Origin of the sequence: Prevotella illustrans (assembly GCF_017426725.1) — a bacterium.
GTDB lineage: Bacteria > Bacteroidota > Bacteroidia > Bacteroidales > Bacteroidaceae > Prevotella > Prevotella illustrans.
Genome location: NZ_JAERMS010000023.1, coordinates 1 through 43,716, shown reverse-complemented (window position 1 = coordinate 43,716; position 43,716 = coordinate 1). Strand labels below are relative to the sequence as shown.

The 43,716-nt window shown below is 48.4% G+C and carries 40 protein-coding genes; 28 read left to right on the top strand and 12 right to left on the bottom strand.

Features of this window, described 5'->3' with window-relative positions:
* From JHU38_RS07985 to JHU38_RS07945, 8 genes are all read left to right on the top strand, one after another.
* The coding region (locus JHU38_RS07985) for a class I SAM-dependent methyltransferase (protein ID WP_232369889.1) at positions 1-650 on the top strand (650 nt) is incomplete at its 5' end.
* A 517-nt stretch (positions 651-1,167) separates the two neighbouring features.
* The gene (locus JHU38_RS07980) at positions 1,168-4,098 is read left to right on the top strand and encodes an RNA polymerase sigma-70 factor (protein ID WP_107581447.1); all 2,931 of its coding nucleotides are present in this window, start codon (positions 1,168-1,170) and stop codon (positions 4,096-4,098) included.
* Between the two features lie 25 nt (positions 4,099-4,123).
* Positions 4,124-5,560: a class I SAM-dependent methyltransferase gene (locus JHU38_RS12425; protein WP_107581448.1), complete on the top strand. Its 1,437-nt coding sequence runs from the start codon at positions 4,124-4,126 to the stop codon at positions 5,558-5,560.
* A gap of 50 nt (positions 5,561-5,610) precedes the next feature.
* Positions 5,611-6,597: a tRNA dihydrouridine synthase DusB gene (gene dusB / locus JHU38_RS07965; RefSeq protein WP_107581449.1), complete on the top strand. Its 987-nt coding sequence runs from the start codon at positions 5,611-5,613 to the stop codon at positions 6,595-6,597.
* Positions 6,598-6,639: 42 nt separating this feature from the next.
* Positions 6,640-7,128, top strand: coding sequence for a ferritin (locus tag JHU38_RS07960; RefSeq protein WP_107581450.1), 489 nt, complete (start codon positions 6,640-6,642; stop codon positions 7,126-7,128).
* Positions 7,129-7,297: 169 nt separating this feature from the next.
* Entirely contained in the window at positions 7,298-8,443 is a 1,146-nt protein-coding gene (locus tag JHU38_RS07955) for an N-acetyltransferase (RefSeq protein WP_107581451.1), read from the top strand.
* Between the two features lie 11 nt (positions 8,444-8,454).
* Entirely contained in the window at positions 8,455-10,425 is a 1,971-nt protein-coding gene (locus JHU38_RS07950; RefSeq protein ID WP_107581452.1) for a DNA topoisomerase IV subunit B, read from the top strand.
* Positions 10,426-10,523: 98 nt separating this feature from the next.
* Positions 10,524-12,095: a S41 family peptidase gene (locus JHU38_RS07945; protein WP_107582336.1), complete on the top strand. Its 1,572-nt coding sequence runs from the start codon at positions 10,524-10,526 to the stop codon at positions 12,093-12,095.
* Positions 12,096-12,152: 57 nt separating this feature from the next.
* Here the strand turns inward: JHU38_RS07945 and JHU38_RS07940 are convergent, their stop codons facing one another.
* The 3 genes from JHU38_RS07940 to JHU38_RS12500 form a co-directional block, all read right to left on the bottom strand.
* A complete protein-coding gene (locus JHU38_RS07940; protein WP_232369888.1) occupies positions 12,153-12,431 on the bottom strand; it encodes a VOC family protein in 279 nt (92 codons plus the stop codon).
* Complete coding sequence (locus JHU38_RS07935; RefSeq protein ID WP_107581453.1) at positions 12,394-13,068, bottom strand: hypothetical protein; 675 nt, start codon at positions 13,066-13,068, stop codon at positions 12,394-12,396. Before JHU38_RS07935 ends, JHU38_RS07940 begins: the two co-directional genes overlap by 38 nt.
* 88 nt (positions 13,069-13,156) lie before the next feature.
* The gene (locus JHU38_RS12500; protein ID WP_107581454.1) at positions 13,157-13,426 is read right to left on the bottom strand and encodes a VOC family protein; all 270 of its coding nucleotides are present in this window, start codon (positions 13,424-13,426) and stop codon (positions 13,157-13,159) included.
* Positions 13,427-13,857: 431 nt separating this feature from the next.
* Here JHU38_RS12500 and ruvB point away from each other — a divergent pair, with 431 nt between their 5' ends.
* The 8 genes from ruvB (at position 13,858) to ybeY (ending at position 20,203) form a co-directional block, all read left to right on the top strand.
* Positions 13,858-14,886, top strand: a complete 1,029-nt coding sequence (gene ruvB / locus JHU38_RS07925; protein WP_107581455.1) for a Holliday junction branch migration DNA helicase RuvB — start codon at positions 13,858-13,860, stop codon at positions 14,884-14,886.
* A 92-nt stretch (positions 14,887-14,978) separates the two neighbouring features.
* Positions 14,979-15,398 (top strand): VOC family protein, encoded by a 420-nt coding sequence (locus tag JHU38_RS07920; protein WP_107581456.1) that lies wholly within the window; start codon positions 14,979-14,981, stop codon positions 15,396-15,398.
* Between the two features lie 56 nt (positions 15,399-15,454).
* The gene (locus JHU38_RS07915) at positions 15,455-16,081 is read left to right on the top strand and encodes a GNAT family N-acetyltransferase (protein ID WP_232369887.1); all 627 of its coding nucleotides are present in this window, start codon (positions 15,455-15,457) and stop codon (positions 16,079-16,081) included.
* A gap of 134 nt (positions 16,082-16,215) precedes the next feature.
* The gene (locus tag JHU38_RS07910) at positions 16,216-16,749 is read left to right on the top strand and encodes an HXXEE domain-containing protein (RefSeq protein ID WP_107581457.1); all 534 of its coding nucleotides are present in this window, start codon (positions 16,216-16,218) and stop codon (positions 16,747-16,749) included.
* Between the two features lie 21 nt (positions 16,750-16,770).
* Complete coding sequence (locus JHU38_RS07905; protein ID WP_107581458.1) at positions 16,771-17,568, top strand: class I SAM-dependent methyltransferase; 798 nt, start codon at positions 16,771-16,773, stop codon at positions 17,566-17,568.
* Positions 17,569-17,823: 255 nt separating this feature from the next.
* Positions 17,824-18,948 (top strand): AAA family ATPase, encoded by a 1,125-nt coding sequence (locus JHU38_RS07900; RefSeq protein ID WP_107581459.1) that lies wholly within the window; start codon positions 17,824-17,826, stop codon positions 18,946-18,948.
* 112 nt (positions 18,949-19,060) lie between these two features.
* Positions 19,061-19,552: a pantetheine-phosphate adenylyltransferase gene (gene coaD, locus JHU38_RS07895; protein WP_107581460.1), complete on the top strand. Its 492-nt coding sequence runs from the start codon at positions 19,061-19,063 to the stop codon at positions 19,550-19,552.
* 237 nt (positions 19,553-19,789) lie between these two features.
* Positions 19,790-20,203, top strand: a complete 414-nt coding sequence (gene ybeY / locus JHU38_RS07890) for an rRNA maturation RNase YbeY (RefSeq protein WP_107581461.1) — start codon at positions 19,790-19,792, stop codon at positions 20,201-20,203.
* A 152-nt stretch (positions 20,204-20,355) separates the two neighbouring features.
* Here the strand turns inward: ybeY and JHU38_RS07885 are convergent, their stop codons facing one another.
* The 3 genes from JHU38_RS07885 to dprA form a co-directional block, all read right to left on the bottom strand.
* Positions 20,356-20,703 carry an L-rhamnose mutarotase gene (locus JHU38_RS07885; RefSeq protein WP_107581462.1) on the bottom strand — a complete coding sequence of 116 codons (348 nt, stop codon included), beginning with the start codon at positions 20,701-20,703 and terminating at the stop codon, positions 20,356-20,358.
* A gap of 6 nt (positions 20,704-20,709) precedes the next feature.
* Complete coding sequence (locus tag JHU38_RS07880) at positions 20,710-21,330, bottom strand: outer membrane beta-barrel protein (protein WP_107581463.1); 621 nt, start codon at positions 21,328-21,330, stop codon at positions 20,710-20,712.
* 108 nt (positions 21,331-21,438) lie between these two features.
* A complete protein-coding gene (gene dprA / locus JHU38_RS07875; protein ID WP_107581464.1) occupies positions 21,439-22,569 on the bottom strand; it encodes a DNA-processing protein DprA in 1,131 nt (376 codons plus the stop codon).
* A gap of 168 nt (positions 22,570-22,737) precedes the next feature.
* Here dprA and JHU38_RS07870 point away from each other — a divergent pair, with 168 nt between their 5' ends.
* The 8 genes from JHU38_RS07870 (at position 22,738) to JHU38_RS07835 (ending at position 34,686) form a co-directional block, all read left to right on the top strand.
* Positions 22,738-23,274 carry a sigma-70 family RNA polymerase sigma factor gene (locus JHU38_RS07870; protein WP_025880945.1) on the top strand — a complete coding sequence of 179 codons (537 nt, stop codon included), beginning with the start codon at positions 22,738-22,740 and terminating at the stop codon, positions 23,272-23,274.
* A 21-nt stretch (positions 23,275-23,295) separates the two neighbouring features.
* Entirely contained in the window at positions 23,296-24,462 is a 1,167-nt protein-coding gene (locus JHU38_RS07865) for a FecR family protein (RefSeq protein ID WP_158267281.1), read from the top strand.
* A 60-nt stretch (positions 24,463-24,522) separates the two neighbouring features.
* The gene (locus JHU38_RS07860; RefSeq protein ID WP_107581466.1) at positions 24,523-28,161 is read left to right on the top strand and encodes a SusC/RagA family TonB-linked outer membrane protein; all 3,639 of its coding nucleotides are present in this window, start codon (positions 24,523-24,525) and stop codon (positions 28,159-28,161) included.
* An 86-nt stretch (positions 28,162-28,247) separates the two neighbouring features.
* On the top strand, positions 28,248-29,678 hold the full coding sequence (locus JHU38_RS07855; protein WP_207859338.1) for a RagB/SusD family nutrient uptake outer membrane protein: 1,431 nt from the start codon (positions 28,248-28,250) through the stop codon (positions 29,676-29,678).
* Positions 29,679-29,691: 13 nt separating this feature from the next.
* Entirely contained in the window at positions 29,692-30,579 is an 888-nt protein-coding gene (locus JHU38_RS07850; RefSeq protein ID WP_107581468.1) for a putative zinc-binding metallopeptidase, read from the top strand.
* Positions 30,580-30,657: 78 nt separating this feature from the next.
* On the top strand, positions 30,658-32,370 hold the full coding sequence (locus JHU38_RS07845) for a S8 family serine peptidase (protein ID WP_158267283.1): 1,713 nt from the start codon (positions 30,658-30,660) through the stop codon (positions 32,368-32,370).
* Positions 32,367-33,527 (top strand): aspartyl protease family protein, encoded by a 1,161-nt coding sequence (locus JHU38_RS07840; RefSeq protein WP_158267284.1) that lies wholly within the window; start codon positions 32,367-32,369, stop codon positions 33,525-33,527. The genes JHU38_RS07845 and JHU38_RS07840 overlap by 4 nt, the downstream gene beginning before the upstream one ends.
* 4 nt (positions 33,528-33,531) lie before the next feature.
* On the top strand, positions 33,532-34,686 hold the full coding sequence (locus JHU38_RS07835) for a thioredoxin family protein (RefSeq protein WP_107581471.1): 1,155 nt from the start codon (positions 33,532-33,534) through the stop codon (positions 34,684-34,686).
* Between the two features lie 297 nt (positions 34,687-34,983).
* Here the strand turns inward: JHU38_RS07835 and JHU38_RS07830 are convergent, their stop codons facing one another.
* Both JHU38_RS07830 and JHU38_RS07825 read right to left on the bottom strand, forming a co-directional pair.
* The gene (locus JHU38_RS07830) at positions 34,984-35,367 is read right to left on the bottom strand and encodes an acyl-CoA thioesterase (RefSeq protein WP_232369890.1); all 384 of its coding nucleotides are present in this window, start codon (positions 35,365-35,367) and stop codon (positions 34,984-34,986) included.
* 222 nt (positions 35,368-35,589) lie between these two features.
* On the bottom strand, positions 35,590-36,957 hold the full coding sequence (locus JHU38_RS07825) for a DUF2851 family protein (RefSeq protein ID WP_107581473.1): 1,368 nt from the start codon (positions 36,955-36,957) through the stop codon (positions 35,590-35,592).
* Positions 36,958-37,155: 198 nt separating this feature from the next.
* Here JHU38_RS07825 and dapB point away from each other — a divergent pair, with 198 nt between their 5' ends.
* The 4 genes from dapB (at position 37,156) to JHU38_RS07805 (ending at position 40,483) form a co-directional block, all read left to right on the top strand.
* On the top strand, positions 37,156-37,914 hold the full coding sequence (gene dapB / locus JHU38_RS07820; RefSeq protein WP_107581474.1) for a 4-hydroxy-tetrahydrodipicolinate reductase: 759 nt from the start codon (positions 37,156-37,158) through the stop codon (positions 37,912-37,914).
* Positions 37,915-37,930: 16 nt separating this feature from the next.
* Entirely contained in the window at positions 37,931-39,379 is a 1,449-nt protein-coding gene (locus tag JHU38_RS07815) for a S26 family signal peptidase (RefSeq protein ID WP_107581475.1), read from the top strand.
* 75 nt (positions 39,380-39,454) lie between these two features.
* Positions 39,455-39,853, top strand: a complete 399-nt coding sequence (locus JHU38_RS07810; protein WP_255414282.1) for a S26 family signal peptidase — start codon at positions 39,455-39,457, stop codon at positions 39,851-39,853.
* A 21-nt stretch (positions 39,854-39,874) separates the two neighbouring features.
* A complete protein-coding gene (locus JHU38_RS07805; RefSeq protein WP_107581477.1) occupies positions 39,875-40,483 on the top strand; it encodes a WbqC family protein in 609 nt (202 codons plus the stop codon).
* A gap of 13 nt (positions 40,484-40,496) precedes the next feature.
* Here the strand turns inward: JHU38_RS07805 and JHU38_RS07800 are convergent, their stop codons facing one another.
* The 4 genes from JHU38_RS07800 to JHU38_RS07785 are packed head-to-tail and all read right to left on the bottom strand — an operon-like array spanning position 40,497 to position 43,540.
* Entirely contained in the window at positions 40,497-40,934 is a 438-nt protein-coding gene (locus JHU38_RS07800) for a hypothetical protein (protein ID WP_107581478.1), read from the bottom strand.
* 57 nt (positions 40,935-40,991) lie between these two features.
* A complete protein-coding gene (locus tag JHU38_RS07795) occupies positions 40,992-42,263 on the bottom strand; it encodes a porin family protein (protein WP_107581479.1) in 1,272 nt (423 codons plus the stop codon).
* Positions 42,260-42,826, bottom strand: a complete 567-nt coding sequence (locus tag JHU38_RS07790) for an RNA polymerase sigma factor (RefSeq protein ID WP_107581480.1) — start codon at positions 42,824-42,826, stop codon at positions 42,260-42,262. Before JHU38_RS07790 ends, JHU38_RS07795 begins: the two co-directional genes overlap by 4 nt.
* Before the next feature lie 39 nt (positions 42,827-42,865).
* Positions 42,866-43,540, bottom strand: a complete 675-nt coding sequence (locus JHU38_RS07785; protein WP_107581481.1) for a NigD1/NigD2 family lipoprotein — start codon at positions 43,538-43,540, stop codon at positions 42,866-42,868.
* Positions 43,541-43,716 lie beyond the last annotated feature (176 nt).

The following is a 43,716-nucleotide window of genomic DNA, read 5'->3' as shown; positions in this document are numbered from 1 at the left end:
GATTTGATGAAACTTTATATGCGTTTTCACAAAAATTATTTAGGACACTATTGGATTTCACCTCAAAAAAAAATCCTATAGAAGTCCAAAAAGAGAATTATTTCGTATCTTTGCCATCCAACCCAAACACCAAAAGTACGATGCAGTCAAGACAACTTAACAGAAGGCAGTATTTCAACGAACTCGCAACTACAAGCGAGAAGTATTTCATTTCTTACATACAACAATACAGGCAAGTAGGAAAAGGAACGAATGTCTTGGAGATAGGTTGTGGAGACGGTGGCAATCTACTGCCTTTCTCTCGTATGGGCTGCAATGTTGTGGGTGTGGACATGGCCGAGGAACGGATAAGAGACGCAAGGATTTTTTTCCAAGAGAATGGAGCGAAAGGCCATTTCATTGCCTCCGATGTATTTCAGGTGGAGGAACTCAAATATCAGTTCGACTTGATTGTATGCCACGACGTGATAGAGCATATCGCCGACAAGGATAGCTTTATGCGAAAATGCAAACAACTGTTAAAAACGGGGGGTGATTTTCATGTCTTTTCCCGCATGGCAGATGCCATTCGGTGGACATCAGCAAATATGCCGTGGCCGTTTCCTCTCACATTTGCCTTTCTTCCACTTGCTTCCAACGACATTATATGAGCGGATATTAAGGGCGTGGAAAGAGGATGAGGGGTGTGTCAGGGAATTGCTGAATATCAAGTTGACCAAATGCCCTATAGAATTGTTTGAAAGAGTAATGAGAAGAGAAGGCTTCGAGTCCATTAACAGAACTTTCTATTTCATCAATCCTCACTATGAGGTGAAATTCCACCTACGCCCGCGAAAACTATATTCCGTGATTGGGGCTATTCCATATATCCGCAATTTCTTCACGACATCATGTTTCTATTTTTTGAAGTCGGCAGGAGAATAGCTTTTTGCCGTTGCAGATGATTTCTGACAACACACAAAGAGACTTTTTTGACGAAGAGTTTCTGTGCCGCAACAGGAACACAGGCAGAGACGGAACGTGATTCATTACGTTCCGCATTAACAAAACAAGCATTATTTACCGCCTTCCGCCTTGTCAATCAAGCATTAAAACACTGCTAATTTTAGAAAAACTTATCCCCAACTGACGTTTTTTCCTTACCTTTGTGGTCTGAAATAACGCGTTATGCAGCTTGATATCAAGGATTTATTCGCCCGTCATTATCGTCCGCTCTGTCTTTATGCCTTGCATTATGTGGGGGCTGACGATGCGGCGGAGGATATCGTGCAGGAGTGTTTCGTCAGCCTGTGGCAGCATGCGCCCCGTAATCCCCGTTCTTTTTTGTACACCGCCGTGCGCAATCGGTGTATCGATCACCTGCGGCGGGCCCGTCTCGACACGGTAGACGTGGCACCACACGACTTGGAAGGCTTCATCAGTGACGATGAGGCCCGCTGTCGTTCGGAGCGGGAGGCACAGTTGTGGGAAGCCATCGACCGACTGCCCGAGCGGTGTCGTCAAGTGTTTCTCATGAGCAAGCGCGACGGCATGCGCTATAAAGAGATTGCGGCAGAGCTGAATATATCGGAGCGCACCGTGGAACATCAAGTGGCCAAGGCCATGCAGAAGCTCAATCGGCTGCTGCGGTCTGACGCGGGCATGGTCGTGCGGCGGCTTGTCTTGCTGATGACATTCATGACGCTGTCCCTGTTGGCGTTGCGAGCACAGACGACGACGGCACTTCGATCGATGAATGTTGCCGTGGGCGTGGGGCACGATAATGCCGATTCTACCCGGACGAGGGCGGTCAACGTTGGCATTTTTGCTAATACCGACACGCTGCGGGGCGCGAACATCGGTCTGATCAGCGCCGGCACGCACCGGTTGATGCAAGGTTTTCAGAGCGCCCTGCTTATCAACAGCGCCAACCGCGTGCAAGGAATGCAGCTGTCGGGACTTACCAATCTGAGCCGAAAACCTTTGGAAGGCTTGCAACTGGCCGGTCTGACCAACATCGCCATGGGCGTGAAGCGTGGCGTGCAGCTATCGGTGGCGGCCAATGTCAGCGCGGGCTTTATGCGTGGCGTACAGGTGAGCGCCTACAACTTCACAGAACAGCTCAACGGTTCGCAGATAGGACTTATCAATGTGGCGTTGCGCCACCCCCGTGGCTGGCAGGTGGGCGTTCTCAATGTCAGTCGTGACACTACGGCCCATAAGCTCGGACTCGTCAATATCAACCCCAATACCCGCATCGACTTCATGGCTTTTGCCGGAACGACGTCGAAATTCAACTTCGCCGTGCGCTATCGCAACCGCAGCGGCTACAGTATTCTCGGTGTCGGCACGCATTATATGGGACTGGACAATAAGTTCTCGGGTGCACTTTATTATCGATTGGGCCGGTATGTCAACCTTTCGCCCCGCTGGAGCGTGAGTGGCGACGTGGGATATTACCATGTGGAAACCTTTGAAGAGGAGAGTAGCAAGCCCGAACGGCTCTATTCGTTGCAGGCCCACTTCAATCTCGACTACCGATTCTGTCGTGCGGCGGGCGCTTTCGTGTCGGTCGGCTATGGCGATACGCGCCACTATGGTGGCAAGGAATACCGCCACGGCTTGATACTACAAGGCGGTCTTACTTTCAACTATAATAACCACTTGGCCCAGCGTCGGCCTTCGACTCGTCCGCTGTTGCGCTTGCAACGCGATACTACGGGCATGGGCAGCCTTTATCGCTTTGCCGATCCCGACTATCTGGAGCCCCATCCGTGGCCGGCCGCGCTGCAGGCCACGACGCTTAACCTGCTGGTACACGGCTTCGACCGCTTTGTGATGAAGGCCGACTTCGCCAAAGTCACGCTTGAAAGTATAGCCCGGAATTGGCGTCACGGCTTTGTGTGGGACAACGACCAGTTCTCTACAAACCTCTTTGCGCATCCTTACCACGGCAATCTTTATTTCAACAGTGCCCGTAGTCGCGGGCTCAACTTCTGGCAGAGTGTGCCTTACGCGTTGGGAGGCAGTCTGATGTGGGAGATGTTGGGCGAGATAGAGCCGCCGGCTATCAACGATGTGATGGCCACAACGGTAGGAGGAATCTGCCTCGGCGAGATTTCTCATCGTATGTCGGCACTTGTTCTCAACGATCGGAGTCGTGGATTCCGTCGCTTCGTGCGTGAATTTCTGGCCACGGTCATCAACCCCATGCAGGGCGTTACGCGACTGATGAATGGCGATGCTTGGCGTGTGAGGCAGAGCAATTACCTCTATCACGACCACAACGCTATCCCCGTAGACTTCACGCTGGCCTTCGGACATCGTTATCTGGCCGACAACGGCGGCCTTTTTCGGGGTGAGCACAACCCTTATTTGAGTTTCTTTGTGGAGTATGGCGACGTGTTTAAGTCTTCGACCAACCGCCCTTACGATTATTTTACGGGCCATGTGACGTTCAGTCTTTCGCCCAATCAGCCGTTTATCAATGGTATTCACCTGCTCGGAAGGCTGTGGGGACGCTATTTCGAGCCCCGAAACGGCAATCAGATGGAGTTCGGTTTGTTCCAACATTTCAATTACTACGATACCAAACCCGTGAAAGACGGCACGTCGCTGACGCCCTATCGCATCAGTGAGGCGGCATCGGTAGGCCCCGGTGTCATCTATCGGTTTCCGCAGGTAGCCAATGTTTCGCGGTTGGAACAGCGTGTGTTCATCAGCGGCATCTTGCTTGGTGGCACCAAGAGCGACTATTACAGCTTCATCGACCGCGACTACAATATGGGTTCGGGCTATAGTGTCAAGATGAATACGCTGATGGAGTTTCCCCGTATGGGTCGTTTCGTCTTTAATTTTGAATACTACCGCGTCTTTACGTGGAAGGGTTATGAGCAACGCGACCTAACAACGGTCGATCCGCTCTATCTCAATGCGCAGGGCGACCGTGGCTATGCGGGTCTGCTGGTGCTGAATCCGGCGTTCAATATCAATCTGGCGCGTGGGTTACAGTTGGAAGTCGGCGGTGCCTTCTTCGGTCGCAAGACCCATTACCGCTATTATCATGATGTAAGAGCCCGCACTTTTGAGGTGAAACTGGGGCTTTCCTATCAGTTGTAGCATTTATGAAAACAGCATGTAAGGTATGACAACACAGGAATTTATCAAGCAATATCGCCATGACGACGTGCGTCGGTTGGCCTTTCTTCAGGATAAGTATCCTGAGGTAGACCTGCCGTTTGCGCTCGATCAGATACGTGGCTGGCAGACGGCACGCCATAAATTGCCCGCTTGGGCGGCACAGGAAGGACTGATTTATCCGCCACATCTGTCGATGGAGCAGTGTTCGAGCGAGGTAACGGCACAACTGAAGGCGGACATCGTAGCGCGGTTGTGCCCCGAACGGCGGCAGATGGTCGACCTCACGGGTGGCTTCGGTGTAGACTTTTCTTACTTAGCCCGTAGCTTTGACAAGGCTGTCTACGTGGAACGGCAGGAACATCTCTGCACGATTGCTCGCCATAATCTGGCTCTTTTGCGACTGATACAGGCCGAAGTGGTCTGTGGCGACAGCACAGAATACTTGGAACGAATGGAGCCTGTCGACCTTATTTTCATCGATCCGGCCCGCCGCGACAGTCATGGAGGTCGCACTTTTGCCATTGCCGACTGCGTGCCCGACGTCGTTGCGCTGTGCCCTTTGCTCATGCAGAAGGCTCGCCGGCTGCTGCTCAAGCTGTCGCCGATGCTCGATTGGCACAAGGCCGTGAAGGATGTGGGCAGCGTGAGCGATGTGTTTATCGTAGCGGTGGGCGGCGAATGTAAAGAACTGCTGCTGCTGGCACAGCCCGATTATTCCGGAAGCCCACGCGTGCACTGCGTGGATGATGTAGCCTCCCCCGCCCCTCCCAAGGAGGGGAGTGCCTGCCGGACGCAAGCTGATGTAACAGAGAATACAGGTCAGACAGACGTTGCTTCAATGGTTGTTGATGGGGGCGTGCGGAGGAGTGATAGGGTTTTGAAAGAAACGCTCTGTGTGTATGAAAGAACTATTATTTACAAGGGCAATAGCCAATGTGCTGATAGATTACCGGCCCAAGAGCGCTTGTGTCTTACGGATAAATTATCGCCCCGAGATGGTTTTTGTCTTACGGATAAATTATCGGCCCGAAATAGTTTGTGTCCGGCAGGCACTCCCCTCCTTGAGAGGAGTGGGGGAGGCCTTGGTTATCTCCTTCTCCCATCCGTTTCTGTCATGAAAGCCGGCTGCTTTGCGGCCATAGAACAAGCCTTCGGACTGCGTCAACTGGCCCCTAACTCTCATCTCTTCCTTTCGGACGCACCTGTAGAAGACTTTCCGGGGCGCACGTTCAGGCTCTTGGCCGTCTCATCTTTTAATAAGAAAGAGTTGCGAAAGGCGTTGGTGGGTATTGACAAGGCCAATCTGGCCGTGAGAAACTTCCCGATGACGGTGGAAGAACTGCGCCGCAAACTGAAACTAAAGGACGGCGGCGACCACTATATATTTGCTACTACCGATGCCGAAGGCCGCCACTTGTTGCTCGTTGGGCAGAAAGTATAGCGGCAGAAGGCTGAGAATGTTCCAAAAAAATACGTAACTTTGCGGTTAGTATGAAGATAGGAAAGATTGATTTGGGCCATCAGCCCCTGTTATTGGCTCCGATGGAGGACGTTACAGACATCGGTTTCCGAATGCTTTGCAAGCGTTTCGGCGCGGCCATGGTCTATACCGAGTTCGTATCGGCCGAGGCATTGGTGCGCAATATTCAGTCTACGGTCAACAAACTGACTATCTGCGACGAAGAACGCCCTGTGGGCATACAGATCTATGGCCGCACGGTGGAGGATATGGTGGAGGCAGCCAAACGCGTGGAAGAGGCTCGCCCCGATGTCATCGACCTGAATTTCGGCTGCCCTGTAAAGAAAGTGGCGGGCAAAGGGGCCGGCTCGGGCATGCTGAAAAATGTCCCGCTGATGCTCGACATCACGAGAGAAGTGGTGAAGGCAGTCAATGTGCCCGTGACGGTGAAGACCCGTTTGGGTTGGGATTGCAACAATCTTATCATTACGACGCTGGCCGAACAGTTGCAAGACTGTGGTATTCAGGCCCTGACGATTCATGGTCGCACCCGCAGTCAGATGTACACCGGCACGGCCGACTGGTCGCTGATCGGTGAGGTGAAGAACAATCCGCGCATTCATATACCTATCATCGGCAACGGCGATATTACCTCGGGCGAAGAGGCCCGCATGGCTTTCGAGCGTTATGGCGTGGACGCCGTGATGGTGGGACGGGCCACTTTCGGTCGGCCATGGATATTCCGGGAGATGAGAGCGGACGGCGGTGAACCGCTGACGGTTGATGAGAAGATTGACGTATTGGAAGAACAGCTGCGCATCAATGTGGAGCGCATCGACGAATATCGGGGTATCTTACACACCCGCAGACATCTGGCTGTCAGTCCGGTGTTCAAGGGAATTCCCGACTTTCGACAGACCCGCATCGCCATGTTGCGGGCTACGACCGTCGAAGAACTGACAGCCATTCTCGACCAGACGCGCGCGTTGTTGCGCGAACATTTATCTAATGAAACATAAGAGCCGCAAGAGCTATTCTTGTAATATATAAATCAAGTGATTATGGATATCAATAAAACAATGCAAGACGCGTTTAACGCGCAAATCAGTCACGAGTTGTATTCCTCGAACCTTTATCTCCAGATGGCTTTCTGGTTCCGTAAGGAAGGTTGGAAAGGCTTTGCCGCATGGATGGCTAAGCAGAGCGATGAAGAAAAACGCCACGCGATGGATATGGCCGACTTCGTTCTCAATCGTGGTGGTGAGGTGAAACTGACAGCCATTGAGGCCGTTCCGACAGAGTGGAGCAGCCCGAAGGAAGTGTTTGAGGCTACGATGGAGCATGAGAAACATATCTCTCTGCTGATCGACAAGCTGGCTGAGGTGGCCGATGAACAGAAAGATCGTGCAGCGTCTAACTTCTGTGATAAGTATGTAGATGAGCAGGTAGAGGAAGAACGTAGCATTCGCGACATTCTGAATCTCTTCCGTCATCGCGATGGTCACACCATTGCCAACATCGATGACATCCTCGGTACACGTCCTGCATAACCACAAATGAGGGCGTTTGTGCCCTTTCATGAAATAAAAAGGCAAAGGGCCGGCTGCATGCTTGTGTGGCCGGCCCTGCTTTTTTAATGCTAAAAAGTGCTTGTTATTTGGCTTTCTATTTGAAAATGAGTATATTTGCACGTTTAAAAGCATTAAAAATAAATAGAAGATGTCTTTTGTTGAAATAAGAAAAGTAGAGACTCGCCATGATCTCGAAACTTTTATAGACTTCCATTACGACTTATATAAGGGCAACGCTTACGACGTGCCGGCACTCTTCAGCGATGATATGAATACGCTCAGCCGCGATAAGAATGCCGCTTTCGACTTTTGCGAAGCTGAATATTATCTGGCTTATAAGGGAGGAAAGCTCGTAGGACGCGTGGCCGCCATCATCAACCATAAGGCCAATAAGCGATGGGGACGCAAATCGGTGCGCTTCGGATGGATTGACTTCGTAGACGATCGTGAGGTTTCGGCCGCATTGTTGAAGGCTGTTGAGGACTATGGTCGCACGAAGGGAATGAACGAAATCGTGGGTCCGCTGGGCTTTACGGATATGGATCCCGAAGGAATGCTCACGTGGGGCTTCGATCAGTTGGGAACCATGCCAACCATCTACAACTATCCTTATTACCCCGAACATATCGAATCCATGGACGGTTACGACGTGGACAATAAGTATGTGGAGTTCAAGGTGATGGTGCCAGAGGCATTGCCGCCCCGCTATGAGAAACTGGCGGAGATGATACAGAAGCGTTATAACCTGCGTGTGAAGAAACTCACGAAGCAGGATATCTTTGAAAAAGGTTATGGCGAACGCATCTTCAAACTCATCAACGAAACTTACAAGGATCTTTATGGTTATAGCGAACTGACCGACCGGCAGGTGGCGCAGTACATCGACATGTACTTTAAGCTGCTCGATCTCGACCTAATTACCGTCATCGAGGACGCCGGAGCTGACAATAAGCTGGCCGGTATCGGCATTACGATGCCTTCGCTTTCGAAAGCTTTGCAGAAATGTAAGCGTGGAAGGCTGCTACCTTTTGGTTGGTGGCATGTCATCCGTGCACTCAAGTTCCGCAAGACTGAAGGCGTTGACCTGCTTCTTGTGGGTTTCCTGCCCGAATACAGAGCCAAAGGGGCCAACGTTCTCCTATTTTACGACCTCATTCCCCGCTACAATGCCCATGGTATCAAGTGGGGAGAGACTCAGGTTGAAATGGAAACTAATGCCAATGTGCAGAGCCAATGGGAGGCTTTCGACACCCATCTGCACAAACGCCGTAAATGTTATAAGAAGTTTATTTAAGCAAAATCATCATGAGCGAAATAGAAACCACGCTTCCTCAGAACCCAAGTTCCAACGCTTCTACTCCCGAATATACTGACGAAAACATCCGACATCTGTCGGATATGGAGCATGTCCGCACACGTCCGGGTATGTATATCGGTAGATTGGGCGATGGTTCGCTGCCCGAGGATGGTATCTACGTATTGCTGAAAGAGGTCATCGATAACTCAATTGATGAGTTTAAGATGAAGTCGGGCGACCGAATAGAAGTCGACGTGACCGACAATCTGCGAATCAGCGTGCGCGACTACGGGCGTGGCATACCGCAGGGGAAGCTCGTGGAGGCCGTGAGCGTGCTCAATACGGGTGGTAAATACGACTCGAAAGCATTCAAGAAGAGTGTTGGACTGAATGGTGTCGGTGTGAAAGCCGTCAATGCTTTGAGCTCCCGCTTTGAGGTAATGTCGTATCGTGAAGGCAAGGTGCGCCGCCTGCAGTTTGAAAAAGGGCTGTTGCAAACGGATGTAACAGAGGATTCAAACGATGAGAACGGCACGTATATCTATTTTGAACCTGATGCGACTTTATTCAAAAACTATCGTTTCCATGATGATATCGTCGAAACGATGTTGCGCAACTATACTTATTTGAACAGCGGACTGACCATTATGTATAACGGTCGGCGCATTCGTAGTCGCAATGGTTTGGAAGATTTGCTGACCGACAACATGACCACCGATGGCCTTTACCCGATTATCCACATGCAAGGCGAGGATATCGAGATCGCTTTTACCCATACCAACCAGTATGGCGAGGAGTATCACAGCTTTGTGAATGGCCAGCATACCACGCAGGGAGGTACACATCAGAGCGCGTTCAAGGAGCATATAGCTAAAACTGTCAAGGAGTTTTTCGGCAAATACGAGTATGGCGACATCCGTAACGGACTGGTGGCAGCTATCGCCATTAATGTGGAAGAGCCGGTTTTCGAGTCGCAGACGAAGATAAAGCTGGGTTCTACACAGATGGCTCCCGACGGCGAGAGTATCAACAAGTACGTGGGTGACTTCATCAAGCAGAACGTAGACAATTATCTGCACATCCATACCGAAGTGGCGGAGGTGCTGGAAAATAAGATTAAGGAGACCGAACGGGAGCGCAAGGCCATGGCCGGCGTGACGAAACTGGCGCGCGAGCGGGCCAAGAAGGCCAATCTGCACAACCGAAAGCTGCGCGATTGCCGCATTCATTTCTGTGACGTGAAGAACGATCGCAAGGAAGAAAGTGCCATTTTCATTACCGAGGGTGACTCAGCCAGCGGCAGTATCACGAAAAGTCGCGACGTAAACACGCAGGCAGTATTCTCTCTGCGTGGTAAACCGCTCAACTCTTTCGGCCTCACTAAGAAGGTGGTGTATGAAAATGAGGAGTTCAACCTGTTGCAGGCGGCACTTGATATCGAAGACGGACTCGACTCATTGCGCTACAACAAAGTGATTGTAGCTACCGATGCCGATGTCGACGGCATGCACATCCGCCTGCTCATTATCACGTTCTTCCTGCAATTCTTCCCCGAACTCATTAAGAAAGGTCATGTTTATGTGTTGCAGACGCCGCTTTTCCGCGTGCGTAATAAGCGTACTAAGATGAAGAATAAACACGCTATTGCCGAGGCTGATGAACGTATGAGCAACAAAGAGAAGAAGAGTGACTTCATTACACGTTATTGTTATAGTGACGAAGAACGCCAACAAGCCATCAAGGAACTGGGCCCCGACCCAGAGATTACGCGTTTCAAAGGCCTTGGCGAAATCAGTCCCGATGAGTTTGTGCATTTCATCGGCCCCGATATTCGTCTGGAACAGGTAACAATTCACAAAACAGACCAAGTACAGAAATTGCTGGAATATTACATGGGTAAGAATACAATGGAACGCCAGAACTTCATCATTGATAACTTAGTGATAGAAGAAGATATTCCGGAAACAATAGAGTCGTAAGAGGCATATTAGGCTTTATAGGACTAATATGTATTTTTATAATAACAACATCAACTGTAACTATGATTTCAATTTTCCGCCTTCATGCGCCGTTTTCCATGCTGCGCTTAGGCTTTATATTTATTTTTCTCGTACAATTTCTTTCTCCTCTCTTGGCTCAGGTCATAGACTTGGGTAAAGATAATACTCTCGCACGCAAGTTGCAGATAGCCGAAATGGCCATCAAAGGGCTCTATGTAGATCAGGTGGATGAGCAAAAACTCGTGGAAGACGCTATCCGGGGCATGCTCGAAAAGCTCGATCCGCATTCCGCTTACTCCACCGCCAAGGAAACTAAAGCCATGAACGAGCCGCTGCAAGGTTCGTTCGACGGAATCGGCGTGCAGTTCAATATGGTGCAAGACACGTTGCTCGTGATTCAACCGGTGCTGAAAGGTCCGTCGGAAAAGGTCGGAATCTTGGCCGGCGACCGCATTGTGGCAGTCAATGATACGGCCATTGCGGGCGTGAAAATGTCGAAAGAGGAGATTATGAAGCGGTTGCGCGGCCCTCGGGGCACCAAAGTGAAGCTCACCATTGTGCGACGGGGAATCAAGGATAAGCTCGTCTTTACGGTCACACGCGACAAAATTCCCGTGAAAACCATCGACGCCTATTACATGATTCGCCCGCAAGTGGGTTATATTCGCATCGGTAGTTTCGGCGCCACCACCTACGATGAGTTCATGGAAGCCGTAGATAAACTGAAGAAGCAAGGCATGCACGACTTGGTGCTCGACCTGCAAGAGAACGGCGGAGGCTATCTTATAGCGGCCGTTCGTATAGCGAATGAGTTTCTGAAAAAGAACGATCTCATCGTTTATACCAAAGGATTGCGCACCGAACGGCAGGACTATAAGGCCGATGGAACGGGCCGATTGCTTGAAGGGAAGGTCGTGGCGCTCATCAATGAATATACGGCTTCGGCCGCGGAAATCGTAACAGGCGCCTTGCAAGATCAGGATCGTGGCTGGGTGGTAGGTCGCCGCTCGTTCGGTAAAGGGCTCGTACAGCGCCCCATAGAGTTTAGCGACGGCAGCATGATTCGCCTCACTATCGCCCACTACTATACGCCATCAGGCCGCTGCATTCAGAAGCCTTATAAGAAAGGTGAGAACTTAGATTACGCCATGGACATTGAGAAGCGTTTTGAACATGGCGAACTTTACAGTGCCGACAGCATTCATTTTGCCGATTCACTGAAGTATCAGACGTTGCGCCAACACCGCACGGTATATGGCGGTGGCGGTGTCATGCCCGACTACTTTGTACCACTTGACACGACGCTCACCACACGATTCCACCGCCAGTTGCTGGCCCGCAGTTTCATCATCAACGCCAATCTCAGTTATGTAGACGCCCATCGCAAGGAACTCAAGAAGCGTTATCCCACGTTCGACACCTTCTTGCGCGACTTTGAAGTGCCCCAGAGCGTGATTGACAACATTGTGGCTGAGGCAGCTAAGCAGAACGTCAAGCCCAAGGATGAGGCAGAACTCAAGGCTACCATGCCCGCTCTCCGCGCCCAACTCAAGGCTCTTGTGGCCCGCGACCTGTGGGATATGAGCGAGTATTTCCACATTATCAACGAGCGAAACGCCATCGTCAAGAAAGCGCTGACGCTGTTCTGACACATTTAACCCAAATCTCTAAGTTTGCAATTCATATTGCAAACTTAGAGATTTGGGTTAAATGGTTATTTCAATTAAGTTTCCCTCGAAACCTTCTACGCACGCTTCGTAATAGCCGTCGCCCGTTGTCCGTGGACCATCGATAACGTGGAAGCCGTCGGCCCTTAACCGTTCCGTCAGCGTATCTACTCCTTCCTTGCCACCTGTACCGAAAGCCAGATGAATGTAACCTGTGCGGTTCCGGCTTTTCTCTCCGTCCGTCATCTGTGGTTTGTTCATGATTTCCAGCCGTGCGCCATCATCGAACGACAGTAATAATTTTAATTGGAACAGCAAGAATTTTTTGAGGTATGTCCATAATAGATGTAGTGTGGTTTGATAAAAATAATTCCTTGTTCATAAAAATACTTTTTGCTTCTGAATCTAATGATATGGATTGTACGCTCATATTATACATTCCCAATATTGCGGTCAAATCAGCTGCTAATGTAGTATGGTTAATACACTCTTCTATCTGAGATCTATTCTTACATTTCTTTTCTGGGAGTCGTTTCGAAACAATAATGGCAATATCACTAAAATCTGACAGATTACAAAATATACTGATAGGTTTTTCTTTTGAATGTTTATTTAAAATAACATTTATACACATTTTTATTTCTTGCAAGGTTTCTCTATATCCCTTCTGTTTTTGAGCTATTGGAAAATAAGAAAGACTCTTGCTCTTTCTCTTTAAATCATCAATAAAATCATTAGCACTATAGGGTACTGTTATACTTATTTTATCGGTATCTTCTGTAATAATATAACATTTATATTCTATTGTGTCTACTTTTTGTATAAAATAGACACTTTCAGACTCCGTCAGAGCAAGAATATTTACTTTAAAGTCTTTGTTTTTGATGTGGTTACAAGAAATTAATGCAAATGTTGTAAAGATAATCACATGTAATGTGTTGATTTTATTCGTCATAAATTAAAGATGTATAAAAGTAGGGAATTTATTGAATATTGTTTTATTATTGCTGTCCGATAGGATTGGAGATAACTAACTTATATGCTCAGTGGTCCAAAACTAATCCATTTCTGCAGAACATGAAGTTAAAAAGAACACCAATAGTACCTGTAATACTATTTATTATTGTTGATGATAGTCGATGACTATTTTTTACAACTCGGTTTTTACGGCCAGCAATAATTAGGAAATAAGAACGCAATCCTGTCCTCGGATTGTGATATAGTTCATTAGACCTTGCTCCGAAATATTTCATGAAGAATCTCTTCGCTCCTTCAAGGTCTCTCACGTAGATTGCGATATGCTCTATTCTCATTGTTTAAACTTGTCGGGTTCATTACAAAGTTAATCTTTTTCATGTAATCAGCCAAGCAATCGGGGCTGAACCGACGAGAATCGAATTACCACACGCCGGTAACAGCATTACCATCCTTTGGTAAAAACAAGGGGGGAACCTATGAGGGAAGAAATAAATAACTCAAAACAGCTGTAGGAATCGGATAAAGTAGCGTATAGAAGTTAAGATAGTTTTCTCCGGTTCAGAGGGACAAAATTCAACAGTAGTTCTTTCGGTTTGCAAAAGCAGCCCTTTTACACGCTAAAAGCATAACTATTACAAGGTCAAAGCATAGCTTTTAGCGTGTAAAAGGGCTGCTTTTGCAACGCATTATGTATCAATGTGTTAGCGAAGGCTTCGCATTTCTCGATTTTTATGCTTACTTTTGCCGAAAGAACAATGAATAATACATGTCTGAAGATTTTGATATAAGAGAAGAACGGCTCTCTTCGGCCGAAAAAGAATTTGAGAACGCGCTGCGACCCCTGCGCTTCGCCGACTTCAACGGTCAGCCTAAGGTCGTTGAGAATCTGGAAGTTTTCGTGGAAGCAGCCAAGTATCGCCGCGAACCGCTCGACCATACCCTGCTCTACGGGCCGCCGGGACTGGGCAAAACGACACTGAGCAACATCATCGCCAACGAGTTGGGCGTGGGATTCAAGATAACAAGTGGTCCCATACTCGACAAACCGGGCGATCTGGCGGGTATTCTGACGTCGCTGGAACCCAACGACGTGCTCTTCATCGACGAGATTCACCGACTTTCGCCCGTAGTAGAAGAGTATCTCTACTCGGCTATGGAGGACTACCGCATCGACATCATGATCGACAAAGGCCCATCGGCACGCTCCATACAGATAGACCTCAATCCGTTCACACTCGTAGGCGCGACAACGCGCAGTGGCATGCTCACGGCACCGCTGCGGGCCCGTTTCGGTATCAACATGCACTTGGAATACTACGATCCCGAAACGCTGAAGCGCATCATCCGCCGTTCGGCCACGCTGCTAAAGGTGCCCATCGAAGACCATGCGGCCGACGAAATAGGCCGACGCAGCCGTGGCACGCCCCGTATCGCCAACTCGCTGCTGCGCCGTGTGCGCGACTTTGCCCAAGTGAAAGGCAACGGCACCATCACCACTTCCATCACCCAAGTGGCACTCAAGGCTCTCAATATCGACCAATACGGCCTCGACGACATCGACAATAAGATTCTGCTGACGATTATCGACAAGTTTCACGGCGGTCCGGTGGGCGTCGGCACCATCGCCACGGCCATCGGCGAAGACGCCGGTACGGTGGAAGACGTCTACGAACCCTTCCTCATCATGGAGGGTTTCGTCAAGCGGACACCACGCGGACGCATGGCTACGCCCTTGGCCTACAGCCATCTGGGGCGCAACAACCTGCTTGTTCAAAGAGAGGGTGAGTTGTTTTGACAACTCATTGGGCGTAAGATTTGCGGCTTAACAAGGATGGCAACGCGCAGTATCAGAGGTTGTTTTGATAACTAAATTATAAAGTACAACTTATGAGACAGAAATTCTCTTTAATCACATTAGGAGTAAAAGACTTTCAAAAGGCATTGGCATTCTATGAGGGCTTGGGCTGGAAGAAGTCGGGACAAAGTCAGGAGACTTACGCATTGTTTCCTTTGGGTGGGATAGTTTTAGGAGTATATCCACTGCAAGAATTGGAAAAAGACACCACGTTAAGGTATCAACAGACTACCTTTTCGGGTATGACAATCAGTTATAACGCCACATCGGAGGAGGAAGTCGATGCCGTGATGCAGGAAGCCGAACGGCTTGGGGCAACCGTTGTGAAACCCGCACAGAAAGTGTTTTGGGGAGGATATAGTGGCTATTTCAAAGACTTGGACAACTATGTGTTCGAGGTAGCCTATAATCTATTTTGGAAGATGGACAGCGAGGGAAACCTTATTATATAATCTGCTGGCGCAATGCCCGAAGAGCAGACGATAAAAAAACTTTTATCAATAGGAATATGGAACTACAAACCAAACGCTTGATTTTAAGACCATGGCAGGAAAGCGACGCCGAAGCACTCTACAAGTATGCCTGTAATCCGAATATCGGTCCCATCGCAGGTTGGCCTCCACACACGAGCGTTGAGAATAGTCGCGAAATCATTAAGAGCGTGTTATCTGATCCGGAAACATACGCTGTTGTTCTGAAAGAGACAGGCGAAACAGTCGGCAGCGTAGGTATCATGACAGCAAGGAGTGAGATTCACTCCGCAAAAATGGCAAGTAGCGATTGTGAGATTGGCTATTGGATAGGCGAGCCATATTGGGGGCAAGGCCTGATTCCCGAAGCCGTCAGCGAATTGATTCGATATGCCTTTGAGGATTTGCAGATGCCTACCATTTGGTGCGGATATTTTGATGGCAACGAGAAATCAAAACGAGTGCAAGAGAAATGTGGATTCACTTACAGCCATACGGAATACAACAAGCCTGTCCCATTGATGAATGACATTCGCACAGCGCATTTCACCAAACTCACACAGGAAGAATGGAGAAATAATCAAGCTACTGTAAAGAAAAGTTCAACAAAACCTACTTCACAACCTAATGAAGGTGGTGGTTCAAACGAATACGATGGACTTTAATCAAACTTGTGGGACGATTGCCCACAAAAGGCATTTGCTCCACTTTCTTTCATAATCGAATAACAACTAAAATAAAAAAAAATGGTACGAGCAACAACAAAAGTTGATTTACTAGTATCCTCCAGTGGGAAGTTATGACAAAAATAAACTTAATAATGATGCTTCTTCCTTTCGTGTTTATGGTTCATGAATATGAGGAAATCATTATGTTTAGACGTTGGATTGACAGGAATAGGGAAGAGTTGAAAAAACGATACCCTAAAATTGAATCATTCTTCACTCGACGAGGAACTTTCGATTATTCCACTTCCACCTTTGCCGTTGGTACTGCTCACGAGTTTATACTTATTTCTGTCGTTTCGTTTTGCTCTGTTTGGACAGGGGAATATCAATGGTGGTTTGCCGCATTAACAGGGTATTCGGTTCACCTTTTAATACATATCGCACAGTGGATTGTGTATCAAAAGTATGTGCCCGTTATCATTACCAGCCTCCTGACATTGCCTTATTGCATTTATGCCTTTGTCGAATTTGCAAAGTCTTCTATTCTATCTCCTTCGCGGATGTTTGTATGGGCGGTAATTGGCATCGTTCTTACCATACTAAGCTTGTTTTCTGCATTCTTTTGTATGGGCAGGGTTCAACGTTGGGAAAAGAAAAATAAATAGTAAATCAATACGAAACAAACGATGGAAGATTATTATAAGACAAATAAGGAAGCGTGGAATGTAAGGACAAAGATACATCTGCATTCCTCATTTTATGATTTGAATAAATTCAAGAGAGAAGTAAAGTCTGTTCCCGATTTGGATTTGTCTTTGCTGGGCGACGTTCGAGGAAAGTCTATCTTGCATCTTCAATGCCATTTCGGCATGGATACGCTTTCATTATCAAAGTTGGGAGCCAATGTCGTGGGTGTGGATTTCTCGGAAGAGGCTATACAAACGGCAAAGGCTTTGAACGAGGAATTAGGTCTGAATGCACAATTCTGCTGCTGCAACATCTACGATGCACCTGCCGTGCTGAAAGGGCAACAGTTTGACATTGTATATACATCTTACGGTGTTGTCAATTGGTTGCCCGACTTAATCCAATGGGGGCAAGTAGTCTCACAGATGCTGAAAGACGGTGGAAAGTTCGTTATCGTGGAATTTCACCCCATATTATGGATGCTCAATGAAGATTTTTCACAAGTCAGATATGCTTATTCACGCAAAGAGCCTTATGTTGTAGAAGAAGCAACCTACACTGATTCAAAAGCCGATAATCAGCAAAAAACCGTTACATGGAACCACGGGCTGGCTGTAGTGCTGAATGGTTTGCTCTGTAATGGTTTGCAGATAAAGTCTTTCGGAGAGTATGATTACTCACCATTCAACCTGTTCGGGAATATGATATCCGAAAAGGACGGAACGTTCAAAATAGCAGGAAAGAATGGCGAGATACCGATGCTGTTTTCCGTTGTTGTCGTGAAGCCTCCAAGATGATGGAGAAATTGTGATAAAAAGAAATGAGAAGCGGTACATCCCCAAAAGCCGAACACAGGTTTATGATGAAATCGCCATGCGCCTGCCGTAGTTACTATGTTTGCAATGGCTTACGGCCTGCCATTTACAAACACGGAAGTCATAGATCGGTAAACGCATTCTATACTTCCACATTCCACATTTCTCACTCTAAAATTTGCTTTTCTCATTCTTATTGCGTAACTTGCGCAACGTAATTTACGCAATAAGATTAGAATGAAACAACTCAACAATCCTTTTATTATCTACGGTTATAAGGGAGCCGACTATTTTTGCGACCGACAGGAAGAGACCCAAAAGCTTATCGACGCGCTGCACAACGAGCGCAACGTGACGCTGATAGCGCCACGCCGTGTGGGCAAGACGGGATTGATTCAACATGTCTTCAGCAAAATAAGTCAAACCGATTCGCAGGCTAAATGCTTCTATTTGGATATTTTCGCCACTAAAAATTTAGAACAGCTGGTGCAACTCATGGCTCGCACCATTCTGGGCCGCCTCGACTCTACGCCCCAAGCGGCGTTGCGGCGCATACAGGAGTTCTTCGGTAGCTTGCGTCCCACGGTAAGTTTCGACCAACTGACGGGACTTCCCTCCGTATCGCTCGACATCCGACCCACGGAAGAAGCCCAGACTCTGAAACGTGTTTTCGAATATATGCACCGGTCTGACTACCGATGCTACGTGGCCATTGACGAGTTTCAGCAAATTCTGTCCTACAACGACAAGGGGATAGAAGCTATCTTGCGCTCTTATATCCAGTTTTTGCCCAACGTCTACTTCATCTTTGCGGGCAGCATGCAACACCTGATGGAAGAAATGTTCACGTCGGCCAACCGCCCGTTCTTTCAGAGCTCGCAAATCATGCAACTCCATAACATAGACTCCACAAGCTATCACGCTTTTGCCAACCGTTTCTTCCGACAGCAGAATCGCGAGATGACGACCGACGCCTTCAGCCATCTCTACCGCCGGGTAGATGGCATCACGTGGTATGCGCAATCGGTTCTGAACCGCATATATCAATACGCCGACAGCGGCATCACGCCCGACTTCATCGACCACGTCATTACGGAGCTGGTCAGCGAACAGGAACCTGTCTATCAGAATTATTACGCCTCGCTCACCGAGACACAGGCCGGACTCATCGTGGCGATAGCCAAGGAAGGTGTCGTAGCCACACCTCTGGCTCATCAGTTCATCACGCATCATCAGCTGAAAGCCACCAGCTCGGTCAGAACGGCCCTGAAAACACTCATCGATCGCCAAATGGTCTACGACCGCCCCGACGGCTACGTGGTCTACGACCGCTTCTTCGGCTTATGGCTGGCACGCTTGTAAAGGGATGGATGAACAGGCAGAACTACCTTCATATAGATAATCGACCGACAAAAACCGCAATACGATGCCCAAATCGTTGCGACTATTATAATTAATTATTACTTTTGCACACATGAGAACTGCTATCTTCGTGGGTAGTTTTGACCCTTTCACCGTGGGCCACGACTCTATCGTGAGGCGTGCGCTGCCACTTTTCGACCGCCTTGTCATCGGCGTGGGTGTCAATGTGAACAAACACTATATGTGGACGGCCGAGGAACGGGTTGCCGCGATTCGACAACTCTATGCCGATGAGAAGGCTATTGAGGTGAAAACCTACGACGACCTGACCATCGACTTCGCCCGTCGTGAGGGTGCCCGTTTCGTGGTGAGGGGCGTGCGCAACGTCAAGGACTTCGAGTATGAGCGCGACATAGCTGACGCCAATCGTGCGCTCGGCGGTCTGGAAACCATCCTGCTCTATGCCGATCCGGCACTGGCATACGTGAGTTCGTCGCTCATGAGAGAACTGAAGAGGTTTGGGAAAGAGATTCAACTGCCACAAAGCCTCCCCCGCCCCTCCCAAGGAGGGGAGTGCCTGACGGAAAACGAGAAAAAAAGGTAAAGCAGTAAAAAAGTAAAAGAGTAAAAAATAAGGCTCTAACTCAAAGGTTTAAAGACGAAGAAGAGTAATCATAAAGGCTCTAATGCGAAGATTTAAAGACGAAAAAGAGTAATTATAAAAACTCTAATGTAAAGATTTAAATACGAAAATTACCACTAAAAACAAAGCCGATTTGCCCAAGCCATCAGGCACTCCCCTCCTTGGGAGGGGCGGGGGAGGCTTTCCGATTCTTACCACATGATCACTTACAACGTAGACGGCGTGAAAATGCCGAAAATCAAGAAGCGTGAGACCACGGCTTGGATTAAGCGGGTGGCAGCTTCACACGGCCGCAAGGTCGGCGAAATCGGCTACATGTTTGTAGACGATGAAAAGATTCTGGAAGTGAACAACGAGTATCTCGGCCACGATTACTACACCGACATCATCACGTTCGACTACGATGAGGGCGATGTACTCAACGGCGACCTCGTCATCTCGCTCGATACCGTGCGCAGCAATGCCGAACAACTGGGCAAGGACTATTACGAAGAACTGCACCGTGTCATTATCCACGGCATTCTCCACTTGTGTGGTATCAACGACAAAGGGCCGGGTGAACGCGAGATTATGGAGGAAAACGAGAACAAGGCATTGGCGATGAGAGGCTAAAGCATTCTTCCCTGTAACACCGACGGGCCTGCTTCCATTTCAGAAGCAGGCCCGTCGGCGTTTTTTGTTCTGTTCGTTCGCCTTTTCAACCCAAATCTCTTTATTTATTGCAATTCATATTGCAAACTTAGAGATTTGGGTTTAAGGTTATTTCATGATTTTTCGTAGAGGTGGAACATGCGTTCCATCATCTGCCATTTCTCATTTGAAGTCTGTCCCGGAGCCACCGATTGAAACCTTGACGTGTAGGCTTCCCACTCCGCTTGGCGGGGCAACGTGGCCAAACGGGCCATCGCCGTGTCCCAATCGAAGTCGTCCGGCGTCTCTACAATCATGAAGAGGCGGCTGCCTAAGATATAGATTTCCATTTCGAGAATGCCCACCTGACGGATTCCGTCGATGATTTCCTGCCACATTTCGGGTTGACTGTGGGCTTTCCGATACCGGGCGATGAGTTCCGGGTCGGCCTTTAGGTCGAGGGTTTGGCAATAACGTTTCATATTGAATTAAAAGTTTACGCCGAAGTTAGCGAAGAAAGCGTGACCCGTGGCGTCGCGGTTATCGTCTTTTGAAATGTTGGCTAAACCAAATTGATAGCCCATTTCGATATAAATGTTATTGTATTCAGCACCACATCCGAGCTTGAATCCCATGTCGCCATGCTTGAAATAGTTGTCGCGGAACGAGCTGATCTTTTCTTTCTTGCCCGCTTGGTTGCTGTTGAGCGTGGTCTTACCGCTGACAGCGTAAGAGAAATAAGGGCCTACGAAGGGCAGAATGGCAATGTCTTCAGTTGCTTGAATGCCAAATTTGATGAGCACGGGTGCCTCGAGATAGTTGAGACTGGTCTTGGTTACGCTGGTCTTGCCACCCCTTTCTGTGTAGTAAAGGCCGCTTTCAATGAATACGGGCATGGTTTGCGAGCAGCGAACGCCGAGGACACCACCCAAGGTCATACCTACTTTGTTGTCCAAGTTCCAGTCGCCGCCAACGCTGGCTGCCGTCATACCGATGCGGATACCATAATAAACACTTTCTTCACTGAATGCGAAACCGCCGCTCTTGTACTGAGCGAATGAAGGAACAGCCATTACGAAGGCTGCAATCATAACTAATAGCTTTTTCATAATCTCTAATTTTACCAAAAATAGATATTAAAATGGGCATAAAGGCCCATGCAAAGTAACGAATATTTTTGCTTCTTTCAAAATCTTTTACAGGAAAATCACTATCTATCAGCGTATTAGGTGGTATATGCCACCGGCCATGGGCTTGACAAATCCTTGCATTTCGAGTTGAAAAAGAAGTCCCGAAAGGGTCGCGATGGGCAAGTCGGCTTTGACGGATAGTTGATTGATGGTGAGGTCGTTTGTGGTGGTGAGGGTGTCGATAATATGTTGTTCGTCGGGCGAGAGCGTGGGGAAGAGCTGCCGCTCGATACCTTCGCGGCGCACTTTCTGCAGCATATATTCAGTTTTCCAGCCCATGGCGTCGGCGAAATCCTCGGCCGACGTGATGAGAGCGGCGCCGTTGTCGCGTATCAACTGGTTGCAACCCTCGCTGTATTCGGCTCCCACGGGACCGGGAAAGGCAAACGTGTCACGGTTGTAGTCGCGCGACAGCCGGGCCGTAATGAGTCCGCCGCCCCGTGCCGCGCTCTCTACGAGGACGCAGGCGTCGCTCATGCCCGCTACGATACGGTTGCGGCGCACGAAGTTGGCCTTGTCGGCGTTGGTGCAGGTGGTATATTCGGTGAGCAGTCCGCCGTGTGTGGCCATTTCGTTGGCTGTGTTGCGGTGGGTCGGCGGATAGAGCGTGTCGAGGCCGTGAGCCAGTACGCCCACCGTCGGCAGGCCGTTGTGGAGCGCTTGTCGGTGGGCGTGGATGTCAACGCCGTAGGCCAGTCCGCTGACGATGAGCGTATCGGGACAGAACCGCTGCAGGTCGGTCATGAAACGGCGGATGAGATCTTGTCCGTAAGTCGTGCAGTGGCGGGTGCCCACGACGCAGACCACGTGGCGTGCGTTGAGGTCGGTCGTGCCCCGATAGTAGAGAGCCAGCGGCGCGTCGGCGCACTCCAGCAGCCGTCGGGGGTAGCGTTCGTCCTTCGGTGTGAGTATTTCCACGTGGTGTTGTTCGGCCCATCGCAACTCTTCGTCCACCCGTCGCCGCACTTCGTCCGTGTTTTGAAAGAGCGCCATGAAGCGTGGCGTGGCCTCGGGCATCAGCGTGCGTATGTCGTTGCTGTGCCCTATGATGTCGGTTGCGTTGCCCACCTGCCGGTAAAGCACCTGCATCTTGTCGATATGCCAGAATCCCAGTCGGGCCAGTATGAGCGTATTGTAGAGTTCCTGTGTGTCGATCATCTTTATTTAGGTATTTTTGATGATTGCGAAGTAACAAATTATTTTACTTACAACAAAGGCTTTTCGTTAAAAATGTTGGTTTTTTTCAAGTTAATATGCTTCAAGTTGGCCTGTAATCGCAGGATTTTGTGTAAGTTTGTAAAATAGTTTTATTCATAAAAGCGTATAATGATGGGCGTACGTGATCGGGAATGCGCATTTGAAAAGTTGTTCAAAGAAAATTATTCCCAATTATATTATAATGCTCTTTATATAGTGCATGATTCGGAAGTGGCCCGAGATGTGGTGAATGATGTCTTTACTCGCGCTTGGGAAGACTTTTCCTACCCGCATCATCGATATGGTGTTGCCTATTTACGGCAATGTGTTTACAATCGTTGTCTGGATTATCTGAAACATGCTAAGGTAGAGTCTGCTTATGCCAAGTTCTTTCTTGACATGAGCCGGCATGGCATAGACTGGAACATGGATGAACAGGAAGAATACATCGAATTGATAAATCGTGTGATGGAAAAGCTCCCTGTTCGTACCCGTTTTGTGATGGATCAGTGTTTTTATGAGGGACATACCTATAAGGAAGTTGCGGCCTTGCTCGATATTTCAATCAGTGGGGTGAAGCAGCATGTCATGAAAGGTTTGCGATTATTGCGTGAATCTTTTTCTATAGAATACGCAAACCGGAAGATAACCAAAAAGAATCGATAATCGTTATATTATATAATGAACATGGATATTGATAATTTACATCAGAACGCGGACGCTACCGAGGAGCACGAGGTAGTGAATCGGATAGATAACTGGGACGAGTTGACGGATGACGAAATAGGCGCGTTGCTGTCTGACAAAGCTTCGCAGGATGCGTATCGTTTGTTGTGGAGCTATCGTTGTGCAAGACTTAGAGAGAAAAGTCCAGCTCCTGACACAGCGAAAGCTTGGAAACATTTTTGCGCTACCGAGCTTGCGCCCCGCCGCTTACGGAGTTCTTATCGGCGCAGATTGTTGTATGTTGCCGCCGCGGCTGCTGCCGTTGTCGCAATGGTATGGGGCATTCATTCCTATTTAGATGGCCGGCCGGCTGCCGATCATCTGATGGCTTTCGTGGCAGAAGACCGCCCGCAGAAGATTTTGTTGGGCAAAGCCGACGAACAGATGAAGGATATTGAACTCGCCTATCACGACGAAGGGGTGGTGATTGATGACGAACGGGCCGATTTTTCACATACCTCGACGCGTGCGGAGGGGGTGCGAATGTTGTCTACACCTCGTGGAAAAGCATATAAACTGATTCTTTCCGACGGCACAAGTGTTACGCTCAATGCGGAGAGTAAGTTGATATTTCCGGCTCGTTTCTCGGGCGATGTAAGGCGAGTAAAACTGAAAGGGGAAGCTTATTTTAAAGTGAAGAAAGACGCCCGGCATCCTTTTATCGTAGAAACCGATAGGATTCTGACCCGTGTATTGGGCACGGAGTTCAATCTGAAAGCTTATCCCGGCTCGGACAATCATGTGACTTTGGTGTCGGGTTCGGTGGCGATAAGCAATAAAACGAGCCGTCAAAAAGTTGTGTTAAAGCCCGGCGAAGACGCGACATTAAGCGATGACGAAGGATTTAACGTGACCTGTGTCGATACGGAGTATTACATTCAGTGGAAAGACGGTTATTTTTATTTTGACAATCTGCCACTGATTGACATCCTGAAGGAAATCGGCAGATGGTATAATGTGAGCATTGAGATCTGCGATAACTCCTTGATGAGCTATCGTCTTCACTTCATTGCCGACCGCAATGCCGATATATCGCAAGTCGTGAAAAACCTGAACGCGTTCAGCTATATCGAAGCCGAGTTGAAAGATAACAAAATCGTTCTTTCTAAAAAAAGAGAGGAAAACTAATGCCCGATATTTCATTTGGGTCGTTAATCCTATAGGTGATACCTTAAAAATACATCATTTATGAGTTATAAACTAAAAAAACGGCAAGCGTTGAGTAGATTTGCTTGCAGGATTGTTGTGGCGTTGTTTGCTTTTTGGGGAAACGTTGCTGCTGTCGAAGCACAATCGTTGACCGACAAAATTACGGTGGAATGTCGTAATGAATCATTGGCCAACGCGCTGAAAAGAGTTGAAAAAGCATCCGGATTCAAGGTCTTGTTCACCTATGATGAGGTGCAAGGTTATACGGTTAGCGTACAACTAAAAAACAAAACGGTAGAGAAAGTCCTTTCTCTCTTGCTGCAAAACAAGCCTTTCAGGTATTCCGTGAATGGTAAGTTTATCAATATCACGCAGACATCTGCCCAAACGGGCGGAGCCTCAGACGGCTTGTCGCAAAGTGGTTTGTCCGGAAATCAGGCGGGAAAAGGCAAGGTCGTGATTCAAGGTAAGGTCTTATCCGAAAATATGAGAGAGCCTTTACCCGGAGTTACCGTCTTTATTAAAGGGACATCGGAAGGCGCTCAGACCAATCTGGAAGGCTTTTTTAGGATAGAAACCTATGCGAAGCGTCCTGTTCTGCAATTTACTTATGCCGGCATGAAGGCTGTGACGGTGGCATGGCGCGGCGAGGAAATGCTCCATGTGACGATGGCCGACGACGTGTCGCTTATCGATGAGGTCATCGTTACCGGTTATCAGCGCATTAGAAAAAACGAAATGATCGGTTCGGCCAACACAGTACAGATAGAAGATCTTTTCTATGACGGACAAAAGAGCATTGAACAGATGTTGCAGGGAAAACTGTCGGGTACGAGTGTATTGAATACCAGCGGATTGGTAGGTGCCACTCCAAAGGTACGCGTGCGTGGAACGTCTACTCTGTTGGGTAATCAGGAACCGGTGTGGGTGGTCGATGGTATCATTCAAGAAGACCCGCTGCCGTTTAAAACGCGTGACCTCGATGCTTTGGGCAATATCAATCAGGACAATTTCGACATGATTAAGAATTTCGTAGGTAATTCTATCTCGTGGTTAAGTCCGAACGATATTCAGACGATTTCCGTGTTGAAAGATGCCGCAGCGACAGTGATGTATGGCGTGAAAGCGGCCAATGGTGTCATTGTTATTACAACCAAGCAAGGTAAGAGCGGACGTATTTCGGTGAATTACAGCGGTGGTATATCCGTCACCCCGCGTATACACTACAGCCGGATGAACCTGATGAATTCCTCGGAACGTATCGATGTTTCAAGTGAAATTTATCGAAGAGGACTTATCAGTGAGGCCAATCGTCCCCTCGAACGAATCGGATATGAAGGACTTTTAGGGCAATATTTGCGTAAAGAGATTACCTATCAGCAATTTGTGGATGGGGTAAGACAGGCACGTTCCAACAATACAGATTGGTTTAAAGAGTTGTTTCGCAATTCGATGAGCCATCATCATGGTGTAAGTCTCAGTGGAGGATCGGGCAATATGAATTACTATGCATCACTTAATGGTTCGTTTACTAATGGTATATCCAAAGGTAACGATTCGAAAAATTATAGTGCTTCGGTAAGCATTGATACCAAAATCAGTAGTAAGGTGAGTTTAGGTGTGCGCTTAAATGCGGCTTCTCATGAGACCCATGGTTTCTTCCGCGTAGATCCTTACTACTATGCCCGAACGATAAACCGTGCTATTCCGGCATACAATGAAGATGGTTCCTTGTTTTATTATGCTAAAACACAGGATGCCAACCGCAGAATGTATAATATCATCAATGAACTTAATAACACAGGAAATACCAATACGACGAACACAATGGCACTCTCTGCCAACCTAAGATGGATGATCGCTGAAGGCTTACGCTTTGAAGGTTTGCTCGGATACAATACCTCCAACGTGGTCGGAGAGTCGTATGCCGATGAGCGGAGCTTTTTTATTACCAATCTGCGAGGCTATGAGTTCGGGCTTTATGGGCCTGGAGACCTGGAATATAAGAAGTCTCGTTTGCCTCATGGAGGTGAGTTGAACACAACGGAAAGCCGCAACAAGAACTATACTTTGCGTGCTACCTTATCTTATAATAAGATTTTAAACGATGTACATCGACTGAGTTTCATGGCCGGAGGCGAAATGCGCAGCAATAAATACGACGGATATAATACGACCGTTTATGGTTATTTTCGTCAGCGGGGTAAATCGATTATGTTGCCACCGCGTCAAGTTGTAGACCCGTTGAATAGTTCCAATTTGATAGCCAATGAACTATACGACAACTTCTCCAACTCCGTTATCGACCGTAAAATCAATACTGTCGGCCTGTTTGCCACAGGAATGTATAGCTATGACGAACGTTACATATTATCGGCCAGTGTCCGTTCGGACGCGTCCAACCGTTTCGGACAGGACGAACGCAACCGTTTCCTGCCCGTATGGTCTGTCGGTGCCCGTTGGAACATCATCAATGAACCATGGATTAAGCACCTGTCGTGGATCAGCGACTTCAATGTGCGTGGCTCATACGGTTGGCAGGGCAATGTCGTAGAGAACTGCGGCCCCGACCTGATAGCGCAGTTGGGTCGTGGTCGTGATTTTATTGATATCCGAACAGGCCGTTATATCTTGAAGATAAAGTCATTACCTTATGATAATCTGCGCTGGGAAAAGACGAAAAGTATCAACCTTGGTATTGATTTCGGTGTATTGAAAAACCGTATTGCCTTCAGTGCGGAATATTATTCGAAGCATACTTCGGACATGATTGTTTCTAAAGCCGTGCCTTATGAGTATGGAGTTTTGTTCATGCCAATCAACGGTGGCAGCATGACCAACCGAGGTTTCGAGTTGACGGCAAGCGTAACGCCTGTGAGAACCAAGGATTGGGTGTGGAGTTTTTCGCTTAACACGGCAAAGAATTTCAACGAAATACGATCCACTATCGCCGAAAATCAGAATTGGAGAGCCGCAGCGGGAGGCTCTGTTCATAAGAAAGGTTATCCGGTAGGAGCCTTTTGGGCATGGAATTTTACGGGACTTGACTCGCAAGGAGGGTATCCTTTGTTTAAGATTCCAACCAAAGAGGAAGGTGCTAATCCGTTCGATGCTACAACCTATATGGCCTATGCCGGAACAACAGAGCCTGATTTCTCGGGTGGTATGTCGACCGTGTTGCGTTGGAAGACATTGACTTTGTCTACATCTTTCAGTATTGCGCTCGGTGGAAAGCGCTTCCTTACAGATTTGTTTGACGAAGATTATTTGAATAACAGCACACCTTCGGCCTATTCCAATTTGTCTAAAGACATGGTGCGGCGTTGGCAAAAGCCCGGTGATGAGGCGCATACCCAGATTCCTACCATCCCTTATCGAAACATACCGCTGGTGAATTTGCCTGATGGATCAACGGAGTATCGTCACCGAATGTACAATTATTCTACGGCACGGGTAGTAAATGCCTCTTTCTTACGGTGTAATAACATCTCTTTGTCCTATACAGTACCCGCGAAAGTCGCAAGCAAGATGATGTTGAAAAACCTCTCTGTCAGCGGTGCTATTAGTAATCCGTTTATCATAGTAAGCAAAGATTATAACGGCGTAGACCCCGAAGTAGCTACTGGCTCTCAGCCGATTACGCCAAGTTATAGTCTTACTTTGAATTTTAGTTTGTAATTTTAATGATGGCTTCAATGAAAAATATCATATTCTTAGGTGCGTTATCGATAGCCTTGTTATTGACGGCTTGTAGCGATTTTCTTATGGAAAGCAGTCAAGACGAGGTAAGACCAAGTACTACAACCGATTTGGAAGAACTACTATTAGGTGAGGGTTATGCTTCTCGTACACCCATCTTTCCTTATCTTGAGTTGTTAACGGATAATGTAGAAAGCAATTATTCCGACGCCACAGGTCAGGAAACGATGCTTCTTGGTGGTGGACCGGTTTTTACTTGGGCTGAAGACATGTTTGAACAGCTGCAGAAAAACAATGTGCCATGGTATAATTCATGGCAAAATCTCTATCATTGGATCAATGGATGCAATGTTGTCATTGATCAGTTACCTTTGGTCACGGGTTCCGAACAGGCAAAAGAACGTATCAAGGCCGAGGCTTTGAGTCTGCGCTCTTTCTACTATTTCATGCTTGTCAACGCGTATGCGCCACCTTACAACACGGAGAATACGGAGGCCAACGCGGCTCCCGGCGTGCCACTTGTTTTGAAGTCTACGGTGAAAGATGAGTTTCCGAAGCGCAGTAGCGTGGCTGAAGTGTACGAACAAATCGTAAAAGATCTTCTTGAAGCACGTAACCTCTTTGCCAAGAATGGCCCGGTGGCTCATAACGTGTACACCGTATCGCCGTTGTTTGTCGACATGTTGTTGGCTCGGGTATATCTTTATGAGGGCAAATGGGACGAGGTTATCAAATACAGTTCTTCCGTTATAGAACGTAAGCCCACGCTTTTGAAGCTTCGTCAGTTCTATTCGTATGACGACTGGCAGGGCATCGTAATGTATGATATGTCAAAAGGTGGCGTGTATAACAGTGGTAGTCCGGAATTGATCTGGGGCTATTCGGTCAACGGCGAGTATTCGGCGTATTTCATGGGAGTAAACTTTTATATCGATCCGGGTAAGCTACCGGCCTTCACCGTGAGCAAGGAACTGGAAAACAAGTATGCTTCCAACGACATTCGGCGTGAGGCTTACTACAATGCTTACCTTGTTATGAATGGTTTTTTCCCTGAAAAGCATCTGTTGGTAGGCCGTAAAAGTGATAATGTTATCCAGAATCCTACCAAAGGAATGCGTGTGGCGGAAGCTTATCTGAACAGAGCAGAGGTTTATGCCCGTAAGTATTTGCTCACCAAAGATGAAGAAATGCGTAGGTTGGCATTGAATGATCTCAATACATTGCGTGAGGCACGCTTCACTGATCCGTATGTAAAGCTGGATATAATGGATGGAGAGGAACTGTTGAAAGCCTGCTTGGATGAACGAAGACTTGAGTTTAGTTTTGAAGATCATCGCTGGTTTGATTTGCGGCGATTGGGAATGCCCGCGCTCCAGCATACTTTCTCTATTGTAAAAGGGCAGGTACAGACTGTTCGCTTGGAAAAGAACAGTAGCAAATATGTGCTGCCCATCCCTCGCGAAGTGAGAGAACGGAATCCGGAATTAGATAAATAAGAATGACGAAGATATGAAACAGAGTATATTATATATAGTTTTGGCGTTGACATTGGCCGCTTGTGGAAATGAAGATCCGGTCAAACCAACCAATGGTTCTGAAGAAATCGTAGGCCCGCACACCCTGCCTCAAGGTAATCATCCTTATGATAAAACAATTCGGGAGGTGTATGATAAGACAGGTTCCTTGTTGCTTTATAAATTTAGCGATACTGATTTTGCATGGGGATCTACACAAAGTTTCCTGTGGAGCAAGAACAGAATGCAGGATGAGGGCTATCTTTACGCATTGCCGGAAGAGGCACAGGTGGGGGAACAAGTGTCTTTATTGAAGACGCAATTCTTAGATTTATTCCCGACCGAGTTCCTGAAAAAGCATTTGCCCTTGCGCATTCTGCTTTGCGGAAAGCTCTTTTATCTGGAAGGTGGATATACCGAAGTACCCACAGAAGAGGACTACAAGCGTATCAATGCCTTTGAAGGCTACGAGTATTTTGCGGTGAATTGGGGAAGCAGCGAGCTTCCGCAGATGACCAAAGAACAGAAAGACCAATTCAGACAGGATATGTGTACGCTCTTATTACGACGTATCTATCCCGATGTAAACAAGGGAACGGCGCGCGAAAGTATTCCTCAAGCTTTTACCGCGGTATCTGCTTACGGTTCTAATATTGAGGGTTCATTGGCAGAAGGATTCTTAAATAGCGCTCATAAGAGCAGCGAGCGTGAGGATTGGTTCGACTATTTGAAAACTATTGTGTCTACTCCGCTGGCCAAACTTGAGGCTTCGGATGGAGTCCTGAGTCATGAATTGGTAAGACGGAAGTATGATATTGTCATTAGGTATTTCAAAGAACAATTCAATGTAGACTTGCAGCGTATCGGTAATATGAGCGATTAAGTGCTGACAAATGACTTCGGAATCAAGAATAAACATAAAGGATGCTTCGATTAGAGGAGCAGGATGAAAATGAAACACATGAACGTAAATAACGCAATCCTATCGATAATGCTTTTATTGTTTGCGCCTTCGATGGCGCAAACGATGAAGGCACAGGAATATAAACAAAGTGATCTTGACTGGTATAACCTGCATCCTACGGCTGATAAGGTCTATGGAGTGGGGGCGAACGAGGCCTATCAATTGCTGAAAGGGCGTAAAGCCCGGCGCGTCGTCGTAGCCTTGATAGGCTCCGGTCTGGATGTGAGCCACGAGGATTTGAAAGGTAAGGTCTGGAAAAACCAAAGAGAGAAACCCAATGGGCGCGATGACGACGGTAATGGACTGGTAGACGACATTGTCGGTTGGAACTTCTTGGGAGGTAAGGACAAGGCGGGCACAAATCGTTCGATGAACTTTACCCTGAATCAAGGTGACCGGGAGTATTTCAGATTGCGTGAGAAATATGCCGACTATGTGTCTGATGGCAAGCGGTTTTATAAGTTCGACGGCGACGAGATGGTGCAGGTAGATGCGCCACGGAATATGAAAGAATACCGATATTATCGTGATACGATTGTGTATGAGTCGCCACTCGCCTCACGATACGCAGGTATTCTGGCAGCCAAAGTCGTGCGCCACTATACCAAGATCTTTGACGCGAAACTCCGCCAGCGCTTTCCCGGTCAAGAGATAACGCTAAAAGAGTTCGAGACACTCTATGATAAGAACGCGCCAAAGGATTCGTTGGCGGATATGTCTTTCATGATATTGGGCTATAGTTTTCCTATTGCCAAGACGGAATCATGGAAAAAGATATATGAGGTAGAAATGCAAGGAACACCTATCCGTCAGGCTCAGCAGGCGTATGAAGCGTATCTTCAGAAGCATGGTGACGACAACCGAAAGGAAATTGTGGGTGATAAACCGAATGATATTCGCGACACCCGTTACGGGAATGGGCAGCTATTGACGGAAGATGCCAACATCGGAACCATGGAGGCGAGTATCATTGCCGGTGTGAGAGATAACCGAATCGGTGGCGACGGCATTTGTAACGAAGCGCTTATCATGCCTTTGCGCGTTGCGACCGCCGGCGATCCGTATCTCAAAGACGTGGCTTTGGCCATGCGATACGCGGTCGATCATGGGGCGAAAGTTATCGTTCTGCCTTCTCAAAACACGTTGTTTCCTGTCTCAGAACGTAGTTGGATAGCAGACGCTTTGCGCTATGCGGAGCAGAAGGACGTACTTGTGATTGCGCCAGTTACAGAGAGTTCACAGGACTTGGGACACACATTGTATTATCCGAATCGCTTCATGATTCCCGGACATGAACTCGGCAACCTGATGATTGTGGCTCCGAGCGACAAGGAAGGCAAACCTTCGCTGAGTGCGAACTTCGGTCGGAAAGAACTGGATATCCATGCTCCGGGGAAGGAAATCTATACGGCCGGCGTGGCAAACACCTACGGATTGGCTACCGGAACGGGCATGGCCGCAGCGTCGTTGGCAGGCTCTGCAGCCTTGATAAGAGCCTACTTCCCCTCGCTGAAGGCTGGTGATGTGCACCGATTGCTCAACGAGACCGCAACGAAACCGAACGATATGGAGGTTGAAAAGACGATGGTGGTGAACGACCGTAAGGTTCAAGACCTGTTCCTATATTCTGATCTATGCCTTTCGGGAGGCATTGTCAATGTGGCAAATGCCGTAAAGGAAGCCATCAAACGCGAGCAATCGAAAAAATGAAAGGCCGCAATTATATTCTTTCCGTCGTCTTGCTGCTGTTGGCGTTGAGGCTTGTTGCGCAAGATCTTTCGATCAAACGGTATGCCGACACGATACGGTATGAAATGAAATATGGACGCATCATCGTTCCTGTCACGGTCAATCAGGTGGTATACAGATACATCTTGGACACCGGAGGGCAGACCGCTACCATTTGGGAGGAGGCAAAGGCGATGGGAGGACAGCTGACCGGAGCCAGCAAGGTGACGGCCGACATGAACGGCAAGGCCAATATGTATTCGATGGGAAGGTTGCCCGAGGTGAAGATTGGAAGTAATCTGAAACTGTCGCTTACTACGATTGCGCTACCCGATATCAAGGGATTTCGGGAACTGGGTGTAGTCGGAATCCTCGGCGGTGACGCCTTCAAGGATGTTGTCATGGCTTTGGACGGGGCGAAAAGTGAGTTGCGCCTCTATTATCCTTATCGTCCGAAGGGACTGAAGCTAAGCGATGGCATTCCGTTAGCTTATTCGGAGACGTGGCATGTGAACTTTCCTTTGTCGTTTTCAGGCGCGTCCGTGCAGGTCATGTTCGACACAGGAGTGCCCGAATTGCTTACGATGAGCGAAAAGGATTACCTTTTTTTGGCGCAGACCCAGGCCGCAACGGTCGTTCGGAAGGGTAGAGGAACGTTGGGCGCAGGCCTTGAAGGGCTGGGTGAAGCCAAGCCTTTGAAGCAGGTTAAGATGGGCGAATTCGCGCTGGGTGGCAAGTCTTTTCAGAATGCTACGTGCCTTGTCGCCCCCAATGTACCAACAATACTCGGCGCGGAATTGCTGAAATACGGTGTCGTAACGATTGATTATCCTCGTGGACGGTTTTATTTTCAGCCCTACGAAGAGGCTTCCGCGGATCTCGCGAAGGCTGCTCCCATCTGGGATGTGAGTATTCTTCCTGCCCACGGAAGGTTTGAAATAACCGCGGTTTGGGAACCTCTGACTGACCGATTAAACATCGGTGATGAGGTTGTTGCCGTCAATGGGAAAGATATTACTCGCCTTCTGTTGAGTGAAACAACGATTTCTGACATCTTCGACAGGCTTATTTCGTCAGAAACCACCATTACGATGAAGCGAGGGAATCGGAAGTTCGATATTCCTGTTCATCGGCGTTAAACAAATGATTATGCGTGTTTTCAAGTTTATTCTTTTCCTTTTGGTCGGTTTGTTGTCGACTCATTCGAGCGTGTTTGCCCAATCGGCCAACTCTCTTCAGGAAACTTATGAATATCAGCAGTTGGGTGACGGTTCCATAGCCGTTACTTTGCAAATGGATGGTCGGGATGCTTTGTTCGTGTTAAGTGTGTCCAAAGAAACGGCTTTGTTTAACGAAACACTTCCTAAAGAGGCTACTCCCGCCCTTCCGCACACCCTTGTCTTGGGGCAGAGTCTGTATGCCCACGAACGGATTTTTCCATATACGACGAGGCCATTGGCCTTCCGAACGAGTAAGGTTGTGGGAATATTGGGGCTTGACATGCTGCGGAATGTAATCTTGACAATCGATTCCAAGCAACACAAACTAACCTTTTCCAGCCCTTACAGACCCGGTTTTATTAAATTGAGCAATCGGATTAGATTGCTGACAGAACCTGAAAAGGAGGTAAAGATACCTGTTTCTATTGATGGAAAGGATTATGCTTTGCCCATTTCCTTGGATTTTTCTTCGCTTCTTTGTCTGACGCCCGATGACCTACAACGTGTCGGGAAGAGGGATTCTTGCACAATCCGAATCGCTAACACGTCAATTCAGACCGTGTCGGTCAGAACGAATCAGCCCGCTCATTCTTATCTTGGGCGCGATCTGTTGCGGCATGGCTTGCTTTCAATAGACTTTACTAAATCGGCCGTTTACTTCCAATCTTTCGACTCTTCTGCGCCGTCTTATGACGCATCTGTCGAAAAGCAACCGATAATGACGGATGGCAAGGTGGAGGAAATAGGGCGAACCTACTTCTTGAATCATATCTGGGACTATACCACCCATCATCAATTTGCCTATAAAGACTCTGTTCCCGCAGTGATAGACTTCTGGGCAACATGGTGTGTTCCTTGCAAACGGCTTTCACCTTTACTCTCCCGATTGGCCGAAAAATATAAGGGAAAGATTCGATTCTTTAAAGTCAATTACGTCACGGAGCAGCAATTGTCTAAAGATTTGGGCATAGAAGCCTTACCAACCTTGTATATCATCCCCGCAAAGGGATTACCGCAACAGATGGTTGGGCCTAAACTCGAGGATGTAGAACCGATGATTCAAAAGTTACTCAGATAATTTCCCGAGTCCTAAGCATGAATTTTGCGTATCATGATTACACAAAATTCTTGATCCAAAATCGCTCATCAGAAATGTAATTTTACAAAGAACGATTGATAATTCATTGTAAACTTGGCTGTGTTTCCACAATTCTGACGGAATTACCGCTGCGTGGTAATGTGATTACCAGCCGTGTGGTAATAGTCTTACCGCTACGTGGTAATCGTGTTACCACGCAGCGGTAATATTTTGGTAATTGCCCGATTGATTTGTAATTGCTATTTTTTCAATAAGTCCTTAATGACCTATTTGGGCTTATTCAGCTTGCAGGAAGGGCGCGAAAGCACGGTCGTAGTCTTCGCTCACGGCGAGGCGGCCGTTGACAAGACACACGAGCTCGACGGTGGCGTGGAATGATAGTTTCTCATCGCTCGCACGGAATAGATCGTGTGTGAAGATGTAGCGCACGCCTTCTTTCTTGAGTGACAGACGTGAAATAAACTCGTCGTCGCAGCGCAGTGGGATCTTGAAGGCCAGATTCATGCGGGCCACCACAGCATCGACACCTTTCTCGTGCATCTGAGCGAAGCTAAGGCCCACGTGTCGCAAGAAACGATGGCGCGTGTGTTCGGTGTAGTGTAGGTAGTTGGCGTTGTTCACAATACCCTCAATGTCGCATTCGTAATCGCGCACCTCCATGCGGGTTTCAAAAATGTATTTACCTGTCCCGGTCTTTCCATAGGGAGAGTGGGTCGATTGCAACGGGGTGTTGGCTGCTGGATTGGTCTTTTCTGTCATTATTTTATCAATATTTATGGTTATGAATGAGTTGATTGAATGGTTACGACGGATGTTTGTCGTTATTACAATTACTCGTTTATGGACGAATACCCCTATTGAGGCAACTCGTTTTTTTAGTTCTTATATTCGTTTTCTCGTGTCTTCAGCCCGCACATCCTCCCTTTGGGAGGCCGGGGTGGGGCGCCGTTGGGACGTGACGGGTCGCAAATACTCATAGCCGATTCTGCATCTGAGGCAGTCCTTGCGGTCGCAATACATCTTTTTGAGTTGAATAAGCGCTTGCGAGTCGCCCGCGTTTTCCACGTTGAGGCCGCAGTCCTGCCACATCCGTACGATGTGATTGTTCTCCGCTTTCAGCTGGTCGAGGAAGTCGAAGGCCCGTTGGCAGAGCTTCTCGTCGCTCTTGTGGCGGCCGTAAGCAAAGAGGATGGGTATCACGGTGTTGATGAGGAGCAGTTGGAGCGACGCGGCCGAGAGCCGTTTTTGTTGTTTTTCGCCCGCATGACCGAAGGTGTAGTGCGTCTCCCAATAAGGTGTGACGGCGCTACGGAGCAGTTCGCCTGCCGCTTTCACGTCGTGGCAATCGAGCAATTGGCTCAGTCCGGCCCGTCGTTGATAGAACAAATTGGCCAGTTGAGCAATGCGAATATGAGGAAAATTCTGAGGACGGAGCCGCAGAAACTTCCAACGTTGGAAGTCGATAGGCTCAAAAGAAAACTTGTGTTGTAGGTAGAGATACTCCTTGCGAAGCCGTTGAAAGTAACTGTCGGCAATGGCTTCGGCCCGGTGACGCTCGGCAATGGCTGCCGGATCGAGCAGTCCGGCCTGCCCCAGAAAGATAGCTTCGATTTGCAGAAGGTCGTCCTGATGGTGGGCGACGGCCTGTAACGGAACACGATAGGCCCACGCTTCAAAGGCGTCGCCGTTGATTCCGAAGCCGTAGTTGCGGGCCAGCGTGACGAAATAACCGGCTTCCCACGAGCCGTCGCAGCGCTTTACACGCTCCATAATGGCTTCCGTTTTTTGCTCCAGTCGCTCCGTTTGCAGCGCGTTCATCCACGCGTGGACGCTGAGTTGTGAGAGCGAGGGAATGATACGATAGCAAGGAGGATATTGGTCGGTGGTGAGCAGTTCGTCGTAATGCGCCTTTACGTACTCGGGAACATCGAGTTGCAGTTGCGCCAGTGGCTCTCCCTTCTCGTTGCGGACCGATCGATCGATGCTGCCACACACGTGTAGAATCACGTTGTTGTAGCGTGGATCACGGTCATGTCCGTGCAAATACCAGTCGCTCGATTGATCATGAATCTCTACGTTGCCCACCCACAGCGTGCCGGCGATCTTGATTTTGGCATTGAAGAAGTCTGGTCCGGCGTCGCGATTGTGCAGTCCCGGGTCGATGATTTCTATCTGCTGGCCGTCGGTCGTGGTCATCGGACCGTGTCGCCACAGCTTATGTTTCCATACGTAGTGTAAAAGTTGTTCCATCCGTATCAGGCGTTTAAGCGTCATACAAAAGTAGAGATTATATTTGAAAGTGGCTTTAAAGGCCCTCCAAAATTTGTACAAAAGGCCTTAAATATTACTTTTTATTGCATTTCAGGCTTTTATCTTTGAAAAAGAAGCATTATCTTTGCCACAAATAATTAAGTTTCAAGTTGTAAACTAACAAATAATCAAGTAAAGATGAAAATAGCATTGATCGGCTATGGCAAGATGGGCCACATGATCGAAGACATCGCTTTGCAGCGTGGTCATGAGATTGTGTGTCGCATTGACGTGGATAATCCGGAGGCATTTGACTCTCCCGCCTTTGCCGGAGCTGATGTAGCCATAGAGTTTACCAACCCTATGGCGGCCTACGATAACTACCTGAAGGCCTTCAAGCATGGCGTAAAGGTCGTGAGTGGTTCCACGGGATGGATGAAAGAGCATGGCGACGACGTGAAAAAGCTCTGTACCGAAGGCGGCCACACACTCTTTTGGGCCAGCAATTTCTCGGTGGGCGTGGCCATCTTTTCGGCTGTCAACCGCTTCTTAGCTAAGATTATGAACGGTTTTCCCGCGTATAATGTCTGCATGCAGGAAACCCATCACGTGCATAAACTCGACGCTCCGTCGGGCACGGCCATCACTTTGGCCGAGGAAATCGTTGAAAATATCGACCGAAAGAAGGACTGGAAGCGTGGCGTCACATACTGGACGAGCGACAGGCATGAAGACGCGGGCGACCCGATAACCGAGGATGACTTGGTCATTAACTGCGTGCGCGACGGCGAAGTTCCCGGTATTCACACTGTGATGTACGACTCCGAGGCCGACATGATTACCATTGAGCACGATGCTCACAGCCGTAAAGGCTTTGCGTTGGGGGCCGTATTGGCAGCCGAATATACATTGAATCATCAAGGATTGCTCACGACGAGCGACTTGTTTAAATTCTAACCTACGTTGAAAGACAATGATCGATAAAGAAAAAGCTAAGCTGAATATGCGTGTACAGTGGACGAAGTTCACGGTTGTAATCATCCTCTATCTCTTGTTTCTGTTTTGGTTGAAGAGCTGGTTAGGGCTTATCGTGATACCATTCATCTACGATGTTTATATTACCAAGAAGATACGGTGGCAGTGGTGGAAAGATTCCGAAGGCCCGGTACGCTTCATTATGAGTTGGGTTGATGCCCTTGTCTTTGCCCTTGTGGCCGTTTATTTCATCAACCTGTACTTCATTCAGAACTTTGTTATTCCCTCTTCCTCGCTCGAAAAGAGCCTACTCACGGGCGATTACCTTTTAGTTTCTAAGATAAGTTACGGTCCGCGCATTCCGCAGACACCGCTTACCATGCCTCTTACGCAGCATACCATGCCCCTTTTTGGCGTGAAGAGCTACGTGGAATGGCCACATTGGGACTATCGTCGTGTGAAAGGATTGGGCAATGTGAAGCTCAACGACATCGTGGTTTTCAATTATCCGGCCGGCGATACGCTGGTGAATGCCGAACGTTATCAGGCTGCCGACTTCTACAGCATGTGTAATCAGTTGGGCGAACAGATTTACGAACAGCAGAATCCGCAACCTGTTGACTTGTCGCAGCTCAACCGTCAGCAGCAGCGCGACTATCTCATAGGCCTTTACAATTTAGGTAAACGCTATGTAGAGCAGAATCCCAACGAGTATGGCGACATCATTACGCGGCCTACCGACCGCCGTGAGAACTACGTGAAGCGCTGTGTGGGCTTGCCCGGACAGACCTTGCAAATCAAGAATCACGTCGTTTATCTCGACGGAAAGCCTAACAAAGAGCCCGACAACGTGCAATATACTTATTATATAGAGCGCAATGCTGATATTCCCGAGGAGCTGATGCACGAGTTGGGAATATCGATGGAAGACCTCACAAGCCTCAATCAATTCGGCTATATGCCGCTGACGAAGCATGCCTACGACGTGCTCAAGAGCCGCAAAGACATCGTGAAGAGCATCCGACTCAACACCGACGCGATGGTAGGTGAAACCTATCCGCTCACGACTTACACGGGATGGACGCGCGACAACTACGGTCCGGTGTGGATTCCGAAGCGTGGCGCCACCGTGAAGCTGACGATGGACAACATCGCCATTTACGAACGGCCTATCCGAACCTACGAAGGGAATAATCTGGAGGTGAAGAACGGCAAGATTTTCATCAATGGCAAGTTGGCTACAAGCTACACGTTCAAGCTGGATTACTACTGGATGATGGGCGACAATCGCCACAACAGCGCCGATTCACGCTATTGGGGCTTCGTTCCCGAAGACCATATCGTGGGCAAACCAATCTTCATCTGGTACAGTTCCGACCCGGATCGCAAGGGCTTTAAAGGCATTCGCTGGAGCCGATTGTTCAAAATGGTGGATGGAATTAAGTAATCAATGCGCGTTCAGAGTTTCAAACATGCTTTATAAAACCTAACACTCTATATTATCTCTCTTTCAAAATGGATATTGCCCATGGGTGTGGCTATTGCGATAGTCTTTGTGCTTCACACCTTTGTCCTCACCTTCTTTACCGTAACCAGTAACGATTTTTATCCTGTGTATTCAGTCGGTGATAAGGTGATGGTCAACAAACTCGCGCGCAAAGATTGCCATTTTGGCGACTTCTTGGTCTATACCGACAGCGTACATAGTTATTTGTCGCAGGTAGAAGCGTTGCCGGGCGACACCATCCTCCACAAAGGCCAGCGTTATTGCATTCCCATGGCGTGTTGCCAACGTTGTAGTTGTCCCGATTGTCGATACCTTTTGGTCAATACGGGCAGGCAGATGGTGTTAATTCATCAACATCTCATCGTCGGAAAAGTCGTAAGAAAAGAGGAGCTTATGAGCATAAGAGGGTATTAGGTATATAGCGTATCCGAAACCATGTTATATCTTTCCAGTACATATTTTGGTCCTATCCAGTGGTATCAGAAGCTCAACCGCCACGACCACTGCCTGATAGAACGCTACGAAAACTTCGTAAAGCAGACCTATCGCAATCGAATGGTCATTGCCACGACCAACGGACTGCAGGCGTTGAGCATCCCCGTGACCACCGATGGCGACTCTCTGTCGAAGACGTTGATACGCGACGTGCGTATCAGCGACCATGGTCATTGGCGCCATATCCACTGGAATGCCCTCTGCTCGGCCTACGGCGAGAGTCCGTTTTTTGAGTTTTACCAGGATGATATCCGTCCTTTTTTCGAGCAACGGTGGGACTTTCTCTTTGATTTCAATATGGCAATCACGGAGAAAATGTGCGAGTTGCTGGATATCCAACCCGATTATCAGCCCACCACTTCTTATGAATCCGCAACGCCACTCACGGACTTTCGCAACCTTATTCGGCCGAAACATCCGCTTCCCGACCCCGCGTTCGAGTCGCGAAGATATTATCAAGTGTATGAGCGGAAGTGGGGATTTCAGCCTAATCTGAGCATTCTCGACCTGTTGTTCAACCAAGGCAACGAGGCCGTGCTCTATCTATAACACCCCTGACGCGTTACTCTTTGTCAACCATTTTTTCCTCAATCTCCAGTTTTTCATACGCTTTGGGCACAATCAACAGGAAGAAAGGGCGTGTGGTAAACGACTGGCGAGCACCCTGCGTATAGCGATAGGTGAGTTGCAGTTTGTCGCCCACCTTCTTGAGCGCAAGCGGTTGGAGCGTCGTTTGGCGGTCGGTCTCAGGCACAATCTTAGCCAATACGAAGTCTTTGTTGAAGTCGATGGGCGTAGGCTGGCCGTCCTTGCTCATGATAGCGGCCATTCCGAAGTTTTCGTCAAACGTCTGTTGCCGTGTTATCTTCATCGTTTCGGGCAGCCGCGTCTCGCCTACGTGGTAGTAGTTGCGGGCTTCTGTCCACTTGATTACCTCTGTTTGGCTACATGAACTCAATAAAACGGCCAGTCCGGCCATCATCATCTTTATCTTTTTCATTATCTTTTTCTGTTTTGAAATTCTTTTTTTTATTGGAAAAGACTTCCGCTTATTCCTTTATTGATTGATGTGAAGGCGCAGTCCCACGCCCAGACTGATGTTGGTGGGTCTGTCCTTATAGATATTGTCGATACTGCTTCCGTTGTTGAAGTAGTGACGCACGCCCGGTTCTACATAAGCGCTGAGGTTGTTACCAAACAGGTATTCGGCACCGATACTACCGTTGACGGAGAATTGTGGCCGATGTTCGGATAGCGAGCGCGATGGCATCGGGGCCTTTGTGTCGGCCGCTTTGTCATGGATCGTAATCTTTCCGCTCACCAGTTTCTCGACCTCTGCACCTGCCGAAGCGTAAATATTGAAACGCTTGCCACGCACCAGCGAGTAACTCACGCCCACCGGCACGCCGATATAATGCAGCGATTGTTTTTCGCGTTCGTCCTTCATCGTAGGTCCGTAGGTCGTTTCTGCCGCGAGATGGCTGTAATTAAGTCCCGTTTGCAGGCTCCATCGCTTCGACAGATAATAGTTAAGTCCCACACCGACCTTCACCGGTAACCCATGCCGGGTGCGCTTTCCCTCTTCTGATTTTTGCTTTACCACGCCTCGAGAGTTGGTGCCCGCCATGTCTTCAGAATAGTCGCCTATCGGGTTGGCCGTCGCTAAGAGCAGCATATCGTTCGATGTTGTCTTGCCCCCCATGCTATTATAATAGGTGGCCATGCTGAGTTTATTTTGGCGTGCGGACGCTCTGGGGTGATCGGTGGGCAGGGCAATGCCTCCTTCATACGTGTCTCGGCCTGTGTTGCGTATAGGTTTTGTCGGCCGATCGTTGGTTGTTGCCGCGTCGGTTGTCGAACCCTTGTCCACCGTTGGCGCTTCCGGCTGCGCATCGGTAGCACTGACCGATCCTTCGATCGGAGGTGTATGGGCCATGGCCGTCATGCTCTTACCCGACGTTGTCTGCATAGTCCGGTCGGCAGAGGCAAGAAGTACGGGAGTTGCTGTCGAAGGCTGTGCCGGCGTGGCGGGCGTCGTTGCCGAAGGACGAACATCCTTACCGGCATCGAGGGCTGCCATCGGCGCTTCCGATTGCTTCTCGTTGAGCAGCGTCAACGTAGCGGTCATGGCTGCCAGGAGGGCAATCGCGGCTGCCGCACGATAGTATTTGTTGTGGAACAGGCGCGCATGAGGCTGTGAAACGGGTGCCAAAGGCTTCAGTCCCCTTGCGGCCATCTCGCGTTTCACGTCGTCGAGCAGGCCTTTGGGTGGCGCTGTCCGTCGTTGTTCCATGCGTTTGCGTATATCGTCAGTCCATTGATCGTTCATTGCAGTTCCTCCTTCTTTCTTTGCTCCCTGATCATTCGGGCAAGCATGTTTTTAGCTTTGTAATATTGCGACGCCGACGTATCGGGCTTAATGTTGAGTAGCAGGGCAATCTCCTTATGGCTTTTGCCCTCGATGGCATAAAGGTTGAATACGGCGCGATAGCCGGCCGGAAGCCTTCCTATCAGCGCCGCAATCTCGTTGTCGGACAATAAAGAGGCGTCGGGTTCTTCTTCGGGCATCTCCATCTTTTCTATATCCGAGTCGACGACGAACAGCTGTCGGGTATTCCGCAGCCAATGCAGCGCCTCGTTGACCACAACGCGCGTGAGCCAGGCCCGCAAGGAGCCTCGCCCACGATATTCAAACGATTCTATTTTGGTAAAAATCTTGATAAAACTCTCTTGCAACACATCGTGCAAATCGTCCTCGCGAGGTACGTATCGGGCACAAACAGCCGTCAGACAGTCGGCATATTCGGCATACAGCGCGTCCATCGCACGGGAATCTCCCTTGCTAAACAGTCGGATAATTTGTTGTTCCTTGCTGGTTCCGAATAGGTTCATGTGTCGTTATATGTTGCCTGCAGCGTGGTCGGTGGCAATCTATTTACGCGTTTTATATTTGAATTTTGCGCTCTTGTCGCCACTGAACGACTTCCATTTAATGGTCAGTTCTACTTCCTTATCTCCCGTGTCGGGCAGGTCAGACAGCCTGAAAGCCACGCATCCGTCGCCTACAAATCCGGCTTTGTCGCCATTGGCGTTGTGGCGCAGTTCCACTTCATAAGGCTTACCCGTGGGTATCAGGTTTATCATGTGCGTCTTTTTCGGATCGCCGAAGTAAGTGCGGAAGCGCAAAGTCAGATAACCATCTTCCAGAATTGTGGCCCAATCTTTCACGATTTCTATAGGATCATTGCCGTAAGTGGCATCGTTCTTCTCACCCAAGTTCTTGGCCATGGGCTTCGTCAGTATCGTATCGATCCAGTTGACATAAGCCGCTCTTTCCATTTTGTCCTTATCTTTGTCGTCAAACTTTAGATTTACGAACGCCCGTAGCTCCTTCGTTCCGTAGGGCGACTTGGTTATGTTCGTGGGCTTAACGATGGTTTTGTCGTCCAACTGCAGGTAGAAGCCTAATGCCACATTGTTCTTTAATGTTACCAAAGCGTTGGGCATTCTGACAGATGGGGTATCGTCGTCGTTGAGACACGACTGCAAGCTTAGGGTCGTAGCTAAAATCACCATGGCGGTGAGCATCCATTTTCTTGTTTTCATCTTTTTTCTTTTTAGAGGTTTCTACTATAGAAATCCGGCACAACCCAAAAACTTGCCTCGAATCCTTATTTTTTTTATAAAAAACGATCTTAAACTCAAACATATATAAAACCACTTTTACACCAATAGTGTCCTAAATATTTTTCAAAAAAGTGAAGGAAGTTGTTTTCACTAAG

What these genes read in the sequence shown, in the direction of transcription:
- dapB (WP_107581474.1), top strand. Translation starts at nt 37,156, where the DNA reads ATGAAAATAGCATTGATCGGCTATGGCAAGATGGGCCACATGATCGAA.
- JHU38_RS07915 (WP_232369887.1), top strand. Translation starts at nt 15,455, where the DNA reads ATGGAACTACAAACCAAACGCTTGATTTTAAGACCATGGCAGGAAAGC.
- JHU38_RS07805 (WP_107581477.1), top strand. Translation starts at nt 39,875, where the DNA reads ATGTTATATCTTTCCAGTACATATTTTGGTCCTATCCAGTGGTATCAG.
- JHU38_RS07795 (WP_107581479.1), bottom strand. Translation starts at nt 42,263, where the DNA reads ATGAACGATCAATGGACTGACGATATACGCAAACGCATGGAACAACGA.
- JHU38_RS07855 (WP_207859338.1), top strand. Translation starts at nt 28,248, where the DNA reads ATGGAAAGCAGTCAAGACGAGGTAAGACCAAGTACTACAACCGATTTG.
- JHU38_RS07910 (WP_107581457.1), top strand. Translation starts at nt 16,216, where the DNA reads ATGACAAAAATAAACTTAATAATGATGCTTCTTCCTTTCGTGTTTATG.
- JHU38_RS07935 (WP_107581453.1), bottom strand. Translation starts at nt 13,068, where the DNA reads ATGACGAATAAAATCAACACATTACATGTGATTATCTTTACAACATTT.
- JHU38_RS07860 (WP_107581466.1), top strand. Translation starts at nt 24,523, where the DNA reads ATGAGTTATAAACTAAAAAAACGGCAAGCGTTGAGTAGATTTGCTTGC.
- JHU38_RS07955 (WP_107581451.1), top strand. Translation starts at nt 7,298, where the DNA reads ATGTCTTTTGTTGAAATAAGAAAAGTAGAGACTCGCCATGATCTCGAA.
- ybeY (WP_107581461.1), top strand. Translation starts at nt 19,790, where the DNA reads ATGATCACTTACAACGTAGACGGCGTGAAAATGCCGAAAATCAAGAAG.
- JHU38_RS07945 (WP_107582336.1), top strand. Translation starts at nt 10,524, where the DNA reads ATGCTGCGCTTAGGCTTTATATTTATTTTTCTCGTACAATTTCTTTCT.
- JHU38_RS07840 (WP_158267284.1), top strand. Translation starts at nt 32,367, where the DNA reads ATGAAAGGCCGCAATTATATTCTTTCCGTCGTCTTGCTGCTGTTGGCG.
- JHU38_RS07830 (WP_232369890.1), bottom strand. Translation starts at nt 35,367, where the DNA reads ATGGAGGTGCGCGATTACGAATGCGACATTGAGGGTATTGTGAACAAC.
- JHU38_RS07905 (WP_107581458.1), top strand. Translation starts at nt 16,771, where the DNA reads ATGGAAGATTATTATAAGACAAATAAGGAAGCGTGGAATGTAAGGACA.
- JHU38_RS07870 (WP_025880945.1), top strand. Translation starts at nt 22,738, where the DNA reads ATGATGGGCGTACGTGATCGGGAATGCGCATTTGAAAAGTTGTTCAAA.
- JHU38_RS12425 (WP_107581448.1), top strand. Translation starts at nt 4,124, where the DNA reads ATGACAACACAGGAATTTATCAAGCAATATCGCCATGACGACGTGCGT.
- dprA (WP_107581464.1), bottom strand. Translation starts at nt 22,569, where the DNA reads ATGATCGACACACAGGAACTCTACAATACGCTCATACTGGCCCGACTG.
- JHU38_RS07880 (WP_107581463.1), bottom strand. Translation starts at nt 21,330, where the DNA reads ATGAAAAAGCTATTAGTTATGATTGCAGCCTTCGTAATGGCTGTTCCT.
- JHU38_RS12500 (WP_107581454.1), bottom strand. Translation starts at nt 13,426, where the DNA reads ATGAGAATAGAGCATATCGCAATCTACGTGAGAGACCTTGAAGGAGCG.
- JHU38_RS07835 (WP_107581471.1), top strand. Translation starts at nt 33,532, where the DNA reads ATGATTATGCGTGTTTTCAAGTTTATTCTTTTCCTTTTGGTCGGTTTG.
- JHU38_RS07800 (WP_107581478.1), bottom strand. Translation starts at nt 40,934, where the DNA reads ATGAAAAAGATAAAGATGATGATGGCCGGACTGGCCGTTTTATTGAGT.
- JHU38_RS07960 (WP_107581450.1), top strand. Translation starts at nt 6,640, where the DNA reads ATGGATATCAATAAAACAATGCAAGACGCGTTTAACGCGCAAATCAGT.
- JHU38_RS07885 (WP_107581462.1), bottom strand. Translation starts at nt 20,703, where the DNA reads ATGAAACGTTATTGCCAAACCCTCGACCTAAAGGCCGACCCGGAACTC.
- JHU38_RS07825 (WP_107581473.1), bottom strand. Translation starts at nt 36,957, where the DNA reads ATGGAACAACTTTTACACTACGTATGGAAACATAAGCTGTGGCGACAC.
- JHU38_RS07815 (WP_107581475.1), top strand. Translation starts at nt 37,931, where the DNA reads ATGATCGATAAAGAAAAAGCTAAGCTGAATATGCGTGTACAGTGGACG.
- coaD (WP_107581460.1), top strand. Translation starts at nt 19,061, where the DNA reads ATGAGAACTGCTATCTTCGTGGGTAGTTTTGACCCTTTCACCGTGGGC.
- JHU38_RS07790 (WP_107581480.1), bottom strand. Translation starts at nt 42,826, where the DNA reads ATGAACCTATTCGGAACCAGCAAGGAACAACAAATTATCCGACTGTTT.
- JHU38_RS07980 (WP_107581447.1), top strand. Translation starts at nt 1,168, where the DNA reads ATGCAGCTTGATATCAAGGATTTATTCGCCCGTCATTATCGTCCGCTC.
- JHU38_RS07920 (WP_107581456.1), top strand. Translation starts at nt 14,979, where the DNA reads ATGAGACAGAAATTCTCTTTAATCACATTAGGAGTAAAAGACTTTCAA.
- JHU38_RS07865 (WP_158267281.1), top strand. Translation starts at nt 23,296, where the DNA reads ATGGATATTGATAATTTACATCAGAACGCGGACGCTACCGAGGAGCAC.
- JHU38_RS07950 (WP_107581452.1), top strand. Translation starts at nt 8,455, where the DNA reads ATGAGCGAAATAGAAACCACGCTTCCTCAGAACCCAAGTTCCAACGCT.
- ruvB (WP_107581455.1), top strand. Translation starts at nt 13,858, where the DNA reads ATGTCTGAAGATTTTGATATAAGAGAAGAACGGCTCTCTTCGGCCGAA.
- JHU38_RS07785 (WP_107581481.1), bottom strand. Translation starts at nt 43,540, where the DNA reads ATGAAAACAAGAAAATGGATGCTCACCGCCATGGTGATTTTAGCTACG.
- JHU38_RS07900 (WP_107581459.1), top strand. Translation starts at nt 17,824, where the DNA reads ATGAAACAACTCAACAATCCTTTTATTATCTACGGTTATAAGGGAGCC.
- dusB (WP_107581449.1), top strand. Translation starts at nt 5,611, where the DNA reads ATGAAGATAGGAAAGATTGATTTGGGCCATCAGCCCCTGTTATTGGCT.
- JHU38_RS07845 (WP_158267283.1), top strand. Translation starts at nt 30,658, where the DNA reads ATGAACGTAAATAACGCAATCCTATCGATAATGCTTTTATTGTTTGCG.
- JHU38_RS07850 (WP_107581468.1), top strand. Translation starts at nt 29,692, where the DNA reads ATGAAACAGAGTATATTATATATAGTTTTGGCGTTGACATTGGCCGCT.